Source organism: Streptomyces sp. TRM64462 (assembly GCF_013362995.1).
GTDB lineage: Bacteria > Actinomycetota > Actinomycetes > Streptomycetales > Streptomycetaceae > Streptomyces.
The window spans coordinates 1-57,671 of the sequence record NZ_JABWDV010000344.1; the positions used below are offsets into that span (position 1 = coordinate 1).

The window sequence follows — 57,671 nt, forward strand, 5'->3', positions numbered from 1 at the left end:
CGCGCTCGCGGTCGGCGACCAGGGCGAGGGCCCTGCGCCCGGCGACCGTACCCCGCTTGTCCGCGAGGGCGCCGCGCATGCCGATGGACGCCTCCAGCTCGGCGCGGGCCCGGTCCAGGTTGCCCGCGCACAGCGCGAGGACGCCCAGCTCGTGGTGGAAGTACGCCTCCTCCGCGACCTCGCCCGCGCGCCGCGCCGCCGCCTGCCCCGCGCGCAGCGCCCGTTCCCAGGCGCCCCAGTGCAGCGCGGCCGCGAGAGCGGGCGCCGCGCTGCGGGCGAGGAGCACGGCGGCGCTCGCGTGCCCGGCCTCCTGGCTCGGCGCGAGGACGTTCAGCGCGGCCAGCACGGCGTCGGCCTCGGCAGCGACCCGCTCGGGGGCGACCGACGGGTGCCCGGCCCACCACGCGTAGTGCTGGGCCGCGGTGTGAGCGCGGGTCAGGGAGCCCTCCGCGTAACCGCGTTCGGTGAGCTGCTCGATGATGCCGGCGGCCAGCCGGTGGCGGGGGCCGACGGGCGTCAGCAGACCGCAGCCGAGGAGCTCGCCGAGCGCGGCGTCGGCGTGCGTGTCGCCGACGAGGGCCGGGAGGTGCGCCTGGTGCGGGAGTTCGCCGCCGAGCGCGACGGCGAAGCGCAGGGTCTCGCGGGCGGCCTCGGAGAGCCGGGACGCGAGGAGCGCGGCGGGCGCGGCGGCCTCGCCGAGGCTCGGCAGGGGCAGTGCGCGGGCGTCCGTGAAGACACTGCCGTCGTCGGTGTCCTCGTCGTCCGTGTCGTCGGCGGCGGGGGTACGGAGGGCGTCGCGCTGCCGCAGCAGGGCGGCGGCCTGGACGAAGCGCAGCGGCAGGCCCTCGGACTCGAACCAGAGGTCGCCCGCCCAGTTGGCCTCGTCCTCCGTGAGGGCGCGGTCGGTGGCGCGGGCGAGGAGTTCGAGGGTGGCGGGGCGGTCGAGGCCGGTGAGGAACAGCTCCTCGACGACCGCGTCGGCGGAGGGCGCCGGGACGTCGGGCGTCGTGGCGAGGAGGAAGGCGCACTCGGGTGCGGCGTCGAGCAGCTCGTCGAGCGCGGTGCCGCCGAACTCCAGGTCGTCGACGAGGACGACGGCGCCGATCTCGCGGACGTACGCGAGGAGCGCGGTGCGGTCGGGGCGGTGGCCGGCAGCGCTGTGGACGGCGGCGAACAGCTCGTACAGCAGCTCGGTGGGGGTGCGGCGGTGGCCGGACAGGCGTATGACGCCGTCGGGTGCGAGGCCGGCGCACTCGGGGGCGACGGCGTCGATGAGGCGGCTGCGCCCGGAGCCGGACGGTCCGGTGAGGCGTACGGAACGGCCGCGGGACAGGAGCCGTACGAGGCGGTCGCGCTGCTCGTCGCGGTCGAGGAGGGGCAGCGGCGCGGTGGTGGGCCCGGAGGGTACGGGCGGGGCGGCGGCGCGTTCGCGGTCGGCGCGCTCGCCGGTGGTGCGCCGGGCGGGTGGCTCGGGCTGGCGTCCGGGCGGGCAGGGCTCGATCTCGCTGCCGTCGACGGGGTTGACGGTGAGCAGGAAGTCGCCGGAGATGAGCTGCGCGGTGCGGGCGGGCGCGGGGCCGCCCTTGCCGGCCGCGAGGGGGGCCGGGAGTTCGTCGCGGGGCGGGCGAGGGCGTCCGGTGCCGCCGTCGGCGTGGGCGCCGGTGTCGGCGGTGCGGTGGCCGTCGTCGTCCGGCCGCCGGTTCATCGGGTCCATGGGTGAAAGCCCCCAAAAGCGTCGTGCGGCGAAGCCCCTCCCGGCCGGTGTACGCGCGGTGTCGCTTCTGGTCCGGTGCCCGCCGTGTGGGTCCGTCGATGGGCAGACGTCCGAAACCCTAGACGTTCGACCGGCATCCCGGAACAGCCGGGGTACCGGCCGCCCAAGACGTCACGGTCTTATGAGGATTGGGCGCCTGCGGCGTGCCTGGTGCGTTTTACGCCCGCATATGCCGATGTCCGGCGCCGGATGGTCACCGGCGCCGGACCGGTCCGTGTCGCTCTGTATCGGTCCGTATCGGTCCGCTTCACTCTGCGGCAGTCAGAGGCGGTCCGAGGCGGACAGGTCAGACCCGGGGCAACGATTCAGCGGCGATGCCGCCCTCGATGGCGAGGATCCGGTGCAGCCGCGTGGCCACCAGGAGGCGCTGCATCTGGGGCGGTACGCCCCGCAGCACCAGACGGCGGCCGCAGCGGCCGGCCCGCCGGTGGGCACCCATGATGACCCCGAGCCCGGTGGCGTCCCAGGAGTCGAGGCCGGTCAGGTCGAGCACCAGGTCGCCGGCGCCGTCGTCGACGGCCGAGTGCAGGACCGTACGGGCGTCCGCCGCGCTGCGGACGTCGAGGCGGCCCCCGACGACCAGCTCGGTGTGGTCGCCCCTGATGTGCATATGCGCTCCCCGAGAGTGCTGTGCTTGTCCGTCACGTCTTTCTGTTGCAACAACTGACTGCCGCATCGGCAGAGCGGTTGCGCGTTGTAAGCGAACCGATACCCAATTCACCCCATGGGGTGACGGCGCTCTGGCGTCGGAGGGTCAGTGCTTGTAAAAGCCCTGCCCGCTCTTACGCCCGATGTCACCCGCGTCCACCATCCGGCGCATCAGCTCCGGCGGCGCGAACTTCTCGTCCTGCGACTCGGTGTAGATGTTGCTGGTGGCGTGGAGCAGGATGTCCACACCGGTCAGGTCGGCGGTGGCCAGGGGGCCCATGGCGTGGCCGAAGCCCAGCTTGCAGGCGATGTCGATGTCCTCGGCGGACGCGACGCCCGACTCGTACAGCTTGGCGGCCTCGACGACGAGCGCGGAGATGAGCCGCGTGGTGACGAAGCCGGCGACGTCGCGGTTGACGACGATGCAGGTCTTGCCGACGGACTCGGCGAACTCACGGGCGGTGGCGAGGGTTTCGTCGCTGGTCTTGTAGCCGCGGACGAGCTCGCAGAGCTGCATCATCGGGACGGGCGAGAAGAAGTGCGTGCCGACGACCCGCTCGGGGCGCTCCGTCACGGCCGCGATCTTGGTGATCGGGATGGCGGAGGTGTTGGAGGCGAGGACGGCGTCGTCCCGTACGAGCTTGTCGAGGGCGCGGAAGATCTCGTGCTTGACCTCGAGCTTCTCGAAGACGGCCTCGACGACGACGTCCGCGTCGGCGGCCGCGTCGAGGTCGGTGGTCGTGGTGATGCGGGCGAGGGCGGCCTCGGCGTCCTCGGCCGTCAGCTTCCCCTTGGACACGAACTTGTCGTAGGACGCCTTGATGCCGTCCGTCCCCCGGGTCAGCGCAGCGTCCGTGACATCGCGCAGCACGACGTCCCAGCCCGCCTGGGCCGAGACCTGCGCGATGCCGGAACCCATGAGTCCGGCGCCGATGACGGCGAGCTTCCTGGCCACGATCTGTCCCCTTACTGCGCTTTTCCGGGGACGACCCCCGGACCCCCGGTAACACGCGTTCACTTAAGTGTTCTCCGGCGGGAGGTTAGCGCCCGGGAGCCGCTCTGTGGCGGTGAAGAGATGCGCGTCACGTCTCACATGACGGACATCACACCGGAACGCGGGCGTGGTTAGGCTGACCGTATGGTCAATCTGACGCGTATCTATACCCGCACCGGGGACAAGGGCACGACGGCGCTCGGGGACATGAGCCGGACCGCCAAGACGGATCTGCGGATCGCCGCGTACGCCGACGCGAACGAGGCCAACGCCGTCATCGGCACGGCCATCGCGCTGGGGAGCCTCCCGGAGGAGGTCGTGAAGGTCCTGGTCCGCGTGCAGAACGACCTGTTCGACGTGGGCGCCGACCTGTCGACGCCGGTGGTCGAGAACCCGAAGTACCCGCCGCTGCGGGTCGAGCAGTCGTACGTGGACAAGCTGGAGGCGGACTGCGACCGGTTCCTGGAGTGCCTGGAGAAGCTGCGCTCCTTCATCCTCCCGGGCGGCACCCCGGGGGCAGCGCTCCTGCACCAGGCGTGCACGGTGGTCCGCCGCGCGGAACGCTCGACGTGGGCTGCGCTTGAGGTGCACGGCGAGACGATGAACGCCCTGACGGCGACGTACCTGAACCGCCTGTCGGACCTGCTGTTCATCCTGGCGCGGGTGGCCAACAGGGAGGTCGGGGACGTGCTGTGGGTACCGGGCGGCGAGCGCTGAATCTCAGCCCCTCCGGCGATTGAGAAGCGGGGGTTCGGGGGCGGAGCCCCCGATTCGGGCAGCCGTGGGCTTCTTGGGCCAGATCGCGTACGACAGGGCGATGAGCCCGTGGATCCCGGCCGCGCGCCACGCGGCGCCCATCCAGCTCTGGAGCGGGCCGACGCGGCTCGGGTCGTCGACGTACCGGATCGCGGCCCACAGCAGGACCGTCGCGACCGCCGCGCCCAGCAGCGTGCCGAGCCAGACGCGGGCCTCGTGGCGGGCGCGGGCCATGCCGTGGCGGGGCGGGCCGACCGGGCGGGGCGCGCCGCCGAAGCGGTGGGCGGCGTGGCCGTCCAGCCACTTCACGGTGCGGTGGCCGTGGCCGACGGTGTAGCCGATGTACAGCGCGGCCAGCCCGTGCTTCCAGCTCGGTTCGGCGCCGTTCCGCAGGTCGACCGCCGTGGCGACGAGCAGGACGACCTCCAGCAGCGGCTCGCACAGCAGCAGGGCGGCGCCCGTGCGGGGCATCCGCAGCAGGTAGCGCGCGGCGAGCCCGGCCGCCAGCAGGACCCAGAAGCCGACCTCGCACGCCACGATCAAGGTGAGGACCATGCCCTCCAGCGTGCCGCCCGGCGGGCCGCGCTTCGTCGTCGCGGGTGACGACTTCGTACGGGCCGTACTGCATCCTTCGATGTAGTCGACGCCGCGGCGGCTCGGCCGGTGCGAGGACGACCGGGCGCCGCCCACCGTGTTGGATGGCAGCGTGAGACTTCCCCCGCCCCCGCACCGCGACGACGTGTTCATGGCCGCCACCGGTCTTGCGGGCGGGCTGGTGCTGTGGGCGCTCGGGCTGCACATGCAGGGCCCGAAGTACGCCCTGTTCCACTCGACGTGGCTGATGCTGGTCCCGCTGTTCGTGACGGCCGGGCTCGAACTGGTGCGGCGCACCCTTCCGCGTACCGCGCTCCTGGTCGGCACGGCCGCCGTCGTCGCGGACCAGCTCACGCGCGGCAACATCGCGACGATCCTGATGTTCACGGACCTCGTGTACGCGGCGGTGGTGTACGGCACGCCCGCCTCCGCGCGGCGTATCCCCGTGACGACGGGGCTGATCACGGTCGGCGTGTCCATCGTGTCGCTGGCCTGGTTCCAGGATGCCCAGGCGCTGCTGATCGGGGTGCTCACCGGCCTGGTGTCCTTCGCGCCCGCGACCACCGGCGCCATCGTCCGCAACCACCGTGAGGCCGCAGAGGCGGCGCGGCTGCGGGCGGAACAGACGGCGCTGCTCGCGGAGATGGACCGCCGGGAGGCGGTGGTCGCCGAGCGGGCCCGGATGGCGCGGGAGCTGCACGACATGGTGGCGGGGCACCTTTCGGCCATCGCGATCCACTCGACGGCCGCGCTGTCCCTCGACGATCCGGGGACGAGCCGCGAGGCGCTGGGCGTGATCCGCGAGAACAGCGTCGAGGGTCTGGCCGAGATGCGGCGGCTGATCGGCCTCCTGCGGGACGGCGACGGCCACGGCGGCGACGAGCCGGCGCCCGCGCCGACCCTGGACGGGATCGCCGCGCTCGTACGGCAGGCGGAGGTGAGCGGCGCGGCCAGCGGTCTGACGTTCACGCTGACCGGCACCTCAGGGGAGGGCGGCGGCCGCCTGCCGGCGCCCGTGGAGCTCGCCGCGTACAGGATCGTGCAGGAGTCGCTGACGAACGCCCTGAAGCACGCCGACCCTGGCGCGGTCGCGGTGCGCGTCGACCAGGCGGACCGCGCCCTGACCGTACGGGTCTCCAGCTCGTACGACGGGAATCGGCCAGGTCCGCGCGCGCCCGGCTCGGGGGCCGGTCTTGTGGGCATGCGGGAGCGGGTCGCGCTGCTGGGCGGGGTGTTCGAGGCGGGCCCGGTCGACGAGGGCGGGCACAAGACGTGGCGGGTGCGGGCGGTGCTGCCCGTGGCGGAGGACGACAAGGAGCCGTCGACATGACACCGACTTCCGGCAATTCCATCCGGGTGCTGGTCGCGGAGGACCAGAAGGCGGTACGGGCCGGGCTCGTGCTCATTCTGCGCAGCGCGCCCGGCATCGAGGTCGTCGGGGAGGCGGGCGACGGCGAGGCGGCGGTGCGGCTGGCCCGCGAGCTGCGGCCGGACCTGGTCCTGATGGACGTTCAGATGCCCCTGCTGGACGGGGTGGCCGCGACCCGCCAGGTGGTGGCCGAGGGTCTCGCGGACGTCCTGGTCCTGACGACGTTCGACCTGGACGAGTACGTCTTCGGCGCCCTGCGGGCGGGCGCGGCCGGGTTCCTGCTGAAGAACACGGAGGCCCGGGACCTGGTCGAGGCCGTACGGACGGTGGCGCGCGGCGAGGGGCTGATCGCCCCGGCGGTCACCCGGCGGCTCATCGCGGAGTTCGCCGCGCCGCGGAGGCCGGCCCGGCCGGAAGGGGCGCCCAACCCGGCGGCCGTACTGGAGCCGCTGACCCGCCGGGAGCGCGAGGTGCTGTCGTGCGTGGGCGAGGGCCTGTCGAACGCGGAGATCGCGGCCCGTCTCGACATGGCGGAGGCGACGGTGAAGACGCACGTCAGCAGGCTGCTGGGGAAGCTCGGGCTGCGCAGCAGGGTTCAAGCGGCGGTGCTGGCACAGGAGTTGGGTGTCTGACGCGAACACCCTTCCGACTGGTCTGGACCTATTGACGATTGGTCCAGACCTTCCTACGCTCACGGCGCGCACATGTCACGGACGCACGGACCCCCACCATGTCCGTCCGCACCTTGAGGAGCACCGTTGAGTACGAGCACTCAAGCACCACCGCGCAGATCGAGACTCCGGGCCAGGGCCACGGCCGGAGTCACCGCCCTGCTGCTTCCGCTGGCCGCGATGGTCGGCCTCGCCTCCCCCGCCGAGGCCGCCGCCTCGGCGACCGCCACCTACACGAAGGTCCAGGACTGGGGCTCGGGCTTCGAGGGCAAGTGGACGGTGAAGAACACCGGCACCACCACCCTCAGCTCCTGGACCGTCGAGTGGGACTTCCCCTCCGGCACCTCGGTCACCTCCGCGTGGGACGCCGACGTCACGAACAGCGGCACCCACTGGACCGCCAAGAACAAGGGCTGGAACGGCACCCTCTCCCCCGGCGCCTCCGTCACCTTCGGGTTCAACGGCACCGGCTCCGGCGCGCCCTCGGGCTGCAAGCTCAACGGCGCGTCTTGCGACGGCGGCCCCAGCCAGCCGGGCGACAACCCGCCCTCCGCACCGGGCACGCCCACCGCGTCCGGTATCACCGACACCTCGGTGAAGCTCTCCTGGAGCGCGGCCACCGACGACAAGGGCGTCAAGAACTACGACGTCCTGCGCGACGGCGCCAGGGTCGCCACGGTGACCGGCCTGACGTACACGGACAGCGGCCTGACCGCGGGCACAGACTACTCGTACAGCGTCCAGGCCCGTGACACCGCCGACCAGACCGGCCCGGTCAGCGCCTCCGTCGCGGTCCGTACGACCGGAGGCGGCACGGGCCCCGGACCCGGCCCCGGCGCCAAGATCAACCTGGGGTACTTCACCAACTGGGGCGTCTACGGCCGCAACTACCACGTCAAGAACCTCGTGACGTCCGGCTCGGCCCAGAAGATCACCCACATCAACTACGCGTTCGGCAACGTCCAGGGCGGCAAGTGCACCATCGGTGACGCCTACGCCGACTACGACAAGGCGTACACCGCCGACCAGTCCGTCGACGGCAAGGCCGACACCTGGGACCAGCCGCTGCGCGGCAACTTCAACCAGCTCCGCAAGCTGAAGGCCCAGTACCCGCACATCAAGGTGCTGTGGTCGTTCGGCGGCTGGACCTGGTCCGGCGGCTTCGGCCAGGCCGTCCAGAACCCGGCCGCGTTCGCGCAGTCCTGCTACGACCTGGTCGAGGACCCGCGCTGGGCCGATGTCTTCGACGGCATCGACCTGGACTGGGAGTACCCCAACGCCTGCGGTCTGACCTGTGACACCAGCGGCCCGGCCGCCTTCACCAAGATGATGCAGGCCATGCGCGCCAAGTTCGGCGCGAACAACCTGGTCACCGCGGCCATCACCGCGGACGCCTCGGCCGGCGGCAAGATCGACGCCGCGGACTACGGCCCGGCGTCGCAGTACGTCGACTGGTACAACGTGATGACGTACGACTTCTTCGGCGCCTGGGCGGCGAAGGGCCCGACGGCCCCGCACTCCCCGCTCACCTCGTACCCGGGCATCCCGCAGTCCGGCTTCAACTCCGCCGAGGCGATCACCAAGCTCAAGGCGAAGGGCGTCCCCTCCGCGAAGCTGCTGCTGGGGATCGGCTTCTACGGACGCGGCTGGACCGGCGTCACCCAGAAGGAGCCGGGCGGCACCGCGACGGGCCCGGCGGCCGGCACGTACGAGCAGGGCATCGAGGACTACAAGGTCCTGAAGAACTCCTGCCCGGCTGGGGGTACCCCCTCTGGGGGAGGCACGGTGGCCGGCACGGCGTACGCGCACTGCGGCACCAACTGGTGGAGCTACGACACCCCGTCGACGATCCTGTCCAAGATGGCCTGGGCGAAGAACCAGGGCCTGGGCGGCGCGTTCTTCTGGGAGTTCAGCGGCGACACCGCCAATGGTGAGCTCGTCACCGCGATCCGCAGCGGCCTCGGGTAACCCGTAGGCGCCTCACGTACGACATCGGGCCGCACCCCCGACGAGGGGGTGCGGCCCGATCCGTACGCGCATACGTATACAGGACTACGCGACGTTCACACGCTGCCCGGGCGGAGCCGCCTCCAGCCAGGCGAGGAAGCCGGTGAGGGCGTCCTCGCTCATCGCCAGCTCCAGGCGCGTGCCCCGGTGCAGACACGCGAGCACGACAGCGTCCGACAGCAGCGCCAGCTCCTCCTCGCCCTCCGGCATCCGGCGGGCCAGCACCTCGATCGCGGAACGCTCCAGGACGCGGCGCGGGCGCGGCGCGTACGAGAAGACACGGAACCAGGCGATCCGGTCACCGCTGTAGCGGGCCACCCCGTACACCCAGCCCTTGCCGGAAGCGTCGCCCCCCTCGGGGACGTTCCAGCGCAGGCTGCAGTCGAAGGTGCCGCCCGAGCGCTGGATCAGCCGCCGGCGCAGGCCGAAGACGAAGAGCCCGATCACCACCAGTGCGACGACCAGTGCGCTCACCAGCAGAGCGAGGAACATCTCCACCGACCTCCTCGCTTCGTCCCGTAACCGAGTACCACCTGTACCTGCACCTGCATCGCCTCAGCCGCGGCCCGGTCTGGAGATTCCAGCCCGGGCCGCGGCTGAGGGGTTGCCGGCCCGCCCCGCGGGACGGGGCGACCGGCGACGTACATGGAAGCGGTGCGTCAGCGCGCCGCCACCGCGCGCAGCCGGATCTCGGCGCGCCGCTCGGCAGCGGCGTCCTCCTCCGCCTTCGCACGCTCCAGCGCACGCTCGGCGCGCTGGGTGTCGATCTCATCCGCCAGCTCGGCGATCTCCGCGAGCAGCGACAGCTTGTTGTCGGCGAACGAGATGAAACCGCCGTGCACCGCGGCGACGACCGTCTCACCTTCGCTCGTACGAATGGTCACCGGGCCCGACTCCAGCACACCGAGCAGCGGCTGGTGGCCGGGCATGACGCCGATGTCGCCGGAGGTGGTGCGCGCGATGACCAGGGTGGCCTCGCCGGACCAGACACTCCGGTCCGCGGCGACCAGCTCGACGTGCAGCTCAGCAGCCAAGGGTGGCTCCTCGGGTCACCACCCGGTCGTTTCGCCGGGTGTTGGGTCACAAGTCTAGTAGGGGTGGCGACGCCGAAACGCCGAAACCCATCCCGGCCGCGACGGACCGGAATCCGACCAGTCGGCCGAGTTCCGGCTGCCCTGCCGGGGGTCCGGGGGTTGCCCCCCGGGTGATGCTGTGCGAAGGGGGGCGGGACGTGCCCGCCCCCCTCACGCCTCAGGGGACTCAGGAGACGCCGAGCTCCTTGGCGTTCTTCTTGAGGTCCTCAAGACCACCGCACATGAAGAACGCCTGCTCCGGGAAGTGGTCGAACTCACCGTCGCAGATCGCGTTGAACGCGGCGATCGACTCGTCGAGCGGAACGTCCGAACCGTCCACACCGGTGAACTGCTTCGCCGCGTGGGTGTTCTGGGAAAGGAAGCGCTCGACACGACGGGCACGGTGGACGACCAGCTTGTCCTCCTCGCCCAGCTCGTCGATACCGAGGATCGCGATGATGTCCTGGAGATCCTTGTACTTCTGCAGGATGCCCTTGACGCGCATGGCGGCCTCGTAGTGGTCCTGCGCGATGTAGCGCGGGTCCAGGATCCGGGACGTGGAGTCCAGCGGGTCCACGGCCGGGTAGATGCCCTTCTCCGAGATCGGACGGGACAGAACCGTCGTCGCGTCGAGGTGGGCGAAGGTCGTGGCCGGCGCCGGGTCCGTGAGGTCGTCGGCGGGGACGTAGATCGCCTGCATCGAGGTGATCGAGTGGCCACGCGTCGAGGTGATGCGCTCCTGGAGGAGGCCCATCTCGTCGGCGAGGTTCGGCTGGTAACCCACGGCGGACGGCATACGGCCGAGCAGCGTGGACACCTCGGAACCGGCCTGCGTGAACCGGAAGATGTTGTCGATGAAGAACAGCACGTCCTGCTTCTGAACATCGCGGAAGTACTCCGCCATGGTCAGACCGGCCAGGGCGACGCGCAGACGGGTGCCCGGGGGCTCGTCCATCTGGCCGAAGACCAGCGCGGTCTTGTCCAGAACGCCGGACTCCTCCATCTCCGCGATGAGGTCGTTGCCCTCACGGGTGCGCTCACCGACGCCCGCGAAGACGGAGACGCCTTCGTGGAGGTTGGCGACACGCATGATCATTTCCTGGATCAGCACGGTCTTGCCGACACCGGCACCACCGAACAGACCGATCTTTCCACCCTTGACGTACGGGGTGAGAAGGTCGACGACCTTCAGGCCGGTCTCGAACATCTCGGTCTTGGACTCGAGCTGGTCGAAGGCCGGGGCCGTGCGGTGGATCGGCCAGCGCTCACCGACGTTGGCGTTCTCCTCCGGGAGGTTCAGCACCTCACCGAGGGTGTTGAACACCTTGCCCTTGGTGAAGTCGCCGACGGGGACGGTGATGCCCTTGCCCGTGTCGGTCACCGGGGCCTGGCGGACCAGACCGTCGGTGGGCTGCATGGAGATGGCACGGACGAGGCCGTCACCGAGGTGCTGGGCGACCTCGAGCGTCAGCGTCTTCTTCTTGCCCTCTTCCGCCGGGTCGGCCACCTGGACCGTCAGCGCGTTGTAGATCTCCGGCATCGCGTCGACGGGGAACTCCACGTCGACGACCGGGCCGATGACCCGGGCGACGCGGCCCGTGGCGGCGGCCGTCTCAACAGTGGTCGTCATTACTTGTCACTCCCCGCGGTCGCGTCGGCCAGGGCGCTGGCGCCACCGACGATCTCGCTGATTTCCTGGGTGATTTCGGCCTGGCGGGCCGCGTTGGCAAGGCGCGAGAGCGAGTTGATCAGCTCTCCCGCGTTGTCGGTGGCGGACTTCATCGCCCGGCGGCGGGCCGCGTGCTCGGAGGCGGCGGCCTGCAGCAGGGCGTTGTAGACCCGGCTCTCGACATAGCGCGGCAGCAGGGCGTCGAGGACGTCCTCCGCCGACGGCTCGAAGTCGAACAGGGGAAGGATCTCGCCCTTCGTCCCCGACGTCTCCGCGGCCTCGCTGAGGCTGAGCGGCAGCATCCGGTTGTCCACCGGCGTCTGCGTCATCATCGACACGAATTCCGTGAAGACGATGTGCAGCTCGTCGACACCGCCCTGGGCGGTGTCCTGCTGGACGGCCGCGATGAGCGGGGCGGCCACCGTCTTGGCGTCCGCGTAGCTCGGGCTGTCGGAGAAGCCGGTCCACGACTCCGTGACCTTGCGCTCACGGAAGCCGTAGTAGGCGACACCCTTGCGGCCGACGATGTACGTGTCGACCTCCTTGCCCTCGCCGCGCAGCCGCTCGGTGAGCCGGTCGGCCTGCTTGATGGCGTTGGAGGAGTAGCCGCCGGCCAGACCGCGGTCGCTCGTGATGAGCAGGACCGCGGCACGGGTCGGGGTGTCCGCCTCCGTGGTGAGGGGGTGCTTGGTGTTCGACCCGGTCGCCACCGCCGTGACCGCGCGGGTGAGCTCGGTCGCGTACGGCGTGGAGGCCGCCACCTTGCGCTGCGCCTTGACGATGCGCGAGGCGGCGATCATCTCCATCGCCTTGGTGATCTTCTTCGTCGCGGTGACGGACCGGATGCGACGCTTGTAGACCCGGAGCTGCGCTCCCATGGATCAGGTCCCTTCGGTCGTCACTTCGAGACGTTGACGGTGGCCGGGGCGTCCTCGCCGAGCAGCTTGCCGTCGTGCGTCTCGAACTGCTTCTTGAAGTCGGCGATGCACTCCGCGACCTTGCCGAGGGTGTCGTCCGACATCTTGCCGCCCTCGCGGATGGAGGTCATCAGCGACTTGTGCTCACGGTGCAGGAAGTCCAGCAGCTCCGTCTCGAAGCGGCGGATGTCCTGGACCGGGACGTCGTCCATCTTGCCGGTGGTGCCGGCCCAGACGGAGACGACCTGGTTCTCGGTGGACATCGGCTGGTACTGCGGCTGCTTCAGCAGCTCGACCATGCGCTTACCGCGCTCCAGAGCCGACTTCGACGCGGCGTCCAGGTCGGAACCGAAGGCGGCGAACGCCTCCAGCTCACGGAACTGGGCGAGGTCCACGCGGAGGCGGCCGGAGACCTGCTTCATGGCCTTGTGCTGCGCGGAGCCACCGACTCGCGACACGGAGATACCGACGTTCAGGGCCGGGCGCTGACCGGCGTTGAACAGGTCGGACTCCAGGAAGCACTGGCCGTCGGTGATGGAGATGACGTTGGTCGGGATGAACGCCGACACGTCGTTGGCCTTGGTCTCGACGATCGGCAGACCGGTCATGGAACCGGCGCCCATGTCGTCGGAGAGCTTGGCGCAGCGCTCCAGCAGACGGGAGTGCAGGTAGAAGACGTCACCCGGGTAGGCCTCACGGCCCGGCGGGCGGCGCAGCAGCAGCGACACGGCGCGGTAGGCGTCGGCCTGCTTCGACAGGTCGTCGAAGACGATGAGGACGTGCTTGCCCTCGTACATCCACTGCTGACCGATGGCGGAGCCGGTGTAGGGCGCCAGGTACTTGAAGCCGGCCGGGTCGGACGCCGGGGCGGCGACGATGGTCGTGTACTCCAGGGCACCGGCCTCCTCCAGCGCGCCGCGGACGGACGCGATGGTGGAGCCCTTCTGGCCGATGGCGACGTAGATGCAGCGGACCTGCTTCTTCGGGTCGCCGGTGCGCCAGTTGTCACGCTGGTTGATGATCGTGTCGACGGCCAGGGCGGTCTTGCCGGTCTGGCGGTCGCCGATGATCAGCTGACGCTGACCACGGCCGATCGGGGTCATCGCGTCGACGGCCTTGTAGCCGGTCTCCATCGGCTCGTGCACCGACTTGCGCTGCATGACCGTGGGGGCCTGCAGCTCGAGGGCGCGGCGGCCGGACGTCTCGATCTCGCCGAGGCCGTCGATCGGGTTGCCGAGCGGGTCGACGACGCGACCCAGGTAGCCCTCGCCGACGGCGACGGACAGGACCTCGCCGGTGCGCTGGACCGACTGGCCCTCCTCGATGCCGCTGAACTCACCGAGGACAATGGCACCGATCTCGCGCTCCTCGAGGTTGAGGGCGAGGCCGAGGGTGCCGTCCTCGAACTTCAGCAGCTCGTTGGCCATGGTCGAGGGCAGGCCCTCGACCTTCGCGATGCCGTCGCCGGCGAGGCTGACCGTACCGACCTCCTCGCGCGCGGCAGCCTCCGGCTTGTACGACTGGACGAAGTTCTCCAGCGCGTCCCGGATCTCCTCCGGCCGGATCGTGAGCTCCGCCATCTGGGTTTCCCTGCTCTCCTTGTTGGGCCCGAAGTCTTTTGGGGGATCTGGGGGCTCCCCCCAGAACTTCTGCATCCTGTGCACGGCCCAACCGGGCCGTAGGTAACGCTTTTTGTCTTTGCTGACCTGGCTGCCGGCCGGTCGTCAGCCGGCCAGTCGCCGCGATGCCTCTTCGAGGCGCGTGGCGATCGTGCCGTTGATGACCTCGTCACCGACCCGCACCGAGATCCCGCCGACGACCGTGGGGTCGACGTCCAGGTTCAGGTGCATCTGGCGGCCGTACAGCGTGGCCAGAACGGCGCCGAGGCGCTGCTTCTGCCGGTCGCTGAGCGGGACCGCCGAGGTGACGACCGCGACCATGCGGTCCCGGCGCGCGGCGGCGAGCTTGGACAGGGACTCGAGTCCCGCCTCCAGGCTACGTCCCCGCGGCTGGGTCACAAGGCGCACGATCAGCCGCTCGGTGACCGGGTTGGCCTTGCCGCCGAGGAGGCGGCGCAGCAGCTCGCCCTTGGCCGTGGCCGTGGCGGCACGGTCCGTGAGCGCGGCGCGCAGCTCGGCGCTGGAGGCGGTGATCCGGCCGAACCGGAACAGCTCGTCCTCGACGTCGTCGAGCGCGCCGGCCTTCTGGGCCGCGGTGAGGTCCGCGGTGTTCGCCAGCTCCTCGATCGCGTCGACCAGGTCGCGCGACTGGGACCAGCGGGCGCGGACCATGCCGGAGACCAGGTCGACGGTCTCGCCGCCCACCTGACCGCTCAGCAGTCGCGTGGCCAGGTCGGCCTTGGCCTCTCCGGCCTGCGCCGGGTCGGTGAGGACCCGACGCAGCGACACCTCGCGGTCGAGCAGCGCGGTGACGGCGGCCAGCTCCTCGGCGAGCTTCGCCGCGTCGACCGACGTGTTGTCGGTCAGCGCGTCGAGACGCTCACGTGTGGCAGCCAGTGCCTCGCGGCTCGCTCCGTTCATCGGGCGGCCTCGGCCTTCTCCTCGAGCTCGTCGAGGAAGCGGTCGATGGTGCGGCTCTGGCGGGCGGAGTCCTCGAGGGACTCGCCGACCAGCTTGCCGGCCAGGTCGGTGGCGAGCTTGCCGACGTCCTGGCGCAGGGCGGCGGCGGCCGCCTTGCGGTCGGCCTCGATCTGGGCGTGGCCGGCCGCGACGATCTCCTCGCGCTGGCGCTGGCCCTCCGCCTTCATCTCGGCGATGATCGCGGCGCCCTGCTCCTGTGCCTCCTGGCGCAGACGCGCGGCCTCGTGGCGGGCCTCGGCGAGCTGAGCCTTGTACTGCTCAAGCACACTCTGGGCCTCGATCTGGGCCGACTCGGCCTTCTCGATCCCGCCCTCGATGGCCTCGCGGCGCTGCTCCAGAACCTTGTTGATGTTCGGGAGCAGCTTCTTGGCGAGGAAGCCGAAGACGATGGCGAAGGCGATCAGGCCGATGACGAGCTCGTCGAGATGCGGCAGGAGAGGATTCTGAGGCTCCTCAGCCTGTGCAAGGAACAGAGCGTTCACATCAGTGCCTTCCGTGAAAGGGTTCTGGGCTGTCGGTCCGGCTTACTGGTAGACGAAGCCCATGACGATGCCGATGAGGGCGAGCGCCTCACAGAAGGCGAAACCCATGATCTGGTTGGTACGGATCAGACCGGCCGCCTCGGGCTGGCGGGCCAGGGCCTGGGTGCCGTTACCGAAGATGATGCCGACGCCGACGCCGGGGCCGATGGCCGCGAGACCGTAACCAATGGCGGAGACGTTGCCGGAAACGGTGTCGGCGGCGGCGAGCTGCTGGAGAGCGGACATGCCGGTTCTTCCTTCTCTTTCAGTGACCCGGTGGGGGTTGGCCACCGGATGGCTGGGGTCGTGAGGTGCGGACGGGCTCAGTGGTGCTCGGAGAGCGCGCCCTGGATGTAGCTGGAGGCCAGGAGCACGAAGACGTACGCCTGGACGGCCTGGATGAAGAGCTCGAAGGCGGTCATCACGATGACCATGACGAACGAGGCACCGGCGTAGACGAAGCCGAGGCCGTTCATCAGGTACCAGGTGGCCAGGGAGAACATCACGATCAGCAGGTGACCGGCGAACATGTTCGCGAACAGTCGGACCGCGTGCGTGAAGGGGCGGATGATCAGGTTCGAGAAGAACTCGAGCACCATGATCAGCGGCAGGATGGCGCCGAGGGACTTGTCGTAGCCGAGGATGTTCTTCCAGCCGCCGGCGAAGCCGTGCTTCTTGAAGGTCAGGCCGACCCACATCACGTAGACGATCGCGGCGAGACCGGCCGGGAAGGCGATCAGCGAGGTGACCGGGAACTGCGCGAGCGGGATGATGGACCAGAGGTTCATGATCCACACGAAGAAGAACAGCGAGACCATGAACGGCACGTACTTCTCGCCGTCCTTCTTGCCGATGATCTCGTAGACGATCCCGCGGCGGACGAAGTCGTACCCGGCCTCACCGATCATCTGGACCTTGCCGGGAACCACCTTCGGCTTGGCGAAGGCGGCCCAGAAGAACGCGATGATCGCGATCGACCCCAGCAGCGCGAGCAGCATCGGCTTGGTGAACTCGAAGCCGCCGACGGTGGCGATGGGCTCGTACAGGAACGTGTGGAGGCCCGGCGCCGGGAAGCCGCATCCGGTGAAGATGTGGCAATCGGGGTCGAAGGCAAGCGTCAGGTCAGCACTCACCGCGGGCTCCTTCAGCGTGGCGCATAGGTACGGCAACCTCGTTGTGTCGGCGCGGCACGCAGCCGCGGTTCGGCACTGGACTGGTCTTACGGATAAGGGGGCGGCGGTTCGGCGTCGAGCGTCGCGCTGGGACAGGCGTCAGCTCGGATGGCCGCGCCCGCAGTGCCGCATGTGGCTTCGGACGATAGCAGCATCTCGAACGGCTGCTTATCCCGGCCCTACCTCTCACGCCGTGGACCCGCTCTTCGCGGTCCGGCCGCCGTTGTCCGACGCGGGGTCGACGTAAAGGATCTTGGCGGTCATGTAGGCGCGTGCCTGCGCGGCGACCCAGACGATCGTGGCGGCGAGCAGCGTGAAACCGAAGGCCTTGAAGTCGAACAGCGTGGTGTTCTTCAGCAGCGACATGACGATGAAGAGAAGCAGCAACTGCGACGTGTAGAGCATCAGGCCCATGGCCTGGAACAGATGCGGCAGGGACTTCGCCGTGCGCTGGAGGACGATCATCCCCAGCCCCATGAAGAGCACGACCACAACGGTGCCCAGGACAGCTCCGATCACCCCCTTGCCGCCGGCCAGCACCCCGCTGACCACCGCGCCGACGGCGCCGGTCGCGAGGGTGGGTACGGCGGCGTGCAGGAGGGTGCGGGCGTCGTTGGACGGCATGGCGGCATCTCCGCTTACTGGTGGGGGCAGTGGTGTCGTCATGGACGAGCGTAGGCCCCGGCCGAGTCAGATCTCGGTGCCAACGGACCATCGCACTACGGCCCTTCGGCACTCTCGCCGGGTCTCGTGAACGGTATCACAAACTATTTGGGGAGGTCTTTACCCGAAGGTGTGCTAGCTCTCACACTTGAGAGTGATGGTGCGCGTGTGCGCATACCGCTAACCGTTTTGCCTGCTATGGGCGAACTCGTCAACTCCCGAACAGCGTAGTGGCCCCACCGCGACAACGCGGTGGGGCCACCCGGAGGAACGGCCTCCTGGCCGGTGTGTCTCAGCAGGCGACGTTCTTGATGCCCGTCCCCTTGGTCCACAGGGTCCCGGCGTATCGGAAAGAGTCCTGCCTGTTCGGCCCGATGGAGAACTTCGGGTCCTTCCTCCAGTCGAGGGTCACCGTGAAGCAAGCCGTCCGGGCGCAGTTGTTCCGCACTTCCACCATGCGGTTCGACCTGCTGTTGTACCACCGGACGACCTTGACACAGTCGGCCTGCGCGGTCGCGATCGTCGCGGCCCCGGCAGCCCCCTGAGGTGCGGCAACTGCCGCCGCACCCCCGACGGACACCAGTCCCCCGGCCATGGTCAGCGCAGCGAGCAGACTTGCGGTCCTACGCATTCGATCTCCCCAGAATCGATGTGACGAAGGCATCGGCCTGGTCACGGCCTGTAACGCTCTGCCTTCACCGGGACGCTATCGCAGACAGTGGAAGTTGAAGTCTCAATGGGTCGCGGGGCCAGGAGATCGGCGTTCCTACGGCTCAGAAAGACCTTGGCTGCCCGGCTCCCATCTGGACTCAGATGGGAGAGCTGATTCTGTGTGCTGCGGAAAGAGAGCGGCCTGGGCCCCGGCGGCCCAGTTCGTGATCTCGATCACCAAGACTTCTGGCCAGAGCAGTCAGGCCAGGTCAACTCGGCGTTCCGGCCTTCCGTCGTTCGGAGAAGTGGGCGCGGGCGCCGATGGCCGTCGCGCCGTTGACTCCCGCGGGGACCTGGCGGGGCGCCGCCAGGGGCTCGGGGGACTCCGGGGACCCCGGGGGCGACTGAGGCGGCTGGGGCGCGAGCTTGCGGCGGCGGTAGCGGGGCGGCACGAAGGACTGGGCCCACAGCGGGGCGCGCGGCTTGAAGCGGGGCAGGAGCAGCAGCACCAGGCCCAGGGCGCTCAGCGCGACGATCGGCAGCATGATCCACATGGACGCGGAGTGCACCGAGTACATCAGCGTTCCGAAGCCGATCAGCGCGGACCAGAAGTACATGATGAACACGGCCCGGCTGTGCGAGTGGCCCACTTCGAGCAGCCGGTGGTGCAGGTGCCCGCGGTCGGCGGCGAACGGCGACTGGCCCTTCCAGGTGCGGCGCACGATGGCCAGGAACAGGTCGGCCATCGGGATCGCGATGATCGTCAGCGGCAGCAGCAGCGGGATGAAGACGGGCAGCGCCGCGTGCGTGGCCTGACGGGTCGAGCCCTCGAAGATCTTCAGCGCGTCCGGGTCCACCTGGCCCGTGATCGAGATGGCGGACGCGGCCAGCACCAGGCCGATCAGCATGGAGCCCGAGTCGCCCATGAAGATCCGCGCCGGGTGCATGTTGTGCGGCAGGAAGCCCAGGCACATGCCCATGAGCACCGCGGCGAACAGCGTGGCCGGGGCGGCGGCCTCGATGCCGTATCCGAACCAGATCCGGTACGCGTACAGGAAGAACGCCGCGGACGCGATGCACACCATGCCGGCGGCGAGGCCGTCGAGGCCGTCGACGAAGTTCACGGCGTTGATGGTCAGGACCACCAGGGCGACGGTCAGGAGGGTGCCCTGCCACTGGGTGAGACCGACCGTCCCGATGCCCGGGATGGGCAGCCACAGGATCGTCAGGCCCTGCATCACCATCACACCGGCGGCGATCATCTGCCCGCCGAGCTTGATCAGGGCGTCGATCTCGAACTTGTCGTCCAGAACGCCGATCAGCCAGATCAGGGCGGCGCCGGAGAGCAGCGCGCGCGGCTCGTTGGAGAGCGCGAAGACGCTGTTGAGCCGGTCCAGGTGGTCGGCGACGAGGAGCCCCGCGCAGAGCCCGAAGAACATGGCGATGCCGCCGAGCCTGGGCGTCGGCTCGCGGTGCACGTCGCGGGCGCGGATCTCGGGCATCGCCCCGGACGCGATGGCGAACTTCCGCACCGGCCCGGTGAGCAGATAGGTCACCGCGGCCGTGATGCAGAGCGTCAGCAGGTAATCACGCACGGGCTGCCCCACAGGAATAGCTGGCCGTCACAGCCCCACACCCTAGTCGCGCCACCCATGTGGTGGAGGACACCCGTCAGCCGCGCACGGTTGCGGGCGGGGGCGACTACCCCCGATACGGGGGAAATCGCTCGGCCAGTTCACGCACCTCGGCGCGTACGGCGCGGGCGTCGTCGTCCGTACGGAGCGCCGCCGCGAACAGGGCGGAGATCCGCTCCATCTCCGGGGCGCCCATGCCCTGGGTGGTCACCGCGGCGGTGCCGAAGCGGATGCCGCGGCCGTCGCCGTACGGCAGGGCGCAGGTGTCCACGACCATCCCGGCGGCCGCGAGGCGGGCCCGTGCGGTGCGGCCGTCGATGCCCAGGGGTGCGGGGTCGGCGGTGACGAGGTGCGTGTCGGTGCCGCCCGTGGTGATGTGCAGGCCGTGCCCGGCGAGCAGCGCGGCCAGCACGCGCGCGTTGGCGACGACCTGGTGGGCGTACGCCGTGAACCCGGGCGTCGCGGCCTCCCCGAAGGCGACGGCCTTCGCGGCGATGGTGTGCATCTGCGCGCCGCCCTGCGTGAACGGGAACACGGCGCGGTCGATCCGCTCCGCCAGCTCGTGGCCGCACAGCACCATGCCGCCGCGCGGGCCGCGCAGCACCTTGTGCGTGGTCGCGCACACGACGTCGGCGTACGGGACGGGGTTGGGCGCCGCTCCCCCGGCGACCAGGCCGATGGGGTGGGCGGCGTCGACGATCAGGGCCGCGCCGACCTCGTCGGCGATCTCGCGGAACGCGGCGTAGTCGAGGTGCCGTGGGTACGAGATCGAGCCGCACACGACGGCCTTGGGCCGGTGCTGGTGGGCGAGGGCGCGGACCTGCGCGTGGTCGACGAGGCCGCTCTCGGCGTCGACGCCGTACGGCACGAACTCGAACCACCGGCCGGAGAAGTTGGCGGGCGAGCCGTGCGTGAGGTGGCCGCCGTGGGCGAGGCCCATGGCGAGGACGGTGTCCCCGGGGCGCAGCAGGGCCGCGTACGCGGCGAGGACGGCGGAGGACCCGGAGTGCGGCTGGACGTTCGCGTGTTCGGCGCCGAACAGGGCGGTGGCCCGCTCCACGGCGAGCCGCTCGGCGGCGTCGGCGTACTCGCACCCGCCGTGGTAGCGGGCGCCCGGGTAGCCCTCGGCGTACTTGTTGGCGAGTCGCGAGCCGAGTGCGGCGAGCACGGCCGGGGAGGTGAAGTTCTCGGCGGCGATCAGCTGGAGGCTGTCCTGCTGCCGCCGCGCCTCCCCGTCCAGTACGTCGGCGATCTCGGGGTCCTGCCGGCGCAGGGCGTCGGCGTCCGGGCCGTACGCGCGCGTGTGCGCGTCCTCGACTCCAGCGGTGACCGGCATCTGTGACTCCAGGCGCTCCCGGCGTGGACGGACCCCGTCCCCCCAATGTAGGCCCGGGCCCGGTCACCCGCCCGCCGGCACGCGCCCGCCGGCACGCGGCCACGGCCGCTCAGCGCCGCGCCGCGACCCCCGTCAGCGCCGGACCATCCTGCACGCGCCCCTCGCACCGCTGCGCGGGCTTCGGGAGCGCTGCGCCGGACTCCGCCCGGCCACGGCCGCTCAGCGTCGGGCCGCGACCCCCGTCAGCGCCGTCACCACCGGATCCAGCGCCTGGTGGATCTCCTCGCCGATCGACCGGAAGAACGTGATCGGGCCACCGTACGGATCATTCACCTCGTCCGCCTCCGGGCTCGGCGCCAGGAGCCAGCCGCGCAGCGCCGCCGCCGCGTGGACCAGGGCGTGGGCGCGGGCCACCACACCGTCGGCCCGGGGATCCGGGAGGGTGGTGGGGTCTATGGCGCGGACCAGGCGGGTGAACTCCTTCAGGGTGAAGGTGCGCAGGCCCGCGCTGTGGCCCATGGAGATGACCTGGGCGCGGTGGTCGCGGGTCGCCGTGAGGACCAGGTCGGCGCGGATGACGTGCTCGTCGATCAGCTCGCGGCCCACGAAGCCGCCGGCGTCGGCGCCGAAGTCGGCGAGGACCGTCTCGGCGTTGGCCTCCATGGGGGCGCCCTCGTGGCCCCACGTGCCGGCGCTCTCCACGACCAGCCCGGCGCCCAGCGGATCGCCCAGGCGGTCGCACAGGGCATGCCGGGTCAGCCGCTCGGTGATCGGCGAGCGGCACACGTTGCCGGTGCTGACGTGGAGGATGCGGAAGGTGCGCTCCCTGCCTATGCCACGCCCCTCAGGGGCGGTCAATTCGCCACCTCGAGGTCAGGTACGACCTTGCGGAGCTCCTCCACCGACACCGCCCCCGCACGGAGGAGGAGCGGGACCTCGCGGGTGACGTCGACGATCGACGAGGGGACGATGCCCGGCGTCGGGCCGCCGTCCAGGTAGACGGACACGGAGTCGCCCAGCATGCCCTGCGCGGCGTCGCAGTCCTCGGGCGCCGGGTGGCCGGTCAGGTTCGCGGACGACACCGCCATGGGGCCGACGTCCGTGAGCAGCTCGATGGCCACGGGGTGCAGCGGCATGCGGATCGCGACGGTGCCGCGGGTGTCGCCCAGGTCCCACTGCAGGGACGGCTGGTGCTTGGCGACCAGCGTCAGCGCGCCCGGCCAGAAGGCGTCGACGAGCTCCCACGCCTGCTCGGAGAAGTCCGTGACCAGGCCGTGCAGGGTGTTGGGCGAGCCGATGAGGACGGGCGTCGGCATGTTGCGGCCGCGCCCCTTGGCCTCCAGCAGGTCCGCGACCGCCTCCGCGCTGAAGGCGTCGGCGCCGATGCCGTAGACGGTGTCCGTCGGCAGCACGACGAGTTCGCCGCGGCGGACGGCGGACGCTGCCTCGCGCAGGCCCGTCGTGCGGTCGGTCGCGTCGTTGCAGTCGTATCGCCGTGCCATCAGCGGGCCTCCTCGTACACATACACATGCTGGGTCATGGCAGCGCCTTGCGGGCGGTCGCGAAGCGCGGCCGGTTGTTCAGATCGGGGTGGTCGGCGGCGTCAGCCCAGCCGGCCTCCTCGTTGAAGATCCACGGCACCTGGCCGCCCTGCGTGTCGGCGTGCTCGACGACGACGAGGCCGCCGGGGCGGAGCAGGCGGTGCGCGGTGCGCTCGATGCCGCGGATCACATCGAGGCCGTCCTCACCGGAGAACAACGCCATCTCCGGGTCGTGGTCGCGGGCCTCGGGCGCGACGTACTCCCACTCGGTGAGCGGGATGTACGGCGGGTTGGAGATGACCAGGTCGACCTGGCCGTCCAGCTCGGGCAGGGCGGTCAGGGCGTCGCCGTGGTGGACGGTGACCCTCGTGCCCTCGGCGTTCTTGCGCGTCCACCGCAGGGCGTCATCGGACAGCTCCACGGCGTGCACGCGGGAGCGCGGCACCTCCTGGGCCATGGCGAGGGCGATCGCGCCGGAGCCCGAGCACAGGTCGACGACGACCGGCTCGACGACGTCCATGGCCCGTACGGCGTCTATCGCCCACCCGACGACCGACTCGGTCTCGGGACGGGGCACGAAAACGCCCGGGCCCACCTGGAGCTCCAGGTAGCGGAAGAACGCCCGCCCGGTGATGTGCTGGAGCGGCTCACGCGCCTCGCGGCGGGCGACGGCCTCCCAGTAGCGGGCGTCGAAGTCGGCGTCCTTGACGTGGTGCAGTTCCCCCCGCTTGACGCCGTGGACGAACGCGGCGAGCTCCTCCGCGTCGAAGCGCGGTGACGGCACGCCGGCGTCGGCAAGCCGCTGGGTGGCCTGGGCCACCTCGGCGAGCAGCACGCTCCGGGGGTTTGGGGGTCGCCCCCCATCAAATTGCTGCACGTCGGTCCTCCGGGCTGAGCGAGCGGGCTTTCGGTGACGCGGCCACGCGGTGACGCGGCCACGCGGTTCGCGGTTAGGCGGCGGAGAGCTTCGCGGCGGCGTCGGCGTCGACGCAGGCCTGGATGACCGCGTCGAGCTCGCCGTCGAGCACCTGGTCCAGGTTGTACGCCTTGAAGCCGACGCGGTGGTCCGAGATCCGGTTCTCCGGGTAGTTGTACGTCCGGATCTTCTCGGAGCGGTCGACCGTGCGGACCTGGCTGCGGCGGGCGTCCGCGGCCTCCTTCTCGGCCTCCTCCTGCGCGGCGGCGAGCAGCCGGGAGCGGAGGATGCGCATGGCCTGCTCCTTGTTCTGGAGCTGGCTCTTCTCGTTCTGGCAGGAGGCGACGACACCGGTCGGCAGGTGCGTGATGCGGACGGCCGAGTCGGTGGTGTTGACGGACTGGCCGCCGGGGCCCGAGGACCGGTACACGTCGATGCGCAGATCGTTCGGGTTGATCTCGACGTCGATCTCCTCGGCCTCGGGCGTGACGAGCACACCGGCGGCCGAGGTGTGGATGCGGCCCTGCGACTCGGTGGCGGGCACGCGCTGCACGCGGTGCACCCCGCCCTCGTACTTCAGCCGCGCCCAGACGCCCTGGCCGGGCTCGGTGGCGCCGTTGCCGCCCTTGGTCTTCACGGCGACCTGGACGTCCTTGTAGCCGCCCAGCTCGGACTCGGTGGCGTCGATGATCTCGGTCTTCCAGCCGACGCGCTCGGCGTACCGCAGGTACATCCGCAGAAGATCGCCGGCGAACAGGGCGGACTCGTCGCCGCCCGCGCCCGCCTTGATCTCCAGGATGACGTCCTTGTCGTCGCTCGGGTCGCGCGGGACGAGCAGCAGCCGCAGCTTGTCGGTGAGCTCCTCGCGGCGCACCTCCAGCTCCTTCACCTCGGCGATGAAGTCGGGGTCGTCGGCGGCGAACTCACGGGCGGTCTCGATGTCGTCGCCGGTCTGCTTCCAGGAGCGGTACGTGGCGACGATCGGGGTCAGCTCGGCATAGCGCTTGTTGAGCTTGCGCGCGTTCGCCTGATCGGCGTGGACCGAAGGGTCGGCGAGCTTCTTCTCGAGATCGGCGTGTTCGCCGACCAGTTCCTCGACCGCCTCGAACATCGGGGGCTCCTGTTTTCCGAACGACAAAGGGGCTGCTGCGGGAGACGACCAAAAAGCCGGTCCCGGCCGCTCCCGTCGGGGCGGCCGGAGACCGGCGGAACGGCTCGCTACTTCTTGGCGGAGCCGGCAGCCTTGCCGAAGCGGGCCTCGAAGCGGGCCACACGGCCACCGGTGTCGAGGATCTTCTGCTTGCCCGTGTAGAACGGGTGGCACTCGGAGCAGACCTCGGCGCGGATGGTGCCGGCCTCGATCGTGCTGCGGGTGGTGAACGACGCGCCACAGGTGCAGCTGACCTGCGTCTCGACGTACTCGGGGTGGATGTCGCGCTTCAAGGTGTCTCCTAGGTTCGGGAGGGCGCCGGGTCGCACGCGCGGGATGCGGGTGCGTGAACCGGGGCCGACGTACCAGTCTGCCAGGACCGGCCGTATCTCCCAAAACCGGGGTGGGGCCGGAAGTATTCCGGCGACTTCACGACGTACTTCACGTCTTGCCTCACGTCTTGCCTCACGTCTTATTACTTCACGACGCCGTCCGCCTTGCCCGTGGCGGTGTCCTCGACGGCGGACGCGGGGATCGGCTGGTCCTGGCGGAGGGCCGTCCACACCTGCTGGGCCTTGAGGTCGACCGGCACGACACGGTTGGGGTCGGTCCTGTCGTACACGACCGGCAGCGTGATCATGTGGATGTCGTCGGCGCCGAGGTCGGCGAGGCCGGCGCCGAAGTCCGCGAGCTCCTTGACGGTGTCGAGCTCGGAGTCCGGCCGGATGGCCTTGGTGGCGGCGTCCGCGAGGCCCCACAGCTTGCCGGGGCTGGTGAAGACGCCGACCCGCTTGACCTGCTCCATGAGCGCCTTGACGAACGCCTGCTGGAGCTGGATGCGGCCGAGGTCGCTGCCCTCGCCGACACCCTTGCGGGTACGGACCAGGCCGAGGGCCTGCTCGCCGTCGAGGGTGTGGGTGCCCGCCGGGAGGTCGAGGTGGCTGCTCTTGTCCTTGATCGCCCGGGTGGTGGTGACCTGTACGCCGCCGAGCTCGTCGATGAGCTTCTTGAAGCCCGTGAAGTCGACCTCGATGTAGTGGTCCATGCGGATGCCGGACATCTGCTCGACGGTCTTCACGGCGCACGCGGGGCCGCCGACCTCGTACGCGGTGTTGAACATCGCCCGGTACGCGGCGGGCACGGTCGTGCCGTCGGCGGCGGTGCACTCGGGCCGGGTGATCAGGGTGTCGCGCGGGACGGAGACGACGCTGGCCTTCTTGTGGCCCTCGTAGACGTGGACGATCATCGCCGTGTCGGAGCGGGCGACGCCCTCGTCGCGGCCGTAGGCGGAGTTGTCCCCGGACCGGGAGTCGGAGCCGAGGACCAGGATGTCCATGGAGCCGTTGTCGATGTCGCGCGGGCGGTTGTCGCCGAGCTGCGTGTTGATGTCGACGGTCTCGATGTTGCCGTTGAGCTGGACGTAGGCGGCCCCGAGGGCGCCGCCGCCGGCGACCAGCAGCCCGATCGCGGTCCAGGCGGCGGCGTTCAGCCCCCCGCGGCCCTTCGCGGGCTCCTTGCGCCGGCGCCCGCCGCCGCGTATTCGGCCGCCGCCGTTGTCCTGCTCGCCCATGGTCTCCTCGTTCCCGCTGCTGCCCCGCCGCCCGTCCCCCTGCCCGTACGGCATCTCAGACGGTGAGCGGTGGGAAAGGGTTGCACGGAAGCCTGAGAAGTCCCTGAGAGAAGCGTGTGCACGGGTACGCCCCGCTGTGCGCCGTTACGCGGCACAGCGGGGCGTGAGGGCCTGGCCTCGGTGCGAGGCGCGGCGGGCGTCAGCCGAACAGGCTGTACGCCTGCCAGCCGGTGCCGAAGGCCACGCGGGACTTGAAGCGGCCGTTTCCGTCACCCGGGTACAGCCAGAGCGCGCCGGCCTTGTCGCGGGTCAGGACGTCGGCGACGCCGTCGGTGTTGACGTCGCCGGTGGTGACGATGGCGTTCATGTAGCCGAAGGCGCCGACCAGGACGGGGTGGTCGAAGACGCGGGAGCTGGTGGCGCCCATGCCCTTGTACAGGAACGTCCGGCCGTCCGCGTAGCGGGCGAAGATGTCGGCGTTGCCGTCGTGGGTGAAGTCGCCGTGGCCGCGCATCATCGTGAAGTTGCCCCAGCCGGTGCCGTTGGAAATCGGCGCCTGGAAGCCACCGTTGCCGCGGCCGGGGTACACGCGCATGGTGCCGGCCGAGTCGACGGCGATCATGTCGGGCAGCTCGTCCCCGGTGACGTCACCGGGGACCAGGATCTGCTTGTGGGTGCCCCACTTGACCGCCACCAGCTTGCTCTGCCACTCGCCGAGCGACGGGACGAAGTGGTCCCAGTACACATCGCCGTTGCTGACGCGGTACAGGATGTCCTGGTTGTCGTCGCGGTCCAGGTCGGCCTGCACTGCGAGCGTGACGCCGCCGAAGGAACCGAGGTTCTGGGTGCGGGCGAACGAGGTGACCCTGGACGTCCAGCCGAACAGGGTGTTGTCGGACGTACGGCGAGCCAGCAGGTCTGCGGTGTGGTCGTTGTTCCAGTTGGTGTCGTCGACGCGGGACTGGATGTGCGCGGAGTAGGTGGAGACCTTCGCGTACACGCCGTACTTGCCGGCGGCGGAGCAGTCCTCGTCGCCCCAGGAGACGATGCCCACGAGCTTCCCCTGGACCACGAGCGGGCCGCCGGAGTCGCCGTTGCAGGTGGTCTCGGACGTGGCGTCGTCACCGGTCGGCGGGGCGCCCGCGCACAGCATGCTGCCGGCGATGAAGCCGTCCGGGTACGCCGTCGCGCAGTCGGCGTCCGAGACAATGTCCGCGTCCGCGACCTTCAGCGTCTGGGAGGCGCTGTCGGGGTTGGTGGAGCTGGTGCGGCCCCAGCCGTACACCTTGCCGTCCAGGCCCGGCTGGTACAGCGCGGAGTCCGTCGGCTGGGCGAGCGGCAGCGTCTTCACGCTGACGGGCGAGGTCAGCGTGAGAACGGCCACATCGTTGTTGACGGTGTACGGGCTGTACTGCGGGTGGTTCCACTGGCGGTAGGCGCCGCGCGCCTCGCCGCCGTGGTAGTCGAGGCTTCCGTCGGCATTCGTGGTGGGCAGCTGGTCCGTACCGACGACCACCGTACCGGTCTCGTACCAGCGGATGCCCTTGACGCAGTGCGCCGCGGTGGCGACCTTCGTCGGGGCGATCACGACACCGCCGCAGAAGTAGCCCGCGCCCGAGCTGTCGCGGAAGTAGAGCTGTGCCATCCACGGGGCGGACGAGATGGTGGTCTCCTGTCCGCCGATGATGCGGGCGGCGGGCGCGCTGGTGGTACCGCTCTCGGTGGTGTCCTCGGCGGTGTTCTCGGCAGCGCTGTCCGGCTGCTTGACCAGGCTGCGCTTGCTGACGGCGTCGCCCTCCATCGCGGCGATGACGCGCTTGCGGAGCTCGCTCTGCGACGGCTCCGTCAGCTTCTGCGGTGCGGCGCTGACGCGGGCGCCGGCGGCCTCTGCGGACTGCGTTGCGGTGAGCGTGATGCCCACACCAAGCAGTGCGACCGCCGTGGCCACGGCCGGGAGCGCGAGCTTCATCCTGCGCTTGTGCCGGCCACCACGGGTGCGTTCCTGCACTCGTATACCCCTCGGAATTGACCGGTGGGGCGCGACCGCCCCACCGGAAGACTCATGTCGCGGTGGGGCACAACAGATCTACGGCAGCACAGATGACGGGCTCCGCCCGGATGAGTGTGCGCGGTGGATTTCCCCCCCACCTGAATGGAGAGGATGCTACGCCCGTCAACCCGCGATTGACCAGCGGCGTATGGGGTGCGGGGAACCCGTGTGCTCACGCCGGAACGCCGCAACGCCGACCGCCCCGTCACCGTGCGGTGGCGGGGCGGTCGGCGTGTGCGCTGCTGACGCTGCGTCAGACGGACGTCAGTCGTTGTTGCCGGCGGACGGCGTCGTCTTCTGGATCTGCAGCAGGAACTCGGCGTTCGACTTCGTCTGCTTCATCTTGTCGAGGAGCAGCTCGATCGCCTGCTGCTGGTCGAGCGCGTGCAGCACCCGGCGCAGCTTCCAGACGATGCCCAGCTCCTCGTTGCCGAGCAGGATCTCCTCCTTGCGGGTGCCGGACGCGTCGACGTCCACCGCGGGGAAGATGCGCTTGTCGGCGAGCTTCCGGTCGAGCTTGAGCTCCATGTTGCCGGTGCCCTTGAACTCCTCGAAGATCACCTCGTCCATGCGCGAGCCGGTGTCGACCAGCGCGGTGGCGAGGATGGTCAGCGAGCCGCCGTCCTCGATGTTCCGCGCGGCGCCGAAGAAGCGCTTCGGCGGGTACAGCGCGGTCGAGTCGACACCACCGGACAGGATGCGGCCGGAGGCGGGGGCGGCGAGGTTGTACGCGCGGCCCAGGCGGGTGATGGAGTCCAGCAGGACGACCACGTCGTGACCCAGCTCGACGAGGCGCTTGGCGCGCTCGATGGCCAGCTCGGCGACCGTGGTGTGGTCCTCGGCGGGGCGGTCGAAGGTCGAGGAGATGACCTCGCCCTTGACCGACCGCTGCATGTCGGTGACCTCTTCAGGACGCTCGTCGACGAGGACGACCATGAGGTGGCACTCGGGGTTGTTGTGCGTGATCGCGTTGGCGATCGCCTGCATGATCATGGTCTTGCCGGTCTTCGGCGGGGCCACGATCAGACCGCGCTGGCCCTTACCGATGGGCGAGACCAGGTCGATGATGCGGGTGGTCAGGACGCCCGGGTCCGTCTCCAGGCGGAGGCGGTCCTGCGGGTACAGCGGGGTGAGCTTGTTGAACTCGGGACGGCCGCGGCCGGAGTCGGCGGCCATGCCGTTGGCCGAGTCGAGGCGGACCAGCGCGTTGAACTTCTCGCGGCGCTCGCCCTCCTTCGGCTGGCGCACGGCACCCGTGATGTGGTCACCCTTGCGGAGCCCGTACTTGCGGACCTGGGCGAGCGACACGTACACGTCGTTCGGGCCGGGCAGGTAGCCGGACGTCCGGATGAACGCGTAGTTGTCGAGGATGTCCAGGATGCCCGCGACGGGGATCAGGACGTCGTCCTCGGAGAGCTGCGGCTCGCCGGCGCCGAACTCGTCGCGGCCGCGGCGGCCACGGCGGTCGCGGTAGCGGCCGCGGCGACCGCGCCGGCCGCCCTCGAAGTCGTCGTCGTCCTGCGGGCCGCCCTGGCCGCCCTGCGGGGCGCCCTGGCGCTGCTGGCGCTGGCCGCCGCCCTGCTGGTCGTCGCCCTTGCCGCGGTCGCGGCGGTCGCGCTGGCGGTCCCGGCGGTCGCGCTGGCGGTCCCGGCGGCCGCCCTCGGCGGTGTCGGCGCCGGCCTCGGCCTGGACCTGGCCCTGGCCCTGGCCCTGCGCCTGGCCGCCCTGGCCGTCGGTGCGGGGCTCGGTGCGGACGTCGGTGCGGGTCTCCGTACGGACGTCGGTGCGGGCCTCGGCCTCGGCGGCGGGGGCACCGGCGGCGGCGGTCGCGCGACGGCGGCGGCGCTCACCGACGGCGTCGTCGCTGACCGGCTGGCCGGGGATCTCGATTTGCTGCTGTGCGGCGGCCCTGTCGGCGGCCTTGTCGGCGCGCTCGGCCTGCTCGGCCTTCTCGGCCTTCTCCGCCTTCCGGTCCTTGGCGGTGGCGGTGGCGGCAGCGGTGCCGGCGGTCTCGGCGGCCCCCGCGCCCTCCGCGGCCTTGCCGGCGGCCTTGGCGGTGCCGGCCGCGCCCTCCTCGCCCGTACGGGTACGGGAGGTGGTGCGGCGCTTGGGCTTGGCCTCGGCGGCGGCGCCCGGGTCGGCGCTCTTGGCGGCGGTCGTACCGCCGCCGGCCTGCGCCTCCTTGATGACCTCGATCAGCTGGCTCTTGCGCATCCGCGCGGTGCCCCTGATGCCGAGGCCGGACGCGACCTGCTGCAGCTCGGCCAGGACCATGCCCTCGAGGCCGGTGCCGGAGCGGCGGCGCCGTGAGGTGGTGCCAGTGGCAGCACCTGCGGCGGGCGCGGAGGTGTCGACAGACTTGTCGGCAGTCACGCCCATCAGATCGGTGGTGTCGCTCACGAAGGGTCCTTCCCTGGAGCGGACGTCGGCCTTCTGGCTCGGCGACCGGTTGTGCTGTCCGGCCTCGGTCCCTGATGTGTGGACCGTGCCGGGGCGGTGGTCCCGCCGGGTACGGCGGGAAGAAGAAATAACGTGCGTGGGTCCGGCCCGAGGCCCCCTGCTCGGCCCTCTCCTGGGAAAAGCGAGGGTGACGCGCGCCGGTTCCGGAGCGTGCTCGAAACTGCTCAGGCAGGCTGCTCAGGCAGTCGGGGAGGCTCCCGGAAGAATGGTGGTCCCTGATGGGGACACGGAGCACCGCGCCACAAAGACGTCGGGTGCAGACTTGAGGTTAACACTACCGGCTCCAACAAACATTCCCCCTCTCCCACACCGGCAATCCGTGTGTCCGGCGATCCGCTGTTCCGGCGGTGTGCGCCGTAGCGGTATTTCCTGCGGAGCTACGGGGCGAGCGGAAGCACGCTCGCCCCGGCGGCGTCGAGGCTGAGCCGGTTGGCCGCCCAGCCCTCGCCCGCCAGCAGCGCGACCTTGTCCGCCGCGCCGTTCTCGGCCAGTGCGAGCACCGTGGGGCCCGCACCGGAGATGACCGCGGGGACGCCGTCCGCGCGCAGTCGGTTGACCAGCGAAATGCTCTCGGGCATGGCCGGGGCCCGGTAGTCCTGGTGCAGCCGGTCCTCGGTGGCGGCGAGCAGCAGCTCGGGGCGCCGGGTGAGGGCCTCGACGAGCAGCCCGGCGCGGCCGGCGTTGGCCGCGGCGTCCACGTGCGGGACGGTCTTGGGCAGCAGGCCGCGCGCTGTTTCTGTGAGTACCGGCTTTCCGGGGACGAAAACCACCGGAACGACGGAACGCGCGGGATCCATCCTGATCGCGCGGGCGGCACCGGCCTCGGTCCAGGCCAGGGTGAATCCGCCGAGGAGGCACGCGGCGACGTTGTCGGGGTGCCCCTCGATCTCGGTGGCGAGCTCCAGCAGCGCGGCGTCGTCGAGCTTGCCGTCGCCGCCTATGGTGACGGCGCGGGCGGCGACGATGCCCGCGCAGATGGCGGCGGACGAGGAGCCGAGGCCGCGGCCGTGCGGGATGCGGTTGGCGCAGACGACCTCGAGACCGCGGGGCTGGCCGCCGAGCAGGTCGAAGGCGGTGCGCAGGGAGCGGACGAGGAGGTGGCTCTCGTCGCGCGGGAGGGTGTCGGCGCCCTCACCGGCGATGTCGATGTGCAGTCCGGAGTCGGCGACGCGGACGACGACGTCGTCGTACAGCCCCAGGGCCAGGCCGAAGGCGTCGAAGCCGGGGCCGAGGTTGGCGCTGGTGGCGGGCACGCGCACCCGGACGGCGGCGGCGCGGAACGCTGGACCGGCCATCGCTCGTTGACTCTCCTTGATCTGGACCTGCGGGGGTGACCTGCGGGGTGGGGATGGGCGGGGACTGCGAGGCTTACGTCGACGTACGAGGACCCAGGGGCCGTTCCGGCAGTCACCAACGGCAACGTCACCCGCGGCATATGCGGCGGGGTGGGTTCGGTACAGCCTATCGAAGGAAGGTTCTGCCGCGACATAGGGCGCACAGGAGGCGCACGATGCGTGTCGCGTGCCTTCCTGTGCTCCTACGATCGGTTCTGGTCGCGTTCGTCCAGGTCGGACGGGGGTCCGGCGGAGTTCCGGCGGGTTCAGCGGATACGGCGGCGGCCCGTCCGGCCGGGTCAGGCGAGGCCGAGGCGCTGGGCGGCGGCCGCGGCGTCGACCGGGACGGTGACGGGCTGCGGCGCTCCGGCGACGGCCCAGTCGGGGTCCTTGAGGCCGTTGCCGGTGACCGTGCAGACGATGGTCTGGCCCGGGTCGACCTTGCCCTGCTCCGCGGCCTTCAGCAGGCCTGCGACGGACGCGGCGGACGCGGGCTCCACGAAGACGCCCTCCTGGGCGGCCAACAGCCGGTAGGCGCGCAGGATCTCACGGTCCGTCACCTCGTCGATGAAGCCGCCGGACTCGTCGCGGGCCGCCAGCGCGTACTGCCAGGAGGCCGGGTTGCCGATGCGGATGGCGGTGGCGATGGTCGACGGGTCCTTGACGACCTCGCCGCGTACGAGCGGAGCGGAGCCGGACGCCTGGAAGCCCCACATGCGGGGCGTCCGCGTGGCCGTGCCGTCCGCCGCGTACTCGCGGTAGCCCTTCCAGTACGCGGTGATGTTGCCGGCGTTGCCGACGGGCAGGACGTGGATGTCGGGGGCGTCGCCGAGCATGTCCACGATCTCGAACGCGGCGGTCTTCTGGCCCTCGATACGGACCGGGTTGACCGAATTGACCAGCGCGACGGGGTAGTTGTCGGACAGGGCGCGGGCCAGCGTCAGACAGTCGTCGAAGTTGCCGTCGACCTGGAGGATCTTCGCGCCGTGGACGAGGGCCTGGCCCATCTTGCCCAGGGCGATCTTGCCCTGCGGCACGAGGACGGCGGACACCATCCCGGCCCGTACGGCGTAGGCGGCGGCGGAGGCGGAGGTGTTGCCGGTGGAGGCGCAGATGACGGCCTTGGCGCCCTCCTCCTTGGCCCTGGTGATGGCCATGGTCATGCCGCGGTCCTTGAAGGAACCGGTGGGGTTGGCGCCCTCGACCTTCAGATGAACCTCGCAGCCGGTGCGCTCGGAGAGGACCTGGGCCGGGACGAGCGGCGTACCACCCTCACGGAGCGTGACGACGGGCGTGGTGTCCGTGACCGGAAGGCGGTCCCGGTACTCCTCGATGATGCCGCGCCACTGATGGGTGCCCTTGCTGGTCATGGGTCCTTTACTCCCCTTCAACACGCATGATGCTGGCGACACCGCGTACGGTGTCGAGCTTGCGCAGCGCCTCGACGGTCCCGTTGAGGGCGGCGTCGGGCGCGCGGTGGGTGACAACGACGAGGGAGGCTTCCCCGTCCTTGCCCTGCTGACGGACGGTGTCGATCGACACCCCGTGCTCGGCGAAGACCGTCGCGACCTGGGCGAGGACGCCCGGCTTGTCGGCCACGTCGAGGCTGATGTGGTAGCGCGTGACGACCTCGCCCATGGGGCTCACGGGCAGCTGGGTGTACGCGGAGTCGCCGGGCCCCGTCGCGTCGTTGAGGCGGTTGCGGCAGACGGCGACGAGGTCGCCGAGCACGGCCGACGCGGTCGGGGAACCGCCGGCGCCCGGACCGTAGAACATGAGCTGCCCGGCCGCGTCGGACTCGACGAACACGGCGTTGTACGCGCCGCGGACGCTGGCCAGCGGGTGGGTGAGCGGGATCATCGCGGGGTGCACGCGCGCGGTGACGGACCCGCCGTCGGCGGCGCGCTCGCAGATGGCGAGCAGTTTGATGGTGCAGCCCATGCGTTTGGCGGAGGCGAAGTCGGCGGCGGTGACCTCGGTCATGCCCTCGCGGTAGACGTCGTCGAGCCGTACGCGGGTGTGGAAGGCGATACCGGCCAGGATGGCGGCCTTGGCGGCGGCGTCGAAGCCCTCGACGTCGGCGGTCGGGTCGGCCTCGGCGTACCCGAGCGCGGTGGCCTCGTCCAGGGCCTCCGAATAGCCGGCCCCGGAGGTGTCCATCTTGTCGAGGATGAAGTTGGTCGTGCCGTTGACGATGCCCAGGACACGGTTGACCTTGTCGCCTGCGAGGGACTCGCGCAGCGGCCTGATCAGCGGGATGGCGCCGGCGACGGCGGCCTCGTAGTAGAGATCCCGCCCGTGCTCCTCGGCGGCGGCGTGCAGCGCGGCGCCGTCCTGGGCGAGGAGGGCCTTGTTGGCGGAGACGACGGACGCGCCGTGCTCGAAGGCCGTGGTGATGAGCGTACGAGCGGGCTCGACCCCTCCGATCACCTCGACGACGACGTCGATGTCCCCGCGCTTGACGAGGGCCATGGCGTCGGTGGTGACCAGCTCGGGGTCGATGCCCTCGCGGACCTTGGACGGGCGGCGGACGGCGACCCCGGCGAGCTCGACCGGGGCGCCGATGCGCGCGGCGAGATCGTCGGCGTGCGTCGTCATGATGCGCGCCACCTCGGAGCCGACCACTCCACAGCCCAGCAGCGCCACCTTCAGCGGACGCGTACGCATCATCCGACCTCGTTTCCTGTCCTACGTCGTATTTCTACGGTGCTCCAGTCTCACTCACCGGACGGGAGTTTCTATCCTCCGTCCGGATCCTGAGACACCTATTTCATTACCCGACATCGAGACGCAGGAGATCTTCCTCCGTCTCACGCCGGACGATCACCCGCGCCTCGCCGTCGCGCACGGCGACGACGGGCGGGCGAAGTGCGTGGTTGTAGTTGCTGGCCATGGACCGGCAGTACGCCCCGGTGGCCGGCACGGCGAGCAGATCGCCGGGCGCGAGGTCCGCGGGCAGGAACGCGTCCTTGACCACGATGTCGCCGCTCTCGCAGTGCTTGCCGACGACCCGGCTGAGCATGGGCTCGGCGTCGGAGGTGCGGGAGACGAGGGCGACGCTGTACTCGGCGTCGTACAGGGCGGTCCTGATGTTGTCGGACATGCCGCCGTCGACGGAGACGTACGTACGGAGCCCGTCGAGGGGCTTGACGGTGCCCACCTCGTACAGCGTGAAGGCGGTGGGCCCGACGACGGCCCGCCCGGGCTCGACGGAGATACGGGGCGTGGCGAGCCCGGCGGCCTCGCACTCGCGGGTGACGATCTCGTTGAGGGCCTTGGCGATCTCGTGCGGCTCACGCGGGTCGTCGTCGGAGGTGTACGCGATGCCGAGCCCGCCGCCGAGGTCGATCTCGGGCAGCTCGACGCCGTGCTCGTCCCGGATGGCGGCCAGCAGCGAGACGACCCGCCGCGCGGCGACCTCGAAGCCCGCCATGTCGAAGATCTGGGACCCGATGTGCGAGTGGATTCCCACGAGTTCGAGCGAGTCGAGCTGGAGGGCGCGGCGCACGGCCTCGGCGGCCTGCCCGCCGGCGAGCGCGATGCCGAACTTCTGGTCCTCGTGGGCAGTGGCGATGAACTCGTGGGTGTGCGCCTCGACTCCGACGGTCACCCGGATCTGGACGCGCTGCCGCGTGCCGAGTTCCCGGGCGATGTGGGCGACGCGCACGATCTCCTGGAAGGAGTCGAGGACGATGCGCCCGACGCCGGCCGCGACGGCGTCGCGGATCTCCTTCTCGCTCTTGTTGTTGCCGTGGAAGGCGATCCGGTCGGCGGGCATGCCGGCGGAGAGCGCGGTGGCGAGCTCGCCTCCGGAGCAGACGTCGAGGTTGAGCCCCTCTTCGTGCAGCCACCGCACGACGGCCCGCGAGAGGAACGCCTTCCCGGCGTAGAAGACATCGGCGTCCTTGCCGAAGGCGTCGGCCCAGGCGCGGCAGCGGGCGCGGAAGTCGGTCTCGTCGAGGATGTAGGCGGGCGTCCCGAACTCCTCGGCGAGCCGGGTGACGCGCAGCCCTCCGACGGTGAGCACGCCGTCGTCGTCCCGCTGGACGGTGCGGGCCCAGACCTTGGGGTCGAGGTGGTTGAGGTCGGCGGGCGGCGCCGTGTAGTGGCCTTCGGGGAGGACGTCGGCGTGGCGGGGCCCGGCGGGGTGCGCGGAACGGCTCATGTCTGTGGCTCTCTCAGAGATGGTCGGGGGCACTGATGCCGAGCAGGGACAGGCCGCCGGCGAGCACCGTCCCGGCGGCTTCGGCGAGTGCGAGCCGGGAGCGGTGGGCGGCCGAGGGTTTCTCGTCACCTCGCGGCAGCACGGTGTGCTGGAACCGGAGGAACGCGTCGGCGACCGCCTCCAGGTGCCGGGCGAGCCGGTCGGGGGCGCGGTGCCGGGCGGCGGCGAGGAGGACGGCGGGGTGATCGGCGAGGGCGGCGATCAGGTCCGGGGCGTCTCCGACATGCTCGTCGTACGCGGGGCCGAACCCGAGGTCGGCGGCGTTACGGAGGAGGGCGCGGGCGCGGGCGTGCGCGTACCGGACGGTGAAGAAGGGGCTGTCGGCCTCGGTCTGCCGCAGCAGCGGTTCCGGGTCGAGGACCCGGTCGTGAGCGGCGGGCCGAAGCAGGGCCCACCGGGCGGCGTCGGGCCCGAGGGCGGCGGCGACGTCGTAGTGGGCGGGACGGGGGCGGAGCGGCTGGGGGGCACCGTGGTCGTGGTGGGCGCCGTCGCCGTGTGGGCCGCCGTCGCCGAGGTCGGCGTCGTCGTGTGCGGCCATCCGGACCTGGGCGCCCTGGGAGCGGAGGAGGGCGGCGACGGCCTCGGTGACGACGCGGGCGCGCAGATCGTCACCGGGCGCGCCAAGCGCGACGTCGACCCCCCGAAGGGCATCCCCGTACCCGTACCGCCCCGCCCCGAGCTCAAGAACGCTCCGTACGAGAAGGTGATGCCCCTGGGCGCGGGCGCCGGCGCGGAGGGTGAGGTTCAGGAACCCGGGCCCGGTGATGTCGACGCGCTCGATACCGGGCGCGTCGAGGAGCCGCTCGCGCAGCACCTCGGCGACCTCGCGGGGCGGGAGCGCGGCGGGCTTGGCGAGCTGGAGGGCGGCGTTCGTGGCCCAGTCCCCGCAGCCGCCGGCCCGGGGCCGCTCCACGAGCACCCGCGCCGGAATCCGCTCGACCTGCAGCGCACCCTCACCGACGGCACGGCGCACGGCGTGCAGCACGGTGTGGGAGAGATCTGCGGGGGTCACGGGACAAGCGTAGGCGAGGAGGGGGGTCACTACGCGAACCGGTTTCGCCATGCGGGCACGGGGCGCGGCCCCGGCCGCTCACGGCCCGGGAACGGAGCGCGCCGACAGCCCCCGCGGTGCCTGCCGTTCAGCCCCGCGTCGTACCGGCCCGCCCGGCCCCGTGGCACCCGTCCACGGGCGGCGGCATCAATCCCCGTACGACCCTCACGAGCTCGGCGGGCTCGAAGGGCTTGGCGAGGAACGCGTCGACCCCGGCGTCGAGCCCGCTCTCCACCTCGGCCTGACTGCAGGCACTGATGATCGCGACCGGCAGATGCCGCGTCCGCGCGTCCCCGCGCAGCCGCGCGGCGGTCCGCAGCCCGTCCAGGCGGGGCATGACGACATCGAGCGTCACCACATCGGGCCGCACCCGATGGACCACTTCCAGACACTCGGCACCGTCGGCCGCGGTCACCACCTCGAAGCCCTCCAGCTCGAGGTTGACCCTGATCAGCTGCCGGATGACCCGGTTGTCGTCCACAACCAGCACCCGACCGGAGACGCCTGACACAACTCGAGAGTAGGTCCCTCCCCACCCCCGCGTCCGGGTTTTCCCCACTTCCGCCCCCACCGGGCGACGTCAGGCCATGGCACCGCGGGAAATACCTGTTCACAGGCACCCGCTGGGAGCTGGTAGTGTTCTACCCGTCGCCGCGAGCGAGCAGCGACAGCGCCCCCGTAGCTCAGGGGATAGAGCAACGGCCTCCGGAGCCGTGTGCGCAGGTTCGAATCCTGCCGGGGGCACTCTGAGGGTGGGAACGGGCAGGGCAGACTGTTCGGGTTGTCCACTCCGAGTGTCGTGATCGGGTTCAGCGCTTCGGCGCGGGACCCGATCACTTTTGGTGCATCTGCACCGCACGCGGTCACTCTCAGGTACGTGCCCAGGAAGGCGTCGGCAGGTCGGCGGGGAGCGCGAGCGGCGGTGTACGCACCAGCCAGCCGTCGGCGCGGGCCGTCCCCTCGAAGACGCCGATCTTGCGGGCCAGCCCTTCCGGCTGGCCGGTGTCGCAACAGGCGGGTGCCGACTCCCACTCGTCGGAGCCACGCACAAGGGCCCCGTCCTCGACCGCGAGGGCGAAGCCGGGTCCCGAGTGGGTGACTTCGTACCGCGACAGGTACTTCACGCGTGACAGGCCAAGGTCGTGCTTCCAGCTCATCACCCACATCGAGCATGCCAGATACCAGCGGACGGTGGACTGCCCTGCCCAGTGGGTGTGCAGCTGAACGCCGTTCAGTCCGGCGGTCACCGCCGCCTCGTACACCGCGTCCAGCGCCCGCCGCGCCACGCCCGCGCCGCGCGCCGCCGGATGGACGTACAGCGACAAAACGCCGAGGCAGTGCCAGCCGCGCGGCCATGTGTCGACCGCGATCGTGCCGACAGGGGGTTCCCTCCGCGTCCAGCAGCCAGTACCCGCGTGACCAGTCGTCGTGTCGGCCGTCTCGTACTGGGAACCTCAGTCTTTCGCGCAGCCGACGCTCGTCCGCCGCGGTCAGCCCATCCGCCTCGACGGCCTCATCCAGAGCGAGTTCGGCCAGCAACACCAGCTCCCACCGCCCGAACCGGTGACCCTCCGCCGGCATCACAGGCCGCTTTCGCCCCGACGGGGCCAGCAGTTCATGAGGGCGCAGCGCTTCCTCATCCTTCATGCACATCACCGTAAGGTCACCCACTGGCAACGTCATCGAACGCTCTGTGATCGTCAGGGTCTTCGTCCGGACCGCGGAAGTCGGAAGCGACGCGTCGTACACTCGCGGACCACGATCTCGTCCAGCCAGGCCACGCAGCCGGGGAGTCCGACACGGTCCGTCGCCAAGGCCGCGTCCGCCGCACGGCGACCAGGGCGCGGCGTCAGGCGAGGTCCGCCAGAAGTGCTTCCAGGACCGTCTCCTCCTCCACGCGTGCGCCGAGTTCGGTGAGAGCCGACGCCAGAACCGGGTCCCAGGGGCTGCTTCCGGGGACGCCGGCCAAGGGGGGCAGCGCGGTCCTCGTGGCCGCGACAGCGGCGCGGTAGTCGGCGGCCGTGTAGCGCCAGGGCCGCCAGGGAACGCGGCGCAGCAGGGCGCTCGCGATGCGGAGGCCGCCCCAGTCGAAGTCGCCGTGGTACAGGAGGGTCGCACCGTTGCCGTGGAGGTGGCGCAGGAGGGTGAGGGCGGCTGCGGACGGCTGGCCCTGGAGGCAGACGAGGGGTGGGCAGTCGAGGCCGTGGGCGTCGGCGGCGGCCGACAGTACGGCGGGGTTCTCACAGATCCGGACCGTTGACGGCGTCGTACGCGGAGGTCGGTGCACCAGTTGGCGCAGGGTCAGGACGGCGGGCTCGCCACTGTCGGCCATCCAGTCCAGGGCAGGCGTGCCGCGGACGTTCAGGGTGAGCACCGTCGAGGACACGTCGTCGCGCAGGAGTCCAGCGGACGCCCACGCATCCCGCCGCCATCCGGTACCGCTGCCATCAGGGAAGCCTGTGAGGGCGCGGACTCCGGACAGGGTGAGGGTGGCCAGGGGTGTTCCGTCGTCCAGGGCATGTGCGCCGCCGAGGACGCGGGCCGCGAAGGCGGGAAGGGACACGGCGGGGTCGGCGGGGAGCTGACGCAGCGCCGTGGCCGTGTCGGCCAGGAGTGTTCGGGCGGCTTCGGGGGTGCGGGCGAGGCGGCGTACCAGTCCGTCGGTACGCAGGCGGGTGGCCCAGTCGGTGAGGCGGGGGTGGTCGCGGACCAGGGCTTCGAGCGGGGCGTACGCGGACCGCCAGGCGTGGGACTCGGCGGCGCGGGTCTCGCTGAGCGGGGTGACCGGTCCGGTGAGGGCTGTGACCGCCGGGGCGAGGCCGTCGGGGCTGATGCCGGAGCGGCGCAGCACTGCGTCCACCGCGTCGAGCCGCACGGTGAGCGAACGCCCGCCGCCCGGGGCGCGGCCCAGCAGGCGTTCGGCCGCCGCGCGCTGGGACTCTGTGGGGGCCGTCAGCGAGACCGGTCCGGTGAGGGTCTGCTCACGCTCCACGCGCCGGCGGGCGCGTTCGACCAGCCAGGCCAGGTCGGGGGTGCCGAGGAGGCGGCGCAGGCGTACGGCGTCGATGGGGCCGGTGGGCGTCTCGTTCATGTCCGCTGTGGCTCCCCCGCCGCCTCGTGCGCCCGCTGGTGCGGGAGGCGGGCGGGGTCGTCGGCGCGCAGGCGCACGGTGCCGTCCCACTCCCAGCGGGTGACCAGGACGGCCGCGACTCCGTCGACCCGCGAGAGCTGGGCGATGGCGACACCCGGCACCTGGGGGTAGCAGGCCCACTCGCGCTCACTCGTCATCACCACGTCCAGGTCGAAGGCGTGCAGCAGACCGAGGCATTTGGCGCGGGAGTCGTCGTCGACGCCGGCGAACGCCTCGTCGATGGTGACCAGGCGCGGTGCGTGGGGGTTCCCCGCGCTCGCGTAGTGCGACGAGGCGGCGGCGAACAGGGGTACGGACACCGCGAGGACACGCTCACCGCCCGACGCCGGTCCGGTGGCGGGAACCCAGCGGCCCTGCTGGTGGCGTTCGATGCCGAACTCGTGCCACGAGCGGTAGTCGAGGGCGGCGGTGAGGTGTTCGAGCCAGCTGCCGACCGCGTCGCCGCTGTGCTGCTCGGCGATCTGTGCCTGGAGGAACTCCCCGACAGCCGCCCGGTCTTCGGAAGTCCAGGCGTCCGCGGACTGGCGCAGGCGCTCCCGGGCCTGGGCCAGTCCCGCGGGGGCCTTGCGGGACGGCCGCCACACCAGGCGCAGCTTCATGCCGGTGGAGGTGGGCCGCTCCTCCAGCTCGTCGTTCATGGCTCGCACCCGCCGCTCCGCGGCGCCGATCAGCTCCTGGAGGGTGCCCGCGACCTCGGTGATGAGGTGGGTTTCGAGGATCTCCCGTTCGCGGGCGGACAGGATGCGCGTGAGTTCGCCGACCTCCACGGAGAGGGCTTCGGCGAGTTCCGGTACGGCTCGTTCCTTGCCCTGGTAGAGGATGTCGACGATCACGCCGTCCTCGACCATGCGGGCGGACGCGCTGTGGCCGTGCCGGGACAGGGCGTCCTGCAGGGTCTTCAGCTCTTCGCTGAGACGTCGCTGGACCCGTTCCCAGGCACCCTCCGAGTCGTCCGTGCCCGACAGTTCGGCCTCGATGGAGCGGGCGAGCGCGATGGCGGGTGTGGCCGCCCAGGGTTCGCCCCGGGCCGGTGGTACGGCGAGGCCGGGCAGGGCGACCTCGATGAGGCCGGTGGCCGAGAATCGCTGGAGGGCCGCGATCGCCTCGGCGCGGGCCGACGCGGCGTCGTGGAGGTCCTTCTCGAGCTGCTCGATCTTCCCTTCGGCGCGGTTGGCCCGCCCGTCCGCGTCCTTCCGTACCTCACGGGCGCGGCGCTGGTCGGTGAGGCAGGCGCGCAGCGCTTCAGCGGTGTCGGCGAGGCGCCGCTCCAGTTCGGCGACGGCCGCGCCGACCGTGGAGCGCAGGGTGGCGTGGCGTTCCTCGGCCGCGGTCGCCTCCCGGGCCGCCTCCTCCGCGCGCGCCACGTGCTCCGCCGCCCTGTGTGCTGCCTGCTCCGCCTCGTCGCTTTCCTCGGTGACCTGGCGGGCCACCTCGTCGTGTTCGCGCAGGACCGGCCAGAGGGTGGCCAGGACGAGGGCGAGGTCGGCGAGTGCGGATCGTACGGCGGCGAGGTCCGCGCGGTCGGCGGGCAGCCCCAAGACAGCTGCTGCGGTGGCGAGTTCGGTCGTGGCGAGCTCGGCCCGCCCGGCTGCCTCGGCCATTCCGGCGGCCCGTTGGTCACGCCGGGTGCCGGCCCGGCGGGCGGTGTCGGCGGCCGCGGCGGCGTGGGCGTACGCCTGCCTGAGCGGTGTGTCGTCGGGTACGTCGGCGAGTTCGGCGTCCAGTACGCGGCGGCGCTCGGCGACAGACCGTGCCTTGCCCGAGAGGTCGGACAACTCCTCGCGCAGCGCCGCGAGTTCCGTGCCGAGTGTGGCGATACGGGCCCTTCGGGCCTCCTTCCGGGCACCTTCTCCGACGTACTCGGCGGACGCCTTGCCCCACCGGCCGGTGAGCGCGCCGACGCGGAACCGCCCGTCGGGTGCCACCCAGGTACCCACCTCGCCGCGCTCGTGTTCGTGTTCGCCGAGTCCGATCGCCGCGAGCAGCCGTGCCACGGTCTCCTCTCCGACCGCCGCCGCCCCCGCGTCGCCGTGGTCCACCGCGGGGCGCAGGACGTCGTACAGCGACGGCGTGCCCGGGGGCAGCGCACTCCGCGGGGCGAGAAGCACGTCGTGCCCGGCGGCCGTGAGCGCGGTGCCGTCCGGGCGGACCCAGGCGTCCAGGAGGCCGGACGCCTCCAGCGCCGCCTCGAGACCGGCGCGTTCGTCGTCGGCGAGTCCGGTCCGGAAGTCGGTCAGCCGCCACAGTGGGGCGCCCGGTCCGTGTTCGCGTACCCCTGGTGTCCGGGTGTGCGGGGGCCGGGGACCGCGCCGGCCGCCCGCTTGGAGTTCGGTCAACTCCTGCTCGGCGAGCCGTGCGCGCGCTTCACGGTCCGCCGTGCGGTGGGCGAGTTCCGCCGCGAGGCCCGCCAGGTGTGCGGAGGCGGTGCTGTGGGCCTGGGTGGCGTGCTCGCGGGCGGGGTACGGGCCGTCGAGGTGCCGCGTCCACTCCTGGAGTTCGTCGAGGAGGCCGACAGGATCCGGGTGGGTGAGCTCTCGGCACGTCTCGGCGTGTTCGCGTACGGCATCCAGGAGCGCCCGTCCGGCCTCGGCCGCCGACTGCTCCGCGCGCGTCTGCGCGTCGGCCGCGTCCGCCAGGTCCGACTCCGCCTCGTCGAGGCGCCGGGACGCCTCGTGGCGGGCTCCGGCCGCCTCGTCGGCCGCGTCCGCGAGCTGTTCCGTGTACGCGAGGGCACGCCGTGCCCGTTCCACCGCCGTCCCAACCGCGTCCTCGGTCAAGTCCTCGGGCAGCGCGACGCGCGCGTTCCCGGCGGCCTCACGTACGCGGACGAGGGTGGCGTCGGCCCGGCGTGCGCAGGCCGCGAGCCGGTTCTCGGCGGTGCTCAGCCGTTTCAGAGCCCGGTCGTGGAGCCGCTCGGCCTGGTCCCGGTCCGCTTCCGCGCGCCGCTGTGCGTGGGCCAGGTGGTCGGCGGTCGCGGCAGCCCGCTCCAGTTCGTGGGCGCTGCGCATCTCGGGCCCTTCGCGCAGAGCGGCGTCCTGGGCCCGCAGCCGGGTCTCGGCCTCCGCGAGATCGGCGATCTGCGTCTCTGCGGCCGCCCGCTCGGCCTCGGCCCGCTCCTTGAGCGACTGCGCCTCGGAGAGCTCCCGCTGAAGGTGCTCGTAGCGGGAGTGTTCGGTGCGCGGGAGGCGGGCGCGGCGGCGGGCGGCGATGCGGGCGTAGCGGCGGTAGTGGTCCAGGAACGCCACCGAGGCGCGCTCGGCCTCGGCGGCGGCACGCAGTTCCTCCTTCTCCTCGTCCAGGGAGCGAAACGCCTCGGCGGCGTCGGCGATCACCGCCTGGTCCATGGGCGACAGGGCCTCGGTGAGGGCACGGGAGAGGGCGGCCTCGTTGGGGCGCTTGGAGAGCTGGGGCTGGCGGAGCTGGATGAGCAGGTCGACGAGGGCCGCGTACCGCTGCTCGCCAAGGCCGAAGAGTGCCTCGTCGACGGCTCGCCGGTACGCCTTGGCCTGGTCGTACACCATGCCGTGTCCTGCGACGGCCTCGGCGAGCCGGTCGCGGGACAGGGCGGTGCCGGTGGCGTCGAGGAGGCTGAGGTCGCGGCCGACGCGCTGGTCGGTGACCGCGTACCAGTGGCGTGCGATGCCGCGTCCGGAGACCGCCTTCAGTCCGCAGGCGAGCGTACGGAAGTGTTCCTCGCCGGTCGTCTCGTCCCGCCGGCCGAACTCGATCCAGGTGTAGCCGAGCCGTTCGGGGTGCGGGTGCTCGCCGCCGAGGAGCAGGTTCCACTCCATGCGCTTGCCCGGGTCGCCGTCGGGTTCGACGCGGCGCGGGGTGAGGTCGCCGTCGAGGAGGAAGGGCAGCGTCAGGGCGAGGACCTTGGACTTGCCGGTGCCGTTGTTGCCGCGCAGCAGCAGCCGGCCGTCGCGGAAGTGGAACTCCTCCACGTCGTAGTGGAAGAGGTCGACGAGCCCGATGCGCAGCGGCTGCCAACGGGAGCGTGCGGGGACGGCGAGGGACGCGTGGGGCACGGGGTGGGCGGTCAACGCTTACTTCGCCTTTCGCTGCCGGGTCGGCTGACGGGGTACGCGCCGAGCATGTGCGGACCTGGGTGTGCCCGCTTCGAGGACGACCGTCGCCCCGACGGCGTAGCGGGCCAGGGCGGGGCGTGCCTCCGCCTTGTCCCCGGTCCGGGTGATGAGGGAGAGGGCGGTGAGCTTGTGGAGTGCCTGCTCCACGAGTTCGCCTTCCGCGCCGGGCTCCTTGGCGGACTTGGCCCAGTAGGAGCCGTGCTCGGCGGCGAGGTCGCGGACCTTCCGCCTGAGGTCCTCGGTGGTGACGGGCCCGGTCGCCGCCGCGAGGTGCTCGGCGAGGAGCAGGGTGACGTGGCCATGCGTGCCCTGTTCGGGCATGCGGACGTCGGTGAGGTCGTCGTCGGGGTCGACCATCGCGATGCCCTCGGCCCGAACCTCGGGGACGAGGCCGGTCAGTTCGGTGATGCGCGCGGTGATGAAGCCGCGCTGCCGGGTGAGGTAGGCGAGTTCGGCGTCGGTCAGTTCGTCGTAGTAGAGCACCGGGTCGTCGAGCAGGCGGCTCGTGAGGGATCGGCGCATGGCGCGGAAGCGCAGGTCGTCGCTGTCGAGCGCGGTGTCGGATACGAGTTCCGCGACGCGTTCCTCGAAGGTGCCGGCCCGTACGGTGGACGGGCCGCGGCGGGGTGCGAGCAGTCCGGCCAGCACGCGCCGCTCGACGTCGTACAGGACGTCGCCCGCCCCGTTGACGTACGCCTCCTCGTCCCCCGCGACCCGGCGCAGCACGCCGAGCCGGAGCAGGAGCCGGACGACGGCGGCGAGGTCGAGCCGTTCGTCGCGCCGGTCCAGGGTGAAGGCGATGCCGGTGGCGGCGAGCTGGGGATCGGCTGCTTCGAGGACCACCTGGTCGGCGAGGCGGCCGAGCGCGACTTGTGCCTCGCCTCGTTCGAGGACGGCGAGGGCGAGGCAGAGCAGGACGTAGCGGCGGCGCGTGAAGGGGGCGGCGGCGCGGCTCGCCTCGCGGGCGGGGTGGGTGGAGTCGGTGAGGGTGCCGGGGATCTTACGCAGCCGAGCCGCCTCGGCGTCGACGCGCAGGGCCCAGCCGGTGTTGCGCTCGAACCATTCGCGCAGCTCGGAGGCGTGGCGGCGGACGAGGCGGAACGCGTCGGCGTGCGGGCCGCGGGCGAGCAGCAGGGGCTCCTTGAGCAGGGCGCGGGCGGCCTTGCGCAGGTCGGCGGCGCGCTGTCCGTCCAGGACCTCGGCCAGAGGCGTGCTCATCGTGCGGTGTCCCCCTCGGTCAGGTCGATGATCTCGACGGTGTGGTCGGGGCCGCGGAAGGTGCCGCCGGGGGTGGCGATCTCAGCGGTGGTGCCGTCGTCGAGGGCCGTGAGACGGATTTCCATGGAGCCGTCGTTGCTGGTCGTGGTGGTGTGGGTGGTCCCTGGCCGCCAGGTGGCGAGCGCGTCGCCGAGGAGCTGGAGGAAGAGCCGGAAGGCCACGGGGTCCAGTGCGCCCAGCTCCGACAGCCGGGTGCTGCCGCCGGTGGCGAGCCGGGCGCGGGCGGCAGCGGTCTCGGCGGCCTGCCTGGCGGCGATCTCCGCGAGGTGGCGGCGCGCCGCGGTGCGGTCTTCGACCTTGCGGGGCTTGCCACGCCGCTCGTAACTGCCGGTGCGCCGCAGCTGGGGGCTGATGCGCAGCGGCTCGGCCCCGGCCCACGGGGTGGCCGCCGGTACGGGGTGAGCCGCGCGTGCCGCGAGCGTGTCGGCGTCCACGGTGAGATGGCGGGTGGAGTGCAGGCCGAAGGCGGCGCGCCACAGCCGGTGCCGGGCGTCGTCGTCGGTGGCCTCGGCGAACCAGAGGGCGAGGGTGCGGAAGTCGGCGGAGCGGTCGGAGCGGCCTGCACGCCGCTCGTTCAGGGCCCGTACGACCGCCAGGAGCTGCGGGATGGCGCCCAGGGCGCGGCCGCGCAGGAGCCGGGCCTGCGACTCGCGGCCGTCACGGCTGAGGAACCAGGCGGAGAGCCCCGCCCAGCGCGCGGTCCACCGTTCGCACGCCTCCTGCTCGGCGTGGAGCGCTTCCTCTGGCGCGGCGTCGGCAGCCTCCCGTAGGGCCGCGGTGCGCAGCAGCCACTCGATGCGGGGCTCCAGCTCCAGGATCAGCTGGGCGATGCGGCCGCCAAGGGTGATCAGGTCCTGGATGAACCGCTCCAGGTACTGGATGAGCCGGTCCTTGTACGCGAGGAACGCCTCCTCCTCGACGCCGTGCAGGTCGATGGTGCGCTGCAGGGAGCCCATGAAGGCTCGGGCGTTGTCGGCGAGGGCCGTGAACCGGCTGGTGAGCGCGTCGAGCGCGAGGTAGGTCTTGGCCGGGTCGGGGGTCTCCTCCGCGCTGAGGACGAGCAGGGCCCGCAGCTGGGTGACGATGTCGTGCAGCGCCACGGCCTGGAGCGCTCCACGTCGTCCGAGCGCCTCGTCGAAGGCGGCCAGCCCTTCCTCGGCCGCCTCTCCGGCGCGGGTGAGCTGGTAGACGAAGCGCCTGCGGTAGAAGTCCTCGACAGCCGTCACGCGCGCGGTGTCCGGGTCGGCGCGCAGATTGCCCCACTCGACGAGACTGTCGAGTGCTTTGGCGACCGCTTCGAGTCCGGGGGGACGTTCGCCGGCGGGGAGTGCGGTGTGCACCTCTTCGGGGCGCAGGTGGACCGCGAAGCGCTCCTTCGCCACGACGAACACCCGCATCACGTTCCGGTAGAGGGCCGCGTTGGGTGCGGTGAGGTGCGCGAAGGGCGCGTATGCGCCCGGTTCCTGTGTGGGGTGGGGCGTCGGAGTCATGACCCGCCCATTCTGTCTGATGAAACCCCGGGCCGGACGGCCTATGCCGCGATTCACGGGCCACGCTTGACAGGGCCGTCCCGGCGCCGAGCCTGCCGGGACACGGACGCGGCCGGGGGCCCGGTAAGGGGGCGCGTGCCGTTGCTCACGCGGCCCGCTCCCGCTTCGCAAGCCACCGTCCGTCCACGCGTCACCCGATACGATGCGAGGTGCGGAAGAGCACCCGCGAGCAACCACAGAACACCGAAAATCACCACAAAGAGGGAAGTCACACATGCGGGACGGCCGGTGGGTCACGGTCACCGAATCCGAGTTTCCGCATGAGCAGAGCGGCCTCGACGCCATCCGCGCCCGACTCCGGGACAACGATCCGTGGCGGGCGTGGTCGAACTTCACCTTCACCGCCGGCACCGGCCACGTCCGCGAGGTCGACCTTCTGGTGATCGCCCCCGGCGGGGTCCATCTGATCGAGCTGAAGGACTGGCACGGCACCGTCGAGTCGCGTAACGGCACGTGGCTGCAGACACTGCCCGGCCCCGGCGGCCGGCAGCGCCTCCACAGCAACGCGCTCCACCTGGCCAGCCGCAAGGCCAAGGAGCTGGCCTCGCTCCTGAAGGACCAGGGGGAGCAGGTCTGGGTGTCCGAGGCGGTCTGTTTCACCGACCGCTCCCTGCGGAACCGGCTGCCCGCCCACGACCAGCACGGTATCCACACCCTGGACGAGCTCATCCAGATGCTGGAGGAGCCCCCGCGCGAGGAGCGGCACCGCATCGACGGCCCGCGCTCCCGCCGTATCGCCGCGGCCCTGAAGAGCATCGGGATCGCTCCCAGTGACGCGGAACACAAGGTCGGCCCCTATCTGCTGGAGCGGAAGTCCTTCGACTCCGGCCCCACCTGGGCCGATTATCTGGGCCACCACCCCGAGCTGCCCGAAACCGCCCGCATCCGCGTCTATCTGCGCGAGCGCGGCTCCCATGCCGCGCAGCGCGCCTCGGTCGAGCGCGCCGCCCGGCGCGAGGCGGCGGTCCTGCGCGCGTTCCGGCACCCGGGCGCGGTGCAGCTGAAGCAGTACGACCCGACCGGCCACTCCGCCGGCCCGGCTCTGATCTTCGACTACGACCCGCGGACCCTGCGGCTGGACGAGTATCTGATCCAGTACGGCGACCAGCTCGACGTCCTCTCCCGGATGGCGCTGGTGCGCCAGCTGGCGGAGACGATGCGCTCCGCGCACGGCCACCGGCTCTTCCACCGCACGCTGTCGGCCCGCGCGATTCATGTCACGCCGGGCGGCCGGGACCGGAGCGAGGCCGGCTGGCTGACCCCACACCTGCAGATCTCGGACTGGCAGATCGCCGTACAGCGCGGCGCCGTCCGGGCAGGCGGGCCGGGCACGGATGCAGAGCGCCTCGCTCCCACCACCTTCTCCCAGGCAGGCGCGCACATCTCGGAGGGGGCCGACCCTTATCTCGCGCCGGAGCTGACCGCCCCGAAGGCGGACCCGGTGGCGCTCGACGTGTACGGCCTGGGTGTCCTGACGTACCTGCTGACCACCGGCAAGGCCCCGGCCGCCAGCCAGGCGGAGCTGATGGCCCGCTACGAGGCGGGGGAGGGACTGCGCCCCAGCGCGGTCGTGGACGGCCTGTCGGAGTACATCGACGAGCTGGTCCAGGCCGCCACCGCCTACCGGGTCCGCCACCGCCTGACCTCGGTGGACGAGTTCCTGGACATGCTGGAGATCGTCGAGGACACCCTGACGGAACCTGCGTCGCAGCCCGCCGAGGCGGCGCCGCAGCAGGCTCCTGCCGCCGTGGCAGTTGCTGAGCAGCTGGAGGAGAAGGACCCCCTGGAGGCGGTCGCGGGCGATGTGCTGGCCGGGCGCTGGGAGGTCCAGCGCCGCCTCGGCACGGGCTCGACCAGCCGCGCCTTCCTGGTCCGCGACGTGTCCACCAGTCCGGACACGCCCTTCGCCAAATCCCTGGCCGTCCTCAAGGTCGCCGTCTCCGAGCGCAGCAACGATGTCCTGGTCCGCGAGGCCGCGGTGATGAGCCAGTTGCGCCCGCACTCCGGGATCATCCGGCTGGTCGAACCCGAGCCGCAGAAGATCGGCCGCCGCACCGTACTGGTCACGGAGTACGTCGGCGACGAGCGCGACCCCGGGGCCGCAGCCCCAGGAGCCACCAGGAACCGCCGCCGCGAGGAGACGGTCGCCCGGCTGCTGCGCGAGTTCGGGCGCCTGTCGGTGGATCAGCTGGAGGCGTACGGCGACTATCTCTTCGGCGCGGTGGACTTCCTGGAGGGCGAGGGCGTCTGGCACCGCGACATCAAGCCGGACAACATCGCCATCCGCGTCCGCCGCAACCGCACCCGCGAACTGGTGCTGATCGACTTCTCCCTCGCCGGCTACCCGGTGCAGGAGACCGAGGCGGGCACGGAGGGCTACCTCGACCCGTTCATCGGCAGCCTCACGGAGCGGTCGGTGTACGACGCGCACGCGGAGCGGTACGCGGTCGCGGTCACCCTGCACGAAATGGCCTCGCGCGAGCTGCCGGTGTGGGGCGGCGGCCGGGTGACTGCCCGCCAGACGGACCCGAAGGAGGAGCCGTACCCGACGATCGCCGCCGACGCGTTCGACCCGGCGGTGCGGGACGGGCTGGTCGAGTTCTTCCGCACGGCCCTGCACCGGGACGCCTCCCAGCGCTTCCCGGAGCTGAAGCCGATGCGCGACGCCTGGAAGCGGATCTTCCTTGCGCTGGACGAGGCCAGGCCGTCGACGAAGTCGAGGCGGTCGTCGGCGCGGGGCGCGGAGCGTGCTGTCGAGGCCCCGGCCGGCGGTCGGAAGGGCCCGGCCGCCATCGCCGACGCCGAGGAGGAGACCGCCGAGCAGGCACGCGACGAGGTCGCCGCCACGGTGGACCGGGACACCTCGCTCTCTGCCGCGGGTCTGAGCCCGGCAGCCGAGTCCTTCGTCTTCGGGCTGGGGGTCGAGACGGTCGGCCAGCTGCTCGACTACAGCCAGAAGACCCTGGTGAACGCGCCGGGCCTGGGCCCGAAGACCCGTAACGAAGTCCTGGCCCGGATCAAGCAGTGGCGCCGGCTGCTCGCGGAGCAGCCCCCGGCCCCGCTCACCCCGGAGGGCCGCAAGGCCGCGAAGGAGGAACTGACGGCCGCCGAGGCCACGGTCGCGGTGTCACTGGCGGCGGGCGGCGCGGCTCAGGAACTGCGGGAACGGGCGCTGCGGACCGTCAGCCTGGAGACGCTGGCCACCGTCTTCGTACCGGAACCGAAGAAGAACGGCTCCAACCGCGCCGAGTGCGAGATGGTACGGCTGCTGCTGCGCCTGCCGAACGAGCGCGGCGAGCTCCCCGAGATCGGTGTGTGGCCGCGGCAGAAGGACGTCGCGGAGGCTGTGGGTCTCCACCCCAGCACGATCTCGAATCTGCTCAAGGAGCAGCGGGCGCGCTGGAGGAAGCATCCCGTCGTCCAGTCCCTGCGTACGGAGATCATCGAGCTTCTGCGCTCGCTCGGCCGGGTGGCCTCGGCCGCCGAGATCGCGGACGCGCTCGCCGTGCGCCACGGCACGGAACTGACCGAGCCGGAGCACCGGCGGGCGCTGGCGCTGGCCGCGGTGCGCGCGGTGGTCGAGGTCGGGTCACCTGATCCCGCCAACCCCGCTTTCCAGCATCTGTCCAACCGGGGCGCCTCCGACGAGGCCATGGGCGCCGGCCTGCTGGTTCTGGAGGTCGGTGAGGGCGACGGGCCGGAGACCCCCTCGGCGCCAGGTCTTCTGGAGTACGCACGCCAGCTGGGCGCCGTCGCGGACGAGCTGGCGAAGCTGGACACCCTGCCGACCGCGGCGACCGTCCTCGGCAAGCTGAGCGCGGTCCCACAGCCGAGCGGGGCACTCGACTGGGACGAGCGCCGCATGGTCGAACTGGCGGCGGCCGCCTCGCGCAACGCGGCGGCGACCCCGCGACTGGAGATCTACCCGCGCGACCTGCCGCTCGTACGGGCGCTGCGCCTTACCCAGGCGGGACTCATCCGTGAGACGCCCGGCCTGGCCCGGGACCTGCAGCCGGGTCTGACCCCAGCGGACATCCACGAGCGGGTACGGGCCCGCTTCCCCGAGCTGCTTGATGCGCAGGGTGGCCACTCCCTGCCGGTCGGGGGCGCACTGACCAAGGCCCTGCGGGACGCGGGCTTCGACCTGGAGCTGTCGACCCGGGCGGGCACGTCGGTGCTGCGCTATCTGCCCGCCAAGCGCAAGGACGACTCGACCTTCCGGGCCCTGACGAGCGGGCGGCAGACGAAGGCGTCGCTGTCCGCGCACCGGTACGCGGACGATCAGCAGGTGGCCTATGCGGCGGCGGCGGAGGAGCGGCTGCTGTCGTCCGCGCCCCGGGACGGTTTCCGCGTGCTGACCGTACGGACCGCGCTGGCACCGAAGGCCTCGCGGGCGCTCGTGGGTGAGCGCTTCCGCGCCGAGGCGGTGTCGGTGACGGGGCTGTTCCTGGCGGCACTGCACGAGCTGGTGGACCAGCGGCCGAGGCCGACATGGGAGACGGTCCTCAAGGCGGATGTGGCGGAGCCCGGTTCGAAGGGCGCGCTGAAGTTCGCGGAGTACACGCGGACGGCGTGGGGCGCGGTGGAGCCGAGGCTGGCGCGGTTGCTGGCGCAGGGCGAGGGGGGCGCCGGTGCCACCGCCCGCGTACCGCTGCTGCTGACGGACGCCGGTGTGCTGGCCCGCTATGACGCGATGGGCGTGCTGGAGCGGCTGGCGGAGCGAGCCCGGGGCGGGGGTCGTGGCCTGTGGCTGCTGTGCCCGCAGAGCGACCCGACGCGTCCGCCGAGGCTGGGGACGGTGTCCGTGCCGTACCAGGCGGGGCTGGGCGAGTGGATCCCGCTGCCGGACGCGTGGGTGGGCGATCGCCTGCCGGGCGCGAGGCAGGGCGGAACGGATGGCGCGGCCACGGACGCGGACTACGTGGGAACGACGGATACGGGAGACGAGGCGAAGTGATCGACCGCGAGAAGCGCGACAAGCTGAAAGCCGACCTGATCAAGCAGGTCAAGGCGGTCGAGACCGACCTCGCGGCGCAGGTCGCGGACGGCGACAAGGTGGCGAAGCCGCTGCGCGACGCGTACAAGAAGGCCGCGAAGACGGACCCGGGGACGACGCCGGAGTGGGCCGAGTGGGTGGAACCCCGCCTGGCCGGCCTGCCGGACGACCGGGCGGAGCGGGCCCGGGTGGCGGGCCGGCTGCGCGGGGAGTACGACCGGGCATTCGAGCTGGAGCGTACGGCGGCGACATGGAGCGCGTGGCTGGGTGAGCGGGTCACGCAGGTCGCGGTGGCGTGGGTGCTGGGCACCGTGTTCGTGCGCTTCTGCGAGGACAACCGCCTGATCCCGGAGCCGTACCTGACGAGCCCGGAGCCGGAGCGGCGGGACCTGGCGGAGGCGCGGTACGCGCAGTACGTCGAGCAGGAGTCGGACCCGACGTACCGCGGCTGGCTGGAGCGCGCCTTCGACGAACTGGGCGCGGGTGACGCGGGCAAGCTGCTGTTCAGCCGCCGCCACAACCCGCTGTACCAGATCCCGCTCTCGCACGACGGCGCGCGGGCTCTGGTGGAGTTCTGGCGCGAGCGGGACGAGGCGGACGTCCTGGTCCACGACTTCACGGACCCGCTGAACGAGGACGGCACGGAGGGCTGGGACACCCGCTTCCTGGGCGACCTGTACCAGGACCTGTCTGAGGCGGCGCGGAAGACGTACGCGCTGCTGCAGACCCCGGAGTTCGTGGAGGACTTCATCCTCCAGCGGACGATGGACCCGGTGGTGCGGGAGCTGGGCGGCCGGGTCGCCGGGCTGAAGATGATCGACCCGACGTGCGGCTCGGGCCACTTCGTGCTGGGCGCCTTCCGCCGGATGCTGAAGGCCCTGGAGGCGCGCGGCCTGGGCCACGACCCGCACGAGCGCGTACGGCTCGCGCTGAAGGCGGTGCACGGCGTCGACCTGAACCCGTTCGCGGTGGCCATCGCTCGGTTCCGGCTGCTGATGGCCGCGATGGCGGCGGCGAACATCCGCACGCTGCGGGACGCAGCCCGGTACGACTGGCCGGTGCAGCTCGCGGTGGGCGACTCCCTGATCAAGGCCCGCCAGCTGGAGTTCGGCGTACGCGGCACGAGCGGCCAGGGCGAGCTGGAGTTCACGGCGGAACAGCGGGACGAGCTGGCGGAGTTCTCGTACGCGACGGAGGACATCCACGAGGAGCAGTTCAAGGGCATCCTGGACCAGGGCCGGTACGACGTGGTGGTGGGGAACCCGCCGTACATCACGGTCAAGGACAAGAAGCTGAACGCGCTGTACCGGGACCTTTACAAGTCCTGCTCGGGGACTTATGCCCTGTCGGTGCCCTTTGCTGAGCGGTTCTTCCAGCTCGCGAAGACGGGGGAGCCTGATGGGCGCGGATATGGGATGGTCGGCCAGATCACGGCGAACTCCTTCATGAAGCGCGAGTTCGGCACGAAGCTGATCGAGGAATACTTCGCCCACAAAGTTGAACTCACTGAGGTCATCGACACCTCGGGTGCCTACATCCCCGGCCACGGCACACCCACCATTATTCTAGTTGGCCGTCGCCGCAGCGGAAATTCACGTACGGAGACTATTCGCACAGTACGAAGCATTCAGGGGGAGCCAACGGTTCCCTCCCGCGCAGAGGAAGGACTCGTCTGGAGTTCCATCAGGGACGTCATCGATCAGCCTGGCAAAGTAACTCCCTGGGTCTCATGTGGCGACCTCGAGCGAAAGCGCTATTTTCATCGCCAGCCCTGGATGCTAAGTGATGGCGGCCTGGAGATGGTAGAGAGCCTCGAGCGGGCAAGCTCTGGGCGGTTGAAGGGTGCAATTCAACCGCCCATCGGCCGAGCTGTCCGGGTAGGAGCTGACGAGGCGTACCTTCGCCCCTTGCGGGCAACGTACCGGACCGCAGCGGATCGCCGCGGCCTCCGACCGTTCATGACCGGCGAGGTGGTAAGGGATTGGCGCGCTGAGCCCAATGAGGCCATCTGGTTTCCATACGCCGCCGCGTTCGACGTTACCGAGCTCATAAGAGAGCTATGGCCAATGCGACGACTCCTTGAAGTGCGGGGCACTTTCCAGGGAGACATGGAGGCAGCGGGACTCAAGTGGTGGGATTACATGCAGTACACGCCCTCAGCCTACAGCTCACCGCTTTCGATCACCTTCCCCTTCGTATCCACTCAAAATCACTTCGCCCTCGATCGAGGCAACAAGGTATTCAACCGCCATGCCCCGGTAATCAAATTGCGCGACGAGGCAAACGAAGCGGAGCATTTGAGACTGATAGGGCTCTTGAATAGTTCAACCGCATGCTTCTGGCTGAAGCAAGTAAGCCAATCAAAGGGAAATGGCGGAATTGGCGGTGGGATCTCGGATGAGCTATGGGAACACCGATTTGAGTTCACCGGGTCCAACATAGAGAAGTTTCCCCTTCCTAGCGACTATCCCGCAGACCTTAGTGCGTCCATGAACACCCTCGCAGAACGGCTCACCCTCGCCGCCAATAATCCACTCAGCGTCGAAACGCAGTCCGTACCCACCGTAACCACGCAGCAAGCAGCCTGCGGCGAGTGGCACTCCATTCGGTCCCAGATGATCGCGCTGCAGGAGGAGCTGGATTGGCAGGTGTACTCGCTGTACAACCTGCACTCCGAGGATCTCCGGGCCCCCGAGGAGGAAGTGCCCGGGCTGGAACTCGGCCAGCGGGCGTTCGAGATCGTGCTTGCGCGACGCGTCGCGGCTGGTGAGGCATCCGGCGAGTGGTTCAAGCGGCACGGGTCGAAGCCCATCACCGAACTGCCCGAGCACTGGTCGGATGCCTACAAGGCTGTCGTCCAGAAGCGCATCCACGCGATCGAGACCAGCCGCGCCATCGGCATGATCGAGCGGCCCGAGTACAAGCGTCGCTGGGCGACCGAAGGCTGGGACGCGCTCCAGGAGAAGGCCCTGCGCTCCTGGCTGCTCGACCGGATCGAGAAGCGTGAGCACTGGTACGACGAGAACGGCCAGCCGGCCATCCTCACGCGCGCCCAGCTCACCGACGTGCTCTCCCGCGACGAGGACTTCGTCTCCGTCGCCGAGATCTACCGACCCCGCGAGGAACTCGCGGACGTCGTCGTCGAACTCCTCAAGGACGAGCACGTCCCCTTCCTCGCCGCGCTCCGCTACAAGCCCACCGCCCTGAAGAAGCGGGCCGACTGGGAGCACGTCTGGGACCTCCAGCGCAAGGAGGACGCCGCCACGGACGAGGACGAGAAGCGGAAGATCCGCGACAGCATCCCCGTCCCACCGAAGTACACCTCTGCCGACTTCCTCAAGCCCTCCTACTGGCGCGCCCGAGGCAAGCTCGACGTGCCCAAGGAGCGGTTCATCTCGTACGCCACCGGCGCGATCACCGGTACGCCCGACCTGTTCGGCTGGGCCGGCTGGGATCACCGGGAGCAGGCGCAGGCACTCGCCGCCTACTTCACCAACCACGGCGACCTGTCCACCGAGGAGATCACCCCGCTCCTCGCGGGGCTCCTTGAGCTGCAGCCTTGGCTCAATCAGTGGCACAACGAGTTCGACGTCAACTACAGCGGCTCCCCCGCCGCCTTCTTCGAGGGCTACCGCGCCACCCAGCAGGGTGAGCACGGCCTGACCGACGACGACCTCCGCAACTGGCGTCCCCCGGCCACCGCCCGCCGAGGCCGACGAGCAGCCGCGAGCTGACGATCGGGGGTAGCTCCTTGCTTGCGGCGAGGAGCTACCCCCGTCACTTGCCCGGGTTCGCGGCGTACAGAGTGAGGTCCGAAGTGGGCAGTTCACCTCCGAGATCCTCGGGAAGAGGTACGTCCTCGCCGTACTTCCCGTGGACGACGTTCTTGTATTCGACCCCTCCAGGGCCTGTGAACAGCGACCACGTGCCCGTGCGCGGATCGATCTGGAGCAGTCGGGCGACGCCCGCGGCCGCGTACCAGGCGAGCTTCTCACTCGTCCCCCTCTGTCGGTCATTCGGCGAGAGGACCTCGACGGCCAGCACCACATCACGCGGTTCCAGCAGCCACCCCTCCGCTTCCATGAAGGTGAGAGGGCCGACGGTCAGATCCGGAGTCGTGTAGTCGTCCGGGTCGTCAGCCATGGCGACGGAGACGTTCTCGTACGCCTCGTACACGGGAGCGAGGCCCGGGCGCATGGCATCGCGTAGGTCGATCACGACGCCCGCGTGCTTGCCACACGGGGTCGGGGAAATCACGAGTGTTCCGCTGATGATCTCCACACCCGTCCCGGTGGCCTGCTTGAGCTGCTCGGCGGCTTTGCCCAGGTGTCCTCGGCGGATGGGGATGGGGTGACGGGCAGAGTTGCGCAACGGGGCTCCTCGTTGTTCGTGGGGAAGGAACAGGCAGCGACGCGTCTCATTCAGCTACCGGGGGCGCACTCCGGCTCCGGAAGCCGTCCCCGCACCGCCAGCGGCTCCCCCGCCGGCATGCGCAGCGACGGCCCCTCGTCCAGGCCGAGCACGACCGCAAGGCCGCCAGTCGCCTGCCGTTCCGATCGCACGCTGCGGACGGCGTGCCACGCGCCCCACATCCGTACGGCCTGTCCGGGCTGGACCGCGATCGCCGCGATCTCCCGAGTCGTGGGCGCCGGGACGAGCCCCGGGGCTTTGAGCTCGGACCACACCGTCTTGCCGATGCCGCCGAGGCGCTCGCTCACGCCCAGCGGTAGCTGAGTGCCTCCACCAACCACAGTCCCCGGCCTTCCGTTTCGTCCCAGGCCGGGTGCCTGACCTTCGGTTGCCCCGTACCCGCGTTGCTCACCTCCACGCGCAGCAGCCCATCCGCCTCCGAGTACCCGATGCGTACGCCGACCTGGCGGTCGCTGGGCACCGGTACGCCCAGGGCGTTGGTGAACAGCTCCGACAGCACCAACTCCGCGGTGTGCAACAGCTCGTCGCCTGCGCTCCAGCCCACGAGCACCGCATGCAGTGCCGACCGTGCTCTGGGAACGCTGCGGGGTCGGCGGGTCAGACGGAACGCGGTTTTGATGCATGTGGTCACAGCAGCCCCTTGAGGGTTGATGGCTGTTCGATCAAGTCCCCGTGTGTGCCGAGTGGTTGTCCCGACACAACGAGAGTGCCCGCGCGACGACCACTAATGCAACGTTGAATGAGATTCTGGCGCTCAATTCACCAGATCGAGTGGATCCGCCCCAACAAACGCCAGGCTCTGGTAAGGAGTTACCTATGCCAAACGTTCAG

General features: G+C 71.1%; 44 protein-coding genes, 1 tRNA gene and 2 pseudogenes (1 of these 47 running past the window's edge). 8 read left to right on the forward strand and 39 right to left on the reverse strand.

From position 1 onward, the window contains the following. From HTZ82_RS17760 to HTZ82_RS17770, 3 genes and pseudogenes are all read right to left on the reverse strand, one after another. Positions 1 to 1,714, reverse strand: a pseudogene (locus tag HTZ82_RS17760) (ATP-binding protein); the annotation flags it as partial. A gap of 346 nt (positions 1,715 to 2,060) precedes the next feature. Next, a complete protein-coding gene (locus tag HTZ82_RS17765) occupies positions 2,061 to 2,384 on the reverse strand; it encodes an STAS domain-containing protein (RefSeq protein WP_175410381.1) in 324 nt (107 codons plus the stop codon). Between the two features lie 144 nt (positions 2,385 to 2,528). Beyond that, positions 2,529 to 3,377 (reverse strand): 3-hydroxyacyl-CoA dehydrogenase family protein, encoded by an 849-nt coding sequence (locus tag HTZ82_RS17770; RefSeq protein WP_175410382.1) that lies wholly within the window; start codon positions 3,375 to 3,377, stop codon positions 2,529 to 2,531. Between the two features lie 183 nt (positions 3,378 to 3,560). On the opposite strand from HTZ82_RS17770, the gene HTZ82_RS17775 reads away from it, so the two are divergent. Next, a complete protein-coding gene (locus HTZ82_RS17775) occupies positions 3,561 to 4,133 on the forward strand; it encodes a cob(I)yrinic acid a,c-diamide adenosyltransferase (protein WP_175410383.1) in 573 nt (190 codons plus the stop codon). 3 nt (positions 4,134 to 4,136) lie between these two features. Here HTZ82_RS17775 and HTZ82_RS17780 read toward each other — a convergent pair whose 3' ends face one another. Then, positions 4,137 to 4,727, reverse strand: a complete 591-nt coding sequence (locus HTZ82_RS17780) for a hypothetical protein (protein ID WP_254711936.1) — start codon at positions 4,725 to 4,727, stop codon at positions 4,137 to 4,139. Between the two features lie 190 nt (positions 4,728 to 4,917). Between HTZ82_RS17780 and HTZ82_RS17785 the strand changes: the two genes are divergently transcribed. From HTZ82_RS17785 to HTZ82_RS17795, 3 genes are all read left to right on the forward strand, one after another. Then, positions 4,918 to 6,096 (forward strand): histidine kinase, encoded by a 1,179-nt coding sequence (locus HTZ82_RS17785; RefSeq protein WP_175410432.1) that lies wholly within the window; start codon positions 4,918 to 4,920, stop codon positions 6,094 to 6,096. Continuing rightward, entirely contained in the window at positions 6,093 to 6,767 is a 675-nt protein-coding gene (locus HTZ82_RS17790; RefSeq protein ID WP_175410384.1) for a response regulator transcription factor, read from the forward strand. Before HTZ82_RS17785 ends, HTZ82_RS17790 begins: the two co-directional genes overlap by 4 nt. 126 nt (positions 6,768 to 6,893) lie before the next feature. After that, positions 6,894 to 8,774, forward strand: coding sequence for a glycoside hydrolase family 18 chitinase (locus tag HTZ82_RS17795; RefSeq protein ID WP_254711933.1), 1,881 nt, complete (start codon positions 6,894 to 6,896; stop codon positions 8,772 to 8,774). A gap of 84 nt (positions 8,775 to 8,858) precedes the next feature. On the opposite strand, the gene HTZ82_RS17800 is transcribed toward HTZ82_RS17795, so the two are convergent. The 27 genes from HTZ82_RS17800 to HTZ82_RS17930 form a co-directional block, all read right to left on the reverse strand. Next, the gene (locus HTZ82_RS17800; RefSeq protein ID WP_175410385.1) at positions 8,859 to 9,305 is read right to left on the reverse strand and encodes a DUF2550 domain-containing protein; all 447 of its coding nucleotides are present in this window, start codon (positions 9,303 to 9,305) and stop codon (positions 8,859 to 8,861) included. Positions 9,306 to 9,472: 167 nt separating this feature from the next. Beyond that, entirely contained in the window at positions 9,473 to 9,847 is a 375-nt protein-coding gene (locus tag HTZ82_RS17805) for a F0F1 ATP synthase subunit epsilon (protein ID WP_175410386.1), read from the reverse strand. Between the two features lie 226 nt (positions 9,848 to 10,073). Next, the gene (gene atpD / locus HTZ82_RS17810) at positions 10,074 to 11,516 is read right to left on the reverse strand and encodes a F0F1 ATP synthase subunit beta (RefSeq protein ID WP_175410387.1); all 1,443 of its coding nucleotides are present in this window, start codon (positions 11,514 to 11,516) and stop codon (positions 10,074 to 10,076) included. Continuing rightward, positions 11,516 to 12,433 carry a F0F1 ATP synthase subunit gamma gene (locus HTZ82_RS17815; RefSeq protein ID WP_175410388.1) on the reverse strand — a complete coding sequence of 306 codons (918 nt, stop codon included), beginning with the start codon at positions 12,431 to 12,433 and terminating at the stop codon, positions 11,516 to 11,518. Before HTZ82_RS17815 ends, atpD begins: the two co-directional genes overlap by 1 nt. Before the next feature lie 20 nt (positions 12,434 to 12,453). Further along, positions 12,454 to 14,052: a F0F1 ATP synthase subunit alpha gene (gene atpA, locus HTZ82_RS17820; RefSeq protein WP_175410389.1), complete on the reverse strand. Its 1,599-nt coding sequence runs from the start codon at positions 14,050 to 14,052 to the stop codon at positions 12,454 to 12,456. A gap of 144 nt (positions 14,053 to 14,196) precedes the next feature. Beyond that, positions 14,197 to 15,012, reverse strand: a complete 816-nt coding sequence (locus tag HTZ82_RS17825; protein WP_175410390.1) for a F0F1 ATP synthase subunit delta — start codon at positions 15,010 to 15,012, stop codon at positions 14,197 to 14,199. Continuing rightward, a complete protein-coding gene (locus HTZ82_RS17830; protein ID WP_175410391.1) occupies positions 15,009 to 15,554 on the reverse strand; it encodes a F0F1 ATP synthase subunit B in 546 nt (181 codons plus the stop codon). Before HTZ82_RS17830 ends, HTZ82_RS17825 begins: the two co-directional genes overlap by 4 nt. Positions 15,555 to 15,596: 42 nt before the next feature. Further along, the gene (gene atpE / locus HTZ82_RS17835; protein ID WP_175410392.1) at positions 15,597 to 15,839 is read right to left on the reverse strand and encodes an ATP synthase F0 subunit C; all 243 of its coding nucleotides are present in this window, start codon (positions 15,837 to 15,839) and stop codon (positions 15,597 to 15,599) included. Between the two features lie 77 nt (positions 15,840 to 15,916). After that, positions 15,917 to 16,726 (reverse strand): F0F1 ATP synthase subunit A, encoded by an 810-nt coding sequence (gene atpB, locus HTZ82_RS17840; RefSeq protein WP_175410393.1) that lies wholly within the window; start codon positions 16,724 to 16,726, stop codon positions 15,917 to 15,919. Between the two features lie 225 nt (positions 16,727 to 16,951). Then, the gene (locus tag HTZ82_RS17845; protein ID WP_175410394.1) at positions 16,952 to 17,389 is read right to left on the reverse strand and encodes a hypothetical protein; all 438 of its coding nucleotides are present in this window, start codon (positions 17,387 to 17,389) and stop codon (positions 16,952 to 16,954) included. A 331-nt stretch (positions 17,390 to 17,720) separates the two neighbouring features. After that, the gene (locus HTZ82_RS17850; protein WP_254711934.1) at positions 17,721 to 18,059 is read right to left on the reverse strand and encodes a hypothetical protein; all 339 of its coding nucleotides are present in this window, start codon (positions 18,057 to 18,059) and stop codon (positions 17,721 to 17,723) included. A 289-nt stretch (positions 18,060 to 18,348) separates the two neighbouring features. Then, positions 18,349 to 19,674 (reverse strand): MraY family glycosyltransferase, encoded by a 1,326-nt coding sequence (locus HTZ82_RS17855; RefSeq protein ID WP_175410395.1) that lies wholly within the window; start codon positions 19,672 to 19,674, stop codon positions 18,349 to 18,351. 106 nt (positions 19,675 to 19,780) lie between these two features. Continuing rightward, positions 19,781 to 21,049, reverse strand: a complete 1,269-nt coding sequence (gene glyA, locus HTZ82_RS17860) for a serine hydroxymethyltransferase (RefSeq protein ID WP_175410396.1) — start codon at positions 21,047 to 21,049, stop codon at positions 19,781 to 19,783. 219 nt (positions 21,050 to 21,268) lie between these two features. After that, positions 21,269 to 21,907 (reverse strand): protein-tyrosine-phosphatase, encoded by a 639-nt coding sequence (locus tag HTZ82_RS17865; protein ID WP_175410397.1) that lies wholly within the window; start codon positions 21,905 to 21,907, stop codon positions 21,269 to 21,271. Beyond that, complete coding sequence (locus HTZ82_RS17870) at positions 21,904 to 22,551, reverse strand: L-threonylcarbamoyladenylate synthase (RefSeq protein WP_175410398.1); 648 nt, start codon at positions 22,549 to 22,551, stop codon at positions 21,904 to 21,906. Before HTZ82_RS17870 ends, HTZ82_RS17865 begins: the two co-directional genes overlap by 4 nt. Before the next feature lie 34 nt (positions 22,552 to 22,585). Next, complete coding sequence (gene prmC, locus HTZ82_RS17875) at positions 22,586 to 23,467, reverse strand: peptide chain release factor N(5)-glutamine methyltransferase (protein WP_175410399.1); 882 nt, start codon at positions 23,465 to 23,467, stop codon at positions 22,586 to 22,588. Positions 23,468 to 23,540: 73 nt separating this feature from the next. Continuing rightward, positions 23,541 to 24,617, reverse strand: a complete 1,077-nt coding sequence (gene prfA / locus HTZ82_RS17880; RefSeq protein ID WP_175410400.1) for a peptide chain release factor 1 — start codon at positions 24,615 to 24,617, stop codon at positions 23,541 to 23,543. Between the two features lie 107 nt (positions 24,618 to 24,724). Further along, the gene (gene rpmE, locus HTZ82_RS17885; RefSeq protein ID WP_149181220.1) at positions 24,725 to 24,949 is read right to left on the reverse strand and encodes a 50S ribosomal protein L31; all 225 of its coding nucleotides are present in this window, start codon (positions 24,947 to 24,949) and stop codon (positions 24,725 to 24,727) included. Between the two features lie 182 nt (positions 24,950 to 25,131). Further along, a complete protein-coding gene (locus HTZ82_RS17890; RefSeq protein ID WP_175410435.1) occupies positions 25,132 to 26,226 on the reverse strand; it encodes an LCP family protein in 1,095 nt (364 codons plus the stop codon). A 199-nt stretch (positions 26,227 to 26,425) separates the two neighbouring features. Continuing rightward, positions 26,426 to 28,195, reverse strand: coding sequence for a trypsin-like serine protease (locus HTZ82_RS17895; protein ID WP_217624268.1), 1,770 nt, complete (start codon positions 28,193 to 28,195; stop codon positions 26,426 to 26,428). Between the two features lie 345 nt (positions 28,196 to 28,540). Further along, on the reverse strand, positions 28,541 to 30,676 hold the full coding sequence (rho, locus tag HTZ82_RS17900; RefSeq protein WP_175410401.1) for a transcription termination factor Rho: 2,136 nt from the start codon (positions 30,674 to 30,676) through the stop codon (positions 28,541 to 28,543). Positions 30,677 to 31,113: 437 nt separating this feature from the next. Next, on the reverse strand, positions 31,114 to 32,031 hold the full coding sequence (gene thrB, locus HTZ82_RS17905) for a homoserine kinase (RefSeq protein WP_175410402.1): 918 nt from the start codon (positions 32,029 to 32,031) through the stop codon (positions 31,114 to 31,116). 338 nt (positions 32,032 to 32,369) lie between these two features. Then, positions 32,370 to 33,440: a threonine synthase gene (thrC, locus tag HTZ82_RS17910; RefSeq protein ID WP_175410403.1), complete on the reverse strand. Its 1,071-nt coding sequence runs from the start codon at positions 33,438 to 33,440 to the stop codon at positions 32,370 to 32,372. Between the two features lie 7 nt (positions 33,441 to 33,447). Beyond that, a complete protein-coding gene (locus tag HTZ82_RS17915) occupies positions 33,448 to 34,737 on the reverse strand; it encodes a homoserine dehydrogenase (RefSeq protein ID WP_175410437.1) in 1,290 nt (429 codons plus the stop codon). A 106-nt stretch (positions 34,738 to 34,843) separates the two neighbouring features. After that, positions 34,844 to 36,235 carry a diaminopimelate decarboxylase gene (gene lysA, locus HTZ82_RS17920; protein ID WP_175410404.1) on the reverse strand — a complete coding sequence of 464 codons (1,392 nt, stop codon included), beginning with the start codon at positions 36,233 to 36,235 and terminating at the stop codon, positions 34,844 to 34,846. 13 nt (positions 36,236 to 36,248) lie between these two features. Beyond that, entirely contained in the window at positions 36,249 to 37,307 is a 1,059-nt protein-coding gene (nrtL, locus tag HTZ82_RS17925; RefSeq protein ID WP_175410405.1) for an ArgS-related anticodon-binding protein NrtL, read from the reverse strand. A gap of 127 nt (positions 37,308 to 37,434) precedes the next feature. Continuing rightward, the gene (locus HTZ82_RS17930) at positions 37,435 to 37,905 is read right to left on the reverse strand and encodes a response regulator (protein ID WP_175410406.1); all 471 of its coding nucleotides are present in this window, start codon (positions 37,903 to 37,905) and stop codon (positions 37,435 to 37,437) included. Between the two features lie 113 nt (positions 37,906 to 38,018). On the opposite strand from HTZ82_RS17930, the gene HTZ82_RS17935 reads away from it, so the two are divergent. After that, a tRNA-Arg gene (locus HTZ82_RS17935) sits at positions 38,019 to 38,090 on the forward strand. 125 nt (positions 38,091 to 38,215) lie between these two features. Here HTZ82_RS17935 and HTZ82_RS17940 read toward each other — a convergent pair. From HTZ82_RS17940 to HTZ82_RS17960, 5 genes and pseudogenes are all read right to left on the reverse strand, one after another. Beyond that, positions 38,216 to 38,740 (reverse strand): annotated as a pseudogene (locus HTZ82_RS17940) (GNAT family N-acetyltransferase); the annotation flags it as partial. Between the two features lie 455 nt (positions 38,741 to 39,195). Next, a complete protein-coding gene (locus tag HTZ82_RS17945; RefSeq protein ID WP_175410407.1) occupies positions 39,196 to 40,437 on the reverse strand; it encodes a TIGR02679 family protein in 1,242 nt (413 codons plus the stop codon). Next, the gene (locus HTZ82_RS17950) at positions 40,434 to 44,540 is read right to left on the reverse strand and encodes a TIGR02680 family protein (protein ID WP_217624270.1); all 4,107 of its coding nucleotides are present in this window, start codon (positions 44,538 to 44,540) and stop codon (positions 40,434 to 40,436) included. The genes HTZ82_RS17945 and HTZ82_RS17950 overlap by 4 nt, the downstream gene beginning before the upstream one ends. 3 nt (positions 44,541 to 44,543) lie before the next feature. Continuing rightward, positions 44,544 to 45,803, reverse strand: a complete 1,260-nt coding sequence (locus tag HTZ82_RS17955) for a TIGR02678 family protein (RefSeq protein WP_175410408.1) — start codon at positions 45,801 to 45,803, stop codon at positions 44,544 to 44,546. Then, positions 45,800 to 47,353, reverse strand: a complete 1,554-nt coding sequence (locus HTZ82_RS17960) for a TIGR02677 family protein (protein ID WP_175410409.1) — start codon at positions 47,351 to 47,353, stop codon at positions 45,800 to 45,802. The genes HTZ82_RS17955 and HTZ82_RS17960 overlap by 4 nt, the downstream gene beginning before the upstream one ends. 274 nt (positions 47,354 to 47,627) lie before the next feature. On the opposite strand from HTZ82_RS17960, the gene pglW reads away from it, so the two are divergent. Both pglW and pglX read left to right on the forward strand, forming a co-directional pair. After that, on the forward strand, positions 47,628 to 52,370 hold the full coding sequence (gene pglW / locus HTZ82_RS17965; protein ID WP_175410410.1) for a BREX system serine/threonine kinase PglW: 4,743 nt from the start codon (positions 47,628 to 47,630) through the stop codon (positions 52,368 to 52,370). Next, complete coding sequence (gene pglX / locus HTZ82_RS17970; protein WP_175410411.1) at positions 52,367 to 56,143, forward strand: BREX-2 system adenine-specific DNA-methyltransferase PglX; 3,777 nt, start codon at positions 52,367 to 52,369, stop codon at positions 56,141 to 56,143. The genes pglW and pglX overlap by 4 nt, the downstream gene beginning before the upstream one ends. Before the next feature lie 43 nt (positions 56,144 to 56,186). Here the strand turns inward: pglX and HTZ82_RS17975 are convergent, their stop codons facing one another. From HTZ82_RS17975 to HTZ82_RS32370, 3 genes are read right to left on the reverse strand one after another with little or no spacing between them, the layout of a single operon-like run. Then, a complete protein-coding gene (locus HTZ82_RS17975) occupies positions 56,187 to 56,780 on the reverse strand; it encodes a Uma2 family endonuclease (protein ID WP_175410412.1) in 594 nt (197 codons plus the stop codon). A gap of 50 nt (positions 56,781 to 56,830) precedes the next feature. After that, positions 56,831 to 57,127, reverse strand: a complete 297-nt coding sequence (locus tag HTZ82_RS32365; protein ID WP_254711935.1) for a hypothetical protein — start codon at positions 57,125 to 57,127, stop codon at positions 56,831 to 56,833. Beyond that, positions 57,124 to 57,384, reverse strand: coding sequence for an ATP-binding protein (locus tag HTZ82_RS32370; RefSeq protein ID WP_309235537.1), 261 nt, complete (start codon positions 57,382 to 57,384; stop codon positions 57,124 to 57,126). Before HTZ82_RS32370 ends, HTZ82_RS32365 begins: the two co-directional genes overlap by 4 nt. 272 nt (positions 57,385 to 57,656) lie before the next feature. On the opposite strand from HTZ82_RS32370, the gene HTZ82_RS17985 reads away from it, so the two are divergent. Continuing rightward, a protein-coding gene (locus HTZ82_RS17985; protein ID WP_175410413.1) for a helix-turn-helix transcriptional regulator crosses the window boundary here: on the forward strand, positions 57,657 to 57,671 show its start. The gene runs 858 nt beyond the window's last position; 15 of the gene's 873 nt are visible here — the first part of the coding sequence; the start codon lies at positions 57,657 to 57,659; its stop codon lies beyond the right edge, outside the window.

Coding starts and splice junctions, on each gene's coding strand:
- HTZ82_RS17765 (WP_175410381.1), bottom strand. CDS start 2,384: ATGCACATCAGGGGCGACCACACCGAGCTGGTCGTCGGGGGCCGCCTC.
- HTZ82_RS17775 (WP_175410383.1), top strand. CDS start 3,561: ATGGTCAATCTGACGCGTATCTATACCCGCACCGGGGACAAGGGCACG.
- HTZ82_RS17780 (WP_254711936.1), bottom strand. CDS start 4,727: ATGGTCCTCACCTTGATCGTGGCGTGCGAGGTCGGCTTCTGGGTCCTG.
- HTZ82_RS17785 (WP_175410432.1), top strand. CDS start 4,918: ATGGCCGCCACCGGTCTTGCGGGCGGGCTGGTGCTGTGGGCGCTCGGG.
- HTZ82_RS17790 (WP_175410384.1), top strand. CDS start 6,093: ATGACACCGACTTCCGGCAATTCCATCCGGGTGCTGGTCGCGGAGGAC.
- HTZ82_RS17800 (WP_175410385.1), bottom strand. CDS start 9,305: ATGTTCCTCGCTCTGCTGGTGAGCGCACTGGTCGTCGCACTGGTGGTG.
- atpD (WP_175410387.1), bottom strand. CDS start 11,516: ATGACGACCACTGTTGAGACGGCCGCCGCCACGGGCCGCGTCGCCCGG.
- HTZ82_RS17815 (WP_175410388.1), bottom strand. CDS start 12,433: ATGGGAGCGCAGCTCCGGGTCTACAAGCGTCGCATCCGGTCCGTCACC.
- atpA (WP_175410389.1), bottom strand. CDS start 14,052: ATGGCGGAGCTCACGATCCGGCCGGAGGAGATCCGGGACGCGCTGGAG.
- HTZ82_RS17825 (WP_175410390.1), bottom strand. CDS start 15,012: ATGAACGGAGCGAGCCGCGAGGCACTGGCTGCCACACGTGAGCGTCTC.
- atpE (WP_175410392.1), bottom strand. CDS start 15,839: ATGTCCGCTCTCCAGCAGCTCGCCGCCGCCGACACCGTTTCCGGCAAC.
- HTZ82_RS17845 (WP_175410394.1), bottom strand. CDS start 17,389: ATGCCGTCCAACGACGCCCGCACCCTCCTGCACGCCGCCGTACCCACC.
- HTZ82_RS17850 (WP_254711934.1), bottom strand. CDS start 18,059: ATGCGTAGGACCGCAAGTCTGCTCGCTGCGCTGACCATGGCCGGGGGA.
- glyA (WP_175410396.1), bottom strand. CDS start 21,049: ATGCCGGTCACCGCTGGAGTCGAGGACGCGCACACGCGCGCGTACGGC.
- HTZ82_RS17870 (WP_175410398.1), bottom strand. CDS start 22,551: ATGGCACGGCGATACGACTGCAACGACGCGACCGACCGCACGACGGGC.
- prfA (WP_175410400.1), bottom strand. CDS start 24,617: ATGTTCGAGGCGGTCGAGGAACTGGTCGGCGAACACGCCGATCTCGAG.
- HTZ82_RS17890 (WP_175410435.1), bottom strand. CDS start 26,226: ATGGGCGAGCAGGACAACGGCGGCGGCCGAATACGCGGCGGCGGGCGC.
- HTZ82_RS17895 (WP_217624268.1), bottom strand. CDS start 28,195: ATGAAGCTCGCGCTCCCGGCCGTGGCCACGGCGGTCGCACTGCTTGGT.
- thrB (WP_175410402.1), bottom strand. CDS start 32,031: ATGGCCGGTCCAGCGTTCCGCGCCGCCGCCGTCCGGGTGCGCGTGCCC.
- thrC (WP_175410403.1), bottom strand. CDS start 33,440: ATGACCAGCAAGGGCACCCATCAGTGGCGCGGCATCATCGAGGAGTAC.
- HTZ82_RS17915 (WP_175410437.1), bottom strand. CDS start 34,737: ATGCGTACGCGTCCGCTGAAGGTGGCGCTGCTGGGCTGTGGAGTGGTC.
- lysA (WP_175410404.1), bottom strand. CDS start 36,235: ATGAGCCGTTCCGCGCACCCCGCCGGGCCCCGCCACGCCGACGTCCTC.
- HTZ82_RS17945 (WP_175410407.1), bottom strand. CDS start 40,437: ATGAACGAGACGCCCACCGGCCCCATCGACGCCGTACGCCTGCGCCGC.
- HTZ82_RS17955 (WP_175410408.1), bottom strand. CDS start 45,803: ATGAGCACGCCTCTGGCCGAGGTCCTGGACGGACAGCGCGCCGCCGAC.
- HTZ82_RS17960 (WP_175410409.1), bottom strand. CDS start 47,353: ATGACTCCGACGCCCCACCCCACACAGGAACCGGGCGCATACGCGCCC.
- pglW (WP_175410410.1), top strand. CDS start 47,628: ATGCGGGACGGCCGGTGGGTCACGGTCACCGAATCCGAGTTTCCGCAT.